General features: G+C 52.1%; 49 protein-coding genes and 2 pseudogenes (2 of these 51 cut by a window edge). 21 read left to right on the top strand and 30 right to left on the bottom strand.

Going from position 1 to position 57,671, the window contains the following annotated elements; all coding sequences use genetic code 11:
* The 3 genes from RUDLU_RS0124125 to RUDLU_RS0124115 all read right to left on the bottom strand — a co-directional run.
* Positions 1 to 16: the 5' end (the start) of a hypothetical protein gene (locus RUDLU_RS0124125; protein WP_245581715.1), read on the bottom strand. 512 nt of this gene lie to the left of the window's left edge; 16 of the gene's 528 nt are visible here — the first part of the coding sequence; it begins with the start codon at positions 14 to 16; the stop codon falls past the left edge of the window.
* Positions 17 to 297: 281 nt separating this feature from the next.
* Positions 298 to 741, bottom strand: coding sequence for a hypothetical protein (locus RUDLU_RS0124120; protein ID WP_027303347.1), 444 nt, complete (start codon positions 739 to 741; stop codon positions 298 to 300).
* A gap of 311 nt (positions 742 to 1,052) precedes the next feature.
* Complete coding sequence (locus RUDLU_RS0124115; RefSeq protein ID WP_019991017.1) at positions 1,053 to 1,988, bottom strand: ArdC family protein; 936 nt, start codon at positions 1,986 to 1,988, stop codon at positions 1,053 to 1,055.
* Between the two features lie 301 nt (positions 1,989 to 2,289).
* On the opposite strand from RUDLU_RS0124115, the gene RUDLU_RS0124110 reads away from it, so the two are divergent.
* Positions 2,290 to 5,211 carry an SNF2-related protein gene (locus RUDLU_RS0124110; protein WP_019991016.1) on the top strand — a complete coding sequence of 974 codons (2,922 nt, stop codon included), beginning with the start codon at positions 2,290 to 2,292 and terminating at the stop codon, positions 5,209 to 5,211.
* Between the two features lie 100 nt (positions 5,212 to 5,311).
* On the top strand, positions 5,312 to 7,048 hold the full coding sequence (locus tag RUDLU_RS28105; protein ID WP_019991015.1) for a DNA methyltransferase: 1,737 nt from the start codon (positions 5,312 to 5,314) through the stop codon (positions 7,046 to 7,048).
* 24 nt (positions 7,049 to 7,072) lie between these two features.
* Here the strand turns inward: RUDLU_RS28105 and RUDLU_RS30640 are convergent.
* Positions 7,073 to 8,306 (bottom strand): annotated as a pseudogene (locus RUDLU_RS30640) (IS256 family transposase).
* A gap of 81 nt (positions 8,307 to 8,387) precedes the next feature.
* Between RUDLU_RS30640 and RUDLU_RS28095 the strand changes: the two are divergent.
* A pseudogene (locus tag RUDLU_RS28095) lies at positions 8,388 to 10,676 on the top strand (Tn3 family transposase); the annotation flags it as partial.
* Here the strand turns inward: RUDLU_RS28095 and RUDLU_RS29405 are convergent.
* Positions 10,565 to 11,566 carry a deoxyribodipyrimidine photo-lyase gene (locus tag RUDLU_RS29405; RefSeq protein WP_245581714.1) on the bottom strand — a complete coding sequence of 334 codons (1,002 nt, stop codon included), beginning with the start codon at positions 11,564 to 11,566 and terminating at the stop codon, positions 10,565 to 10,567. The pseudogene RUDLU_RS28095 and the gene RUDLU_RS29405 sit on opposite strands and share 112 nt — an antisense overlap.
* Before the next feature lie 58 nt (positions 11,567 to 11,624).
* Positions 11,625 to 12,302, bottom strand: a complete 678-nt coding sequence (locus RUDLU_RS0124085; RefSeq protein ID WP_019991011.1) for an endonuclease III domain-containing protein — start codon at positions 12,300 to 12,302, stop codon at positions 11,625 to 11,627.
* A gap of 131 nt (positions 12,303 to 12,433) precedes the next feature.
* Here RUDLU_RS0124085 and RUDLU_RS28955 point away from each other — a divergent pair, with 131 nt between their 5' ends.
* Positions 12,434 to 13,033, top strand: a complete 600-nt coding sequence (locus RUDLU_RS28955; protein WP_019991010.1) for a TetR/AcrR family transcriptional regulator — start codon at positions 12,434 to 12,436, stop codon at positions 13,031 to 13,033.
* 50 nt (positions 13,034 to 13,083) lie between these two features.
* On the opposite strand, the gene RUDLU_RS0124075 is transcribed toward RUDLU_RS28955, so the two are convergent.
* A complete protein-coding gene (locus tag RUDLU_RS0124075) occupies positions 13,084 to 15,252 on the bottom strand; it encodes a YWFCY domain-containing protein (protein ID WP_245581713.1) in 2,169 nt (722 codons plus the stop codon).
* A 15-nt stretch (positions 15,253 to 15,267) separates the two neighbouring features.
* On the bottom strand, positions 15,268 to 15,906 hold the full coding sequence (locus RUDLU_RS28085; RefSeq protein WP_245581712.1) for a M23 family metallopeptidase: 639 nt from the start codon (positions 15,904 to 15,906) through the stop codon (positions 15,268 to 15,270).
* 139 nt (positions 15,907 to 16,045) lie between these two features.
* Between RUDLU_RS28085 and RUDLU_RS0124065 the strand changes: the two genes are divergently transcribed.
* From RUDLU_RS0124065 to RUDLU_RS30450, 9 genes are all read left to right on the top strand, one after another.
* Positions 16,046 to 16,384 (top strand): hypothetical protein, encoded by a 339-nt coding sequence (locus tag RUDLU_RS0124065; RefSeq protein ID WP_019991007.1) that lies wholly within the window; start codon positions 16,046 to 16,048, stop codon positions 16,382 to 16,384.
* 5 nt (positions 16,385 to 16,389) lie between these two features.
* Positions 16,390 to 16,674 carry a hypothetical protein gene (locus tag RUDLU_RS0124060; RefSeq protein ID WP_152126791.1) on the top strand — a complete coding sequence of 95 codons (285 nt, stop codon included), beginning with the start codon at positions 16,390 to 16,392 and terminating at the stop codon, positions 16,672 to 16,674.
* A 12-nt stretch (positions 16,675 to 16,686) separates the two neighbouring features.
* A complete protein-coding gene (locus RUDLU_RS0124055) occupies positions 16,687 to 19,443 on the top strand; it encodes a toprim domain-containing protein (protein ID WP_019991005.1) in 2,757 nt (918 codons plus the stop codon).
* A 59-nt stretch (positions 19,444 to 19,502) separates the two neighbouring features.
* The gene (locus RUDLU_RS0124050; protein ID WP_152126790.1) at positions 19,503 to 20,201 is read left to right on the top strand and encodes a hypothetical protein; all 699 of its coding nucleotides are present in this window, start codon (positions 19,503 to 19,505) and stop codon (positions 20,199 to 20,201) included.
* 245 nt (positions 20,202 to 20,446) lie between these two features.
* A complete protein-coding gene (locus RUDLU_RS0124045; RefSeq protein WP_019991003.1) occupies positions 20,447 to 21,106 on the top strand; it encodes a hypothetical protein in 660 nt (219 codons plus the stop codon).
* Positions 21,107 to 21,185: 79 nt separating this feature from the next.
* The gene (locus RUDLU_RS0124040; RefSeq protein ID WP_019991002.1) at positions 21,186 to 21,896 is read left to right on the top strand and encodes a PD-(D/E)XK nuclease-like domain-containing protein; all 711 of its coding nucleotides are present in this window, start codon (positions 21,186 to 21,188) and stop codon (positions 21,894 to 21,896) included.
* A gap of 65 nt (positions 21,897 to 21,961) precedes the next feature.
* On the top strand, positions 21,962 to 22,177 hold the full coding sequence (locus RUDLU_RS29400) for a hypothetical protein (protein WP_083940634.1): 216 nt from the start codon (positions 21,962 to 21,964) through the stop codon (positions 22,175 to 22,177).
* Positions 22,178 to 22,306: 129 nt separating this feature from the next.
* Entirely contained in the window at positions 22,307 to 27,520 is a 5,214-nt protein-coding gene (locus RUDLU_RS0124030) for an Eco57I restriction-modification methylase domain-containing protein (RefSeq protein WP_019991000.1), read from the top strand.
* A 37-nt stretch (positions 27,521 to 27,557) separates the two neighbouring features.
* Positions 27,558 to 27,692 (top strand): hypothetical protein, encoded by a 135-nt coding sequence (locus RUDLU_RS30450; protein ID WP_262884520.1) that lies wholly within the window; start codon positions 27,558 to 27,560, stop codon positions 27,690 to 27,692.
* Positions 27,693 to 27,945: 253 nt separating this feature from the next.
* Here the strand turns inward: RUDLU_RS30450 and RUDLU_RS0124025 are convergent, their stop codons facing one another.
* From RUDLU_RS0124025 to RUDLU_RS0124015, 3 genes are read right to left on the bottom strand one after another with little or no spacing between them, the layout of a single operon-like run.
* Complete coding sequence (locus RUDLU_RS0124025; protein WP_019990999.1) at positions 27,946 to 28,602, bottom strand: hypothetical protein; 657 nt, start codon at positions 28,600 to 28,602, stop codon at positions 27,946 to 27,948.
* A gap of 3 nt (positions 28,603 to 28,605) precedes the next feature.
* Positions 28,606 to 29,172, bottom strand: coding sequence for a hypothetical protein (locus RUDLU_RS0124020; protein ID WP_019990998.1), 567 nt, complete (start codon positions 29,170 to 29,172; stop codon positions 28,606 to 28,608).
* Positions 29,172 to 30,059, bottom strand: coding sequence for a ParA family protein (locus RUDLU_RS0124015; RefSeq protein ID WP_019990997.1), 888 nt, complete (start codon positions 30,057 to 30,059; stop codon positions 29,172 to 29,174). The genes RUDLU_RS0124020 and RUDLU_RS0124015 overlap by 1 nt, the downstream gene beginning before the upstream one ends.
* 263 nt (positions 30,060 to 30,322) lie before the next feature.
* Between RUDLU_RS0124015 and RUDLU_RS0124005 the strand changes: the two genes are divergently transcribed.
* The 5 genes from RUDLU_RS0124005 (at position 30,323) to RUDLU_RS0123985 (ending at position 37,450) form a co-directional block, all read left to right on the top strand.
* A complete protein-coding gene (locus RUDLU_RS0124005) occupies positions 30,323 to 30,826 on the top strand; it encodes a plasmid mobilization protein (RefSeq protein WP_019990995.1) in 504 nt (167 codons plus the stop codon).
* Entirely contained in the window at positions 30,823 to 31,482 is a 660-nt protein-coding gene (locus RUDLU_RS28080) for a relaxase/mobilization nuclease domain-containing protein (protein ID WP_019990994.1), read from the top strand. The genes RUDLU_RS0124005 and RUDLU_RS28080 overlap by 4 nt, the downstream gene beginning before the upstream one ends.
* Before the next feature lie 54 nt (positions 31,483 to 31,536).
* Positions 31,537 to 31,794, top strand: a complete 258-nt coding sequence (locus RUDLU_RS0123995; protein ID WP_019990993.1) for a hypothetical protein — start codon at positions 31,537 to 31,539, stop codon at positions 31,792 to 31,794.
* Positions 31,795 to 31,902: 108 nt separating this feature from the next.
* The gene (locus tag RUDLU_RS28075; protein ID WP_019990992.1) at positions 31,903 to 32,970 is read left to right on the top strand and encodes a DNA methyltransferase; all 1,068 of its coding nucleotides are present in this window, start codon (positions 31,903 to 31,905) and stop codon (positions 32,968 to 32,970) included.
* A gap of 7 nt (positions 32,971 to 32,977) precedes the next feature.
* Complete coding sequence (locus RUDLU_RS0123985) at positions 32,978 to 37,450, top strand: DEAD/DEAH box helicase (RefSeq protein ID WP_083940633.1); 4,473 nt, start codon at positions 32,978 to 32,980, stop codon at positions 37,448 to 37,450.
* 59 nt (positions 37,451 to 37,509) lie between these two features.
* On the opposite strand, the gene RUDLU_RS0123980 is transcribed toward RUDLU_RS0123985, so the two are convergent.
* Genes RUDLU_RS0123980 through RUDLU_RS29395 form a run of 13 tightly spaced genes read right to left on the bottom strand, consistent with a single transcriptional unit; the run spans position 37,510 to position 48,580 of the window.
* Positions 37,510 to 38,079, bottom strand: coding sequence for a conjugal transfer protein TraO (locus tag RUDLU_RS0123980; RefSeq protein ID WP_019990990.1), 570 nt, complete (start codon positions 38,077 to 38,079; stop codon positions 37,510 to 37,512).
* Between the two features lie 3 nt (positions 38,080 to 38,082).
* Complete coding sequence (gene traN, locus RUDLU_RS0123975) at positions 38,083 to 39,261, bottom strand: conjugative transposon protein TraN (protein WP_019990989.1); 1,179 nt, start codon at positions 39,259 to 39,261, stop codon at positions 38,083 to 38,085.
* 20 nt (positions 39,262 to 39,281) lie between these two features.
* Positions 39,282 to 40,808, bottom strand: a complete 1,527-nt coding sequence (gene traM / locus RUDLU_RS0123970) for a conjugative transposon protein TraM (RefSeq protein ID WP_019990988.1) — start codon at positions 40,806 to 40,808, stop codon at positions 39,282 to 39,284.
* Positions 40,805 to 41,044, bottom strand: a complete 240-nt coding sequence (locus RUDLU_RS0123965; RefSeq protein WP_019990987.1) for a hypothetical protein — start codon at positions 41,042 to 41,044, stop codon at positions 40,805 to 40,807. Before RUDLU_RS0123965 ends, traM begins: the two co-directional genes overlap by 4 nt.
* 1 nt (position 41,045) lies before the next feature.
* Positions 41,046 to 41,660 carry a conjugative transposon protein TraK gene (gene traK, locus RUDLU_RS0123960; RefSeq protein ID WP_019990986.1) on the bottom strand — a complete coding sequence of 205 codons (615 nt, stop codon included), beginning with the start codon at positions 41,658 to 41,660 and terminating at the stop codon, positions 41,046 to 41,048.
* Entirely contained in the window at positions 41,657 to 41,896 is a 240-nt protein-coding gene (locus tag RUDLU_RS0123955; protein WP_019990985.1) for a hypothetical protein, read from the bottom strand. The genes traK and RUDLU_RS0123955 overlap by 4 nt, the downstream gene beginning before the upstream one ends.
* 52 nt (positions 41,897 to 41,948) lie before the next feature.
* Positions 41,949 to 43,244, bottom strand: coding sequence for a TraJ family protein (locus tag RUDLU_RS0123950; protein ID WP_019990984.1), 1,296 nt, complete (start codon positions 43,242 to 43,244; stop codon positions 41,949 to 41,951).
* 45 nt (positions 43,245 to 43,289) lie between these two features.
* The gene (locus RUDLU_RS0123945) at positions 43,290 to 44,294 is read right to left on the bottom strand and encodes a hypothetical protein (protein WP_019990983.1); all 1,005 of its coding nucleotides are present in this window, start codon (positions 44,292 to 44,294) and stop codon (positions 43,290 to 43,292) included.
* Between the two features lie 40 nt (positions 44,295 to 44,334).
* Positions 44,335 to 46,923, bottom strand: coding sequence for a TraG family conjugative transposon ATPase (locus tag RUDLU_RS0123940; protein WP_019990982.1), 2,589 nt, complete (start codon positions 46,921 to 46,923; stop codon positions 44,335 to 44,337).
* The gene (locus RUDLU_RS0123935) at positions 46,920 to 47,258 is read right to left on the bottom strand and encodes a DUF4133 domain-containing protein (RefSeq protein ID WP_019990981.1); all 339 of its coding nucleotides are present in this window, start codon (positions 47,256 to 47,258) and stop codon (positions 46,920 to 46,922) included. Before RUDLU_RS0123935 ends, RUDLU_RS0123940 begins: the two co-directional genes overlap by 4 nt.
* Positions 47,255 to 47,707 carry a DUF4134 family protein gene (locus tag RUDLU_RS0123930; protein ID WP_019990980.1) on the bottom strand — a complete coding sequence of 151 codons (453 nt, stop codon included), beginning with the start codon at positions 47,705 to 47,707 and terminating at the stop codon, positions 47,255 to 47,257. Before RUDLU_RS0123930 ends, RUDLU_RS0123935 begins: the two co-directional genes overlap by 4 nt.
* Complete coding sequence (locus RUDLU_RS0123925) at positions 47,704 to 48,228, bottom strand: DUF4134 family protein (protein ID WP_019990979.1); 525 nt, start codon at positions 48,226 to 48,228, stop codon at positions 47,704 to 47,706. Before RUDLU_RS0123925 ends, RUDLU_RS0123930 begins: the two co-directional genes overlap by 4 nt.
* A gap of 13 nt (positions 48,229 to 48,241) precedes the next feature.
* Positions 48,242 to 48,580, bottom strand: a complete 339-nt coding sequence (locus RUDLU_RS29395) for a DUF4134 domain-containing protein (protein ID WP_019990978.1) — start codon at positions 48,578 to 48,580, stop codon at positions 48,242 to 48,244.
* A gap of 246 nt (positions 48,581 to 48,826) precedes the next feature.
* Between RUDLU_RS29395 and RUDLU_RS0123915 the strand changes: the two genes are divergently transcribed.
* From RUDLU_RS0123915 to RUDLU_RS0123905, 3 genes are all read left to right on the top strand, one after another.
* On the top strand, positions 48,827 to 49,423 hold the full coding sequence (locus tag RUDLU_RS0123915; protein ID WP_083940632.1) for a hypothetical protein: 597 nt from the start codon (positions 48,827 to 48,829) through the stop codon (positions 49,421 to 49,423).
* A 166-nt stretch (positions 49,424 to 49,589) separates the two neighbouring features.
* Positions 49,590 to 50,186 carry a ParA family protein gene (locus RUDLU_RS0123910; RefSeq protein WP_019990976.1) on the top strand — a complete coding sequence of 199 codons (597 nt, stop codon included), beginning with the start codon at positions 49,590 to 49,592 and terminating at the stop codon, positions 50,184 to 50,186.
* 12 nt (positions 50,187 to 50,198) lie between these two features.
* A complete protein-coding gene (locus RUDLU_RS0123905) occupies positions 50,199 to 50,477 on the top strand; it encodes a hypothetical protein (RefSeq protein ID WP_019990975.1) in 279 nt (92 codons plus the stop codon).
* Here the strand turns inward: RUDLU_RS0123905 and RUDLU_RS0123900 are convergent.
* The 6 genes from RUDLU_RS0123900 to RUDLU_RS29785 form a co-directional block, all read right to left on the bottom strand.
* Positions 50,474 to 51,517: a nucleotidyl transferase AbiEii/AbiGii toxin family protein gene (locus tag RUDLU_RS0123900; RefSeq protein WP_019990974.1), complete on the bottom strand. Its 1,044-nt coding sequence runs from the start codon at positions 51,515 to 51,517 to the stop codon at positions 50,474 to 50,476. The genes RUDLU_RS0123905 and RUDLU_RS0123900 overlap by 4 nt on opposite strands.
* Position 51,518: 1 nt before the next feature.
* Positions 51,519 to 52,298 (bottom strand): DUF6577 family protein, encoded by a 780-nt coding sequence (locus RUDLU_RS0123895; protein ID WP_019990973.1) that lies wholly within the window; start codon positions 52,296 to 52,298, stop codon positions 51,519 to 51,521.
* 158 nt (positions 52,299 to 52,456) lie between these two features.
* A complete protein-coding gene (locus tag RUDLU_RS0123890) occupies positions 52,457 to 54,409 on the bottom strand; it encodes an AAA family ATPase (protein ID WP_019990972.1) in 1,953 nt (650 codons plus the stop codon).
* Positions 54,406 to 54,963 carry a hypothetical protein gene (locus RUDLU_RS0123885; RefSeq protein ID WP_044130804.1) on the bottom strand — a complete coding sequence of 186 codons (558 nt, stop codon included), beginning with the start codon at positions 54,961 to 54,963 and terminating at the stop codon, positions 54,406 to 54,408. Before RUDLU_RS0123885 ends, RUDLU_RS0123890 begins: the two co-directional genes overlap by 4 nt.
* Before the next feature lie 5 nt (positions 54,964 to 54,968).
* Complete coding sequence (locus RUDLU_RS0123880) at positions 54,969 to 56,186, bottom strand: dsDNA nuclease domain-containing protein (RefSeq protein ID WP_019990970.1); 1,218 nt, start codon at positions 56,184 to 56,186, stop codon at positions 54,969 to 54,971.
* 91 nt (positions 56,187 to 56,277) lie between these two features.
* Positions 56,278 to 57,671 carry the 3' portion of a hypothetical protein gene (locus RUDLU_RS29785; RefSeq protein ID WP_157580381.1) on the bottom strand. The gene runs 229 nt beyond the window's last position, so only the last 1,394 of its 1,623 coding nucleotides appear in the window; its start codon lies beyond the right edge, outside the window; its stop codon occupies positions 56,278 to 56,280.

Here is a 57,671-nt window from a genome sequence, read left to right as displayed (position 1 = left end):
CCGCATCAATTTTCACTGTCTCACGCTCCATCTCAAAATCAAATACTTACACAATGAAGTGTACAGATTACAAATCAGAACGTCCTGATTTGCAACACATTGAAAATATGCTGTACACTTTCAAGTACATATTTACATCGCAATTATCTCTAATTCAGCGAGTTGTTATGTCCTATCTTGCTATCGACAAATCAGGGCACATTAAAACTTTTTCTACCGAATAAATAGACTAACAAAATTAAACTAAAAACGTAGATAGAAAAAGTGAGGAAACAGGATAGGTCTGATATGAGTCGGTCAGGGTATGCAGTAGGCTAACGACTCCATATAGAGTCCTACAGTTTCCAAATCTTCGACCTTCCATGAATCAGGATGGTCACGTCGGCGGGCCAATTCCCGATAATGTTGCAGCCCCAGAATACGCCGGTATTGGGCTAACGAAATAGGTGACTCGCGCAGACAGTTGAATATATTGTCCCGAACTTCAATAAATGTTTTATACTGAGCTATTTCTTCCGGGGTGCCATACCGCTCCAGTATCTTTTGCACATCGTTATAGGTAAATCGTAATTCACCCCGCCGTTTCGTATAATAGTTTGTCAGGCTGATTCCCAGAAAAGCGGCTACTTCCGGATGGTTCAAATCCTGCTGTAGGTACGTATCTACGCAGGTCAGCAAGTGTTTATACGAGTTGACAAAGTCGATCAATTTACGCTTGGCAGGTGGCGCATCCGTTGGCATTAGGGAGAAAGTAAAAGGTAACGGTGCTGCAAAGAAGAGCCAATATTGCGTAATAACCGTGTTAAACTTCGTTTATCAATAATTTTTAGAGATTAACGCTACATGATCTATTGTATAAGATGACATTTATAATTATAGTATATCAAAAGATTGATATTGTAATCTTGTAATATGCCATAATACTGGCCATTATCAACCTCTTAAATTATTCAAATCATTTAGGTTTGTGGAAAGGGGCGGCTATGCTCTGACATCCCAATAAGAGGATAACCCCTACTGCCCACCCAAAGGCAGGCAGTAGGGGAGAGGTACTAAGCGGGTTGGCTCTCCGCTTCGTAGGTTGGGGTTAGATTCTGAATGTAATTTGCTGCCTTTTGCGCCTTTTGAGCAGCCTCGAAGAAGAACCGTTTATCTCCACGTAGCTTATTCAGCCAACCGTTAATGTAGGCCGTACTATTATCAAGTGTTACGGAACTAATACCGGTTACACCGCATAAATAAGCGGCTCCTAATTCGGCGGTTAGTTCCTCCTTGCTGTACGTCTGCGAGCCAAAAGGAGCCATTTCGCGAAGTTCGGCACGGTTCAATCGGCTACTATGCCCGGTAGCATGTACGAGTTCATGAAACAGGACGCTGTAATAATCTTCGGCCTTCTTGAAGTTCTGAGCCGGTGCCATATTGACTACGTCCAATGCCGGCCTGTAGTAGCAACGTGAAGGGTCATTGTAAACAAGCCGGGGTCGGTTGGGCATCTGATCGACGATGCGCTGACATGCTTCAATAACGACCGGCTCCGGTTGGGTCTTCGGCTCTCTGATTTCGACCGGTAAGGTAGTGTCTTCGATATTGAACACCCGGTAATAGCGTAGCACTAATTTATCCTCCCGAACGTCTGAGCGGTCCTTACTCTTATCATTCTTCACCGACCGGCGGCCCGGCTTAATGGGCTTCCAAAATACGATAGGTAAACTGGCTGCTCCCTGCTTCACCATACCGCCCTTCTCCTTAACCTGATTGAATGTTAAAAACATAGGGGTTCTGTAAGGCGTAAGAGCGAGCAAAAAGGCGTTAACTCCTGTATAAGGCCGCTTGGTTGCATAGTTGTGGGGTACGCTGTATTCCATGCCTTCTACAATGGCTACTTTCCACGGCTTGCGCCAGGGCAAGACGCCCTTTTCGAGTTGTGTAATAATCTGCTCGTTGATAAACTCGTACACATCAAATTTAGCATCGGCTTTTGCACACATAGTATAGCTGTTTTTCAATTGAATACCCTACTAAATTAGTTAATATTTAGATATTTTACAATATCACAATACTGAAATTGCATTATAAGCTATCTTTTTCTTCCCTTCAATTCAATAAAAAACAAACTTCCGCGCGGGGCCTTTTCAGCCTGGCGCGACCGCTTTCTTGTCGCGGCCCCGAAGGGGTGGCGACCTAACCAGCAATAAAAAACCACTGCTGGAATAAGTAAGCGGTCGTGAATTCTGGCGTAGTTTTACCTTTAAAAAATAGTACATCTGTAGCCTTTGTCTGCACTCATCAATGTCCATTACACCACACTTAGCCCGTTATTTAGCGTTCGACCTTACCAAGCATAATTCATCTGATGAGATCGACAAACTGGCGGCAACCCTAGCCGATGCCCGGGTCGATCTGAATCCACATCAGGTTGAAGCCGCACTTTTTGCCTTTCGGTCCCCGCTGTCAAAAGGGGCGATTCTGGCCGACGAGGTAGGACTGGGTAAAACCATCGAAGCGGGTTTGGTGATTGCTCAGAAATGGGCCGAACGCAAACGCCGGGTCATCATTGTTGTGCCGGCGAATCTGCGTAAGCAATGGAGTCAGGAGCTGATGGACAAGTTTTACCTGCCTTCCATTATCCTGGAAACAAAGTCATTTAATGAAGCAGTCAAGGCCAGACGCTTTAACCCCTTCGATCAGGATACCATCGTTATTTGCTCTTACCAGTTTGCCCGTAGTAAGTCCGCTTATCTGGAAAGCATCCGGTGGGATTTGGCCGTCATCGATGAGGCCCACCGATTGCGGAATGTCTATAAGTCGGGAAACAAAATTGGCAAGGCAATAAAAGAAGCACTGAACGACGTTCCGAAGGTACTGCTCACGGCTACGCCACTGCAAAACTCGCTGATGGAATTGTTTGGGTTGGTGAGCATCATCGACGACTACACCTTCGGCGATGTGAAAAGTTTTCGGGAACAGTACGGAAAGGTTCGTGACGACACCGACCCGGCCGTGTTTGACGAACTGAAAGAACGACTGCAACCCATTTGCAAACGTACCCTGCGTCGGCAGGTGCTGGAATACATCAACTACACCGAGCGCCGGGCCTTAGTTGAAGAGTTTTACCCAACCGAGGCCGAACAAAAACTGTACGACGCCGTAACGGATTACCTGCAACGGCCAACGCTATACGCCCTGCCACCGAGTCAGCGGCAACTGATGACCTTGATCCTGCGCAAGCTGCTGGCGTCTTCGAGCTTTGCCATTTCGGGTACGCTCGGCGGCCTGGCCAATCGGCTGGAGCAGCGCCTGAAAGCCGATGCCGAACTGCCTGAATCGGCGGTGGCCGAAGACTATGAAGCCTACCACGAAACCAAAGATGAGTGGGACGACGAAGAACCAGACCCGCAGGAACCCCTGACGCCAGCGCAACGCGAAGAAGTACAGGCCGAACTGACCGCGCTACGAGCGTTTGAAACCTTGGCGAAGTCCATCGAAGCTAACTCGAAAGGGGAGAAGCTGATACTCGCGCTCGAAAAAGGGTTTGAGGAAGCCACCCGACGGGAGACCAACGGCATGACAGCACCGCGTAAAGCCATCATCTTCACCGAGAGCACCCGCACGCAGCTTTACCTGAAAACCCTGCTCGAAAGCCGGGGCTACGCCGGCACGCCCGACGCACCCGCCGTCATCCTGTTTAACGGCTCCAATGCCGATGCCCAGTCACAGCGGATTTACCGAAACTGGCTGAAGCGACACGAAGGAACGGACCGGTTTACTGGCTCAAAAACGGCCGACATGCGGGCCGCGCTCGTGGACTGCTTCAGAGAACAAGCTACAGTCATGATTGCGACCGAAGCCGCGGCCGAGGGCATTAACCTACAGTTCTGTTCATTAGTCGTCAATTACGATATGCCCTGGAACCCACAGCGTATTGAGCAACGAATTGGCCGCTGCCACCGCTACGGACAGAAGCATGATGTGGTCGTCGTTAACTTCCTTAACAAAGCCAACGCGGCCGACGTAAGGATCTACGAACTGCTGGATCAGAAGTTCAAGCTGTTCAATGGGGTGTTTGGCGCATCAGACGAGGTGCTGGGCAGTATTGAGAGCGGCATCGATTTTGAGAAACGGATTGCGCAGATCTACCAGGAGTGCCGAACGCCCGAACAGATTCAGACATCGTTCGATGCCCTTCAGCGGGAACTGGACGATCAGATCAGAACCGAACTGCAACAGACCAAACACAAACTGCTGGAAAACTTTGATCAGGAAGTGACCGAGAAGCTACGCATGAGCCTGCTCGACAGTAAAGCCCGGCTGAATCGCTACGAGAAGAACCTGTATGAGCTGACCCGTTACGTACTGCGCGATTATGCCGACTTTGACCCCGATACCTGTTCGTTTACCTTACGGCGTCGGCCTGTTGGCCATACCGACGAACGGCTGGGCGGCACCCCGTTGGGCGGCACCCCGCTGGGCCGCTACCAGCTTGGTAAAAACGTGACCGACGCGCACGTGTACCGAACAGGCCATCCGCTAACGCAATGGGTCTTGCAGCAGGGCCGACAAACCCATGCGCCTACGCAGCACCTGACCTTCAACTATTCGCAAACGTCTGTCAAGATTAGTGCGCTTGAACCGCTACTGGGACAATCGGGCTGGCTGGCGGCTACCGTGCTTACATTCGACTCGTTCGAGACGCAGGAAAACATCTTGCTGACGGCCTTTGCCGAAGAGGCTCAGGTGCTCGATGCCGACCTGTGCGCCCGGCTGCTGACCTTGCCAGCCACGGCCCTACCCACCGTGGTGCCCAACGAAGCGGCTGAAACACTGGCCGATCTGGAAACGAGCAGCCAACGGGAGTGGGTCGAGCGGTGCGAAGCCAAAAACGCGGGCTGGCTGCTACAGGAAACGCAGAAACTGAACAAATGGGCTGACGACCGCATCCGCTCCGCCGAGCAGGATATCCGCGACGTGAAAGCCCGGATTGGGGACCTGAACCGCCTGAGCCGCAAAACCACCAACCCAGCCGAGCAACTGGCCATCCAGAAAGAACTAAACCAACTGACAGGCACCCAGAAGAAATTGCGGCAGCAGATTTTTAGCGTTGAAGACGAGATTGAGCAGCAGCGCGACGCCCTGATTAGCCAGATCGAATACCGGATGAAAAATCAGCTTACCAGCACCCGACTCTTTACGGTCCGCTGGACGCTTTGTTAATCTTTTTTTAGCACTTTTGCCGATTTGTTACGCATCGCCGGCCCGGCGAAACGTCGGCCCGACGCTTCGGCAGTTGTGACTGTCAGCTATCATTTGAATAATGACGACCAATTACGATAAACTAATTACTGTTCTGAAGGAAGTATTCATGCTCGATAAGGCTGAACTCGACTTTGGCATCTATCGGATCATGAACCAGAAACGCGCCGATATTACGCAGTTTCTTCAACAGGACTTAGTACCCCAGGTAAAAACGATTCTGGCCCAAAACGGCTCCGGCGACCGCAAGGCCCTCGAAAAAGGGCTTGACGATGCCGTAAAGCAGGCTCAGGCCCTTGGCATAGAGCCGGACGCGGTGCCGAAAGTGAAGGAACTACGGGCGCAACTGGCCGATATTCCCGACCTGACGGCGCTGGAAAACGACGTGTTTTCGGGACTGGCCCAATTCTTCAAACGGTACTTCGACAACGGCGATTTCATTTCCATGCGCCGGTACAAGCGCGATGTGTACGCCATTCCCTACGAGGGCGAGGAAGTGAAGCTGCATTGGGCCAACGCCGATCAGTACTACATCAAAACCGCCGAGTACCTGAAACACTACCGGTTCCGGCTCGACGACACCCACCACGTATCGTTCGACCTGCTGGAGGCCAGTACCGAGCAGAACAACAACAAGGCTCAGGGCGACAAAGAACGCCGGTTTGCCCTCTGCCACGACCGGCCACTCGAAGTAATCGGCGATACGCTGCACATCTATTTTACCTACGAACCGACCGACAAGAAACGCAAACAGGACGAGCTGCTGACCGAAGCCACCGACCAACTGAAGCCCCTGATCCCGGCCGATTTTCTGGCCCTATTGGCCCTTAGCCCTACCGAAAAGAACAAGAACCGGACCCTGCTGGAAAAGCACCTGCGCGACTACACGGCCCGCAATACCTTCGACTACTTCATCCACAAAGACCTCGGCGGGTTTCTGCGCCGGGAACTGGACTTTTACATCAAAAACGAGGTGTTGTTTCTGGACGACCTCGACACCGTGGACGACCGGCAGGTGTTAGCGCAGTTAGCCAAGGTGCGGGCCTTGCGGCAGATTGGCGAGAAGGTAATTCAGTTTCTGGCCCAGTTAGAAGACTTTCAGAAGCGGCTGTGGCTGAAAAAGAAGCTGGTAGTAGACAGTCAATACTGCATCACGCTCGACCGAGTACCTGAATCGTTCTATGACGAAATAGCGCAGAACGAAGCGCAGGCCGACGAGTGGGTACGTTTGTTTGCCATTGATGAACTACCTCCAGATGTTGTGGTTGGTGTGGGTTACAGTCGTCCTCTAACTATAGACTTTCTAAAACAGCATCAATACCTTGTACTTGATACGGGCTTCTTTACGGAGGAGTTCAAGTCAAAACTCATTGTAGAAATAACCGATTTTGAAAAACATATAGATGGGTTGATTATAAATTCTGAAAACTTTCAAGCATTACGTTTCCTACAGGAGCGCTATTACGAACAGATAAGATGCGTATATGTTGACCCACCATATAATGCTGCAGCGAGCGAAATAATGTACAAAAACGAGTTTAAACATTCGTCGTGGTTGTCAATGATTGTCGACAGAGTGGAACAGTCTAAGCACTTGATGAGTGAGCAAGCAATTTTTTGTATAACAATTGATGATTACGAGTATCATCGGCTTCAGTACATGTTGGGAGAAGTGTTTGGGGAAGAAAATTACTTGGCAACTGCTCTCATTAGAAATAATCCTTCGGGGCGCTCCACTGTAAAGGGGTTTGCTGTGAATCATGAGTATGCAGCTTTTTTCGCAAAATCAGGGGAGTGATTTTTAAACTGTGTCAGGCGGGCTTTAGTCGAAGCGATGCGGTTTGATGCGTTCTTCAAAGATACTTGTCAGGTCGTTGATGACCTCCTTCCAGTTGTAGGTTTTTGTTTCCCACTTTGTTTCCAGATTCTGAATCACCAGATACACCAGCTTTTGCAAAGCTACGTCAGAAGCAAAAGCTCCCTTCGTCTTGGTCACCTTGCGGAGCTGGCGATGGTAAGCTTCCACCGTGTTGGTGGTATAGACCACCTTGCGAAGGCTGGCGGGGTAATCGTAAAACGAGGATAGCAACGACCAGTTGCTCACCCAGCCTGCCAGTGCTTGCGGGTACCTACTGCCCCACTGCTCTTGCATCCATTGTAGATTCTCCCAGCCCTGCTCGGCAGTAGGAGCCTGATAAACGGTTTTGATGGCCTTGACAAACTCTTTCAGATGCTTATCAGGAATAAAGCGGAACGAATTACGTAACTGATGCACAATGCATAACTGGACCGTTGTGCGGGGGAAAACCGTGTTGATAGCCGTATCAAAGCCTTTGAGCCCATCCACACAACTAATCAGAATGTCTTCTACCCCTCGTTGTTTTAAGTCCGTCAGCACTGTTAGCCAGAAGCGGGCCGATTCGCTCTCGGCTGTATAAATGCCCAGTACCTGTTTACGACCTGATAGCGTCAGCCCGATCACGCTGTACAACACACGCGTGACCACTTTACCCTCCTGACGAACCTTGTAATAGATGCCATCCATCGGACCGCCGAAGCGGCCACATCAATACATACAAACTCGCCAGGGGCCGGTTTTGCCAGTCCCGCATGGCGGGCAAAACCTTATCGGTAATGCTGGTTAGCTCACTATCAGAGAGTGAGTAACCATACATCTCCTGGAGATGCTGACTGATGTCGGCGTAGCTACAGCCGCGCCCATAGAGCGAAAGAATTTTAGCTTCCAACTGATCAGTGAGTACCACTTGGCGCTTGGGGACGAGTTGCGGTTGATAGCTGCCCGCTCGATCACGGGGCGTGGTCAGCTCCAGTAGCCCTGCGCTACTCTTAACTGTCTTGGTGGTTTTGCCGTTGCGTCGGTTGGCTTGGGGGCGTGACTCGGCTAAGTGGTTCTCCATTTCCCCGTCCAAAGCTGATTCTAAAAAGTGCTTGAGTAAGGGAGCGAACAGGCCGTCCTGGCCGGTAAGGGGCTTGCCATCATAAAGGCCCTTGATGGCCGCTTTTTTGAAGGCTTCGTAGTCGAAGGAGTCAGTCATGAGTAGGAAATTAGGAAATTGTTTTCTTCCCTTCTATTCAAACCCAATCTTGACACAGTTTAAAAAGCAGTCTCCATCACTTTGCACCGTTGGCTTTGCCAAGTCCCCACCAGCAATACGCCCAGGGCTATTAACCAGACGTTGGAAAAGATCAATTTTTTAAAATCATTAAACGTCCATGAATGGGACTTATCGGTAATAAGCCTAAACCGCAGAAAAAGGCTGGCCCAAATAGCCAGGAATGTTTCTAACAAGTATCTACAGCGGATGAACGCTACAAGGCGGTACCCGATTTTAATTTGCTTCCTGTATGAGAGCCTGATAGATACCAATGACAAGGTGTTGGAAATGTTTGATGATTATTGGGAGCACATTGTCAACGGATCAAAAAAGCAACTCGACACATATCAGCAGACCTTGTTCAAATCACAGAACGAGGCGATGAAAACCCTGTCCCAGACTGTTAGTATTATCATCAATGACACCATTACAGACGATCAGCTCCGTACCTGTATTTTTGAAATATATCCAAAGGAAATGCTCAGGGAGGCATTACTGGTAACCGGGGCTGCTCTTCGCCCAGCCAGGCAAACTTACTTATACTATCTGAACAACTACTATACAACCTTAAAACAATTCACCCCTAACCTTCTTAAAACCATTGACTTTCAAATTGCCCATTCCAAAGATGGCTTTCTGGGTGTGCTTGATATTTTGACCGGGTTGCAAACGGGCAAAAGAAGAAAACTGCCTGATGACGCGCCGATTGATTTTATAACGCCTTCCTGGAACAAACTGATTTTTGAAAACGATCAGCAACAGCCGGAAGCCCTTCCACAACGCCAACCTTACGAATTATGTGCCCTGGCCAACTTGCGGGACCGGCTCCGTGCGGGCGATGTATTTATCAATATCTCCCGAAAATATGCCGACTTTAACTCGTTGCTTCTTTCAAATGTGCAGTGGGAACTGCTACGACAGGATTTTTGCAATCAAATGTCAATGCCAACTCTTCCCACCGAGCGTATCGACCAGCGCTTGCAAGAGCTGGAATCACTGTTGAAACCGCTGGATGAGCTCTTGAATGCGGGTGGAGAGATCCGGCTTGAAGAAGGCATCCTGGTAGTGCCTGCATTGCCGGCAGAAGATGTACCCTTTTCAGCAAAAGCACTCCGGGAACAAATCAATCAACGGCTCCCGAAAGTCAACATCACAGATATAATTAAAGAAGTGGATGCATGGATAAATTTTTCCGAACATCTTCATGGATTGGAAAATGAACCGCGTAACCAGGAACACCAGTCTATTTTATATGCGGCTGTTTTTGCATCCGGATGTAATATTCCTCTGTCGGATTTGGCTAGGTCTTGTGAGATTGATTATCAAACGCTTTGGTGGACAAGCAATAACTATCTCTCAGAAGAGAATCTTAAAAAAGCCAACGATGCACTTGTTAACTTTCATTATCAACAATGGTTGAGCGGCTATTGGGGCGGGGGCACACTTTCATCCTCGGACGGGCAGCGGTTCCCGACCAGCGGGAAAATCCGGAATGCGAAGGCGCTCCCCAATTATTTTGGTTACGGTAAGGGAATTACCTTTTATACACATACCTCGGATCAATATAGCCAGTATGGCAGCCGGAGCATTTCGTCCACCGAAAGGGACGCCACTTACGTACTTGATGAAATTATAGGCAATGAAACCGATTTGACAATACTCGAACATACAACCGATACGTCAGGATATTCGGACCTAATCTTTGCGCTGTTTGATCTGCTGGGTATGGATTTTTGTCCAAGGATCCGGGACATAAAAGATCAGCGGCTGTGTAAAATCAAGGATCGGGAATGGGAATACCCTGCTTTGAAATTCACCGGTCGTGTTAATCCTGATTATCTCAAACAACATTTTGACGAACTTCTCAAAGTCGCAGCTTCCATTAAATCAGGGCGTGTAACCGCTTCATTGCTAATCTCTAAGCTTCAATCGTACCCGCGCCAAAATAACCTGATGTATGTTTTGCAGGCTTATGGCCAGCTGGTAAAAACCATTTTTATCCTTAAATACCTGCTTAGCATGCCTTTACGTAGAAAGATCAACACACAGCTGATCAAAGGAGAGCAGCTGCACAACCTAAGACTTTATCTTTGGTTTGGCGGCGATGGGATTGTACGCAGAAAACAAGAAGAACAACAGCAAAAAGTGGTCAGGAGCTTGAACCTGATCACCAATATTGTCCTGGTATGGAACACGGTTTATATACAAGAAATTATCAAAGAATTACACCAGGAAGGATATCCGATAGATGAAAATGACTTTGAATTTATCTCTCCTGCTCCATTTGCCCATATCAACCGGTTGGGAAAATACTCCTTCAACACAAACCCGGATCTTGGAGTCAATGGCTTACGGCCTTTGAGAAAGCCAAAACTAAATACATAGTTTACTAACGCCGTTTTCCGGCTATTTGTAAGAAGAACCTCATATACCTGTCTTGCGCTTAGACAGCCCCAGGCCAGATAAGGCGACAGGCGGCTCCCACCCCGCCGACTCTCCAGCGGTTTGGAAATGGAGTTTTCGTACTGAGCAATCCGTTGGGCAAAGAAACTGGTCATATAACGGTGGGCGTTACGTTCTCCGCCAGGCTGAAACTGGGGGTCGGTCTGCTGCCAGTCATCAGGCAGGGCAGGCCCCCGCTCGACTTCGTACCAATTGGCGAGTAGCCGAACCGGTTGCCAGCGAGTAAGGTCAGGCTGTTGCTGGCACTGCTGCATGGTTCGGTCCCAATTTGCCTGAACGCCTACACCGGTTTTTAGCCCCCGCCGGACCGCATTGCTCTCATACTCCCGCCAGTCTAACCTATGCTGCTGGCAGAAACGAGCTACTATCTTATCGCGGTCATAGGTGATCCGCAGGCCGGTTTCCTGGTGAGAATACAGGGTATGAATGGTAAACTGACGATGTAAGGCGGTCAGCACGTCGATCACCTCTCGCTGAAACAGATAAACGGGAGCAGTATAGGTTATGGGCAGGTCCATCAATTGCCCGTTTAGATCTGTCAGCGATTCATAGACAAACCGCCAGTGCCGCATGGCGTAATTTGGGTCTGCCATGACCGACGGCTCGAAACAGTATAACAGCAATAGCGGTCGGCCCGATTGCTGACCGGCTTCGATGGCAGCTTTCAGCGGCTCGTGGTCACGTAAACGTAGGTCACGCTTGAACCAGAGGACATTGATACCGGAGGGCTTATTCATGACTGATACGGGCTGCTGAGAACAGAAAGCAGGTTGAGCGGAAGAACGGCAATGCACCTCAGGCCGCCTGTGTCAGTCCTTTCAAAACATGTTCTTGGTAGTATTCGCACAGATGGGTTAGTGGGCATTCCTCGCAGTGGGGCTTGCGGGCTACGCATACTTTCATGCCGTGTTGAATCAGCCATTCGTGGGCGTGGCGTTTGAACTCAGCGGGCGTAATCTGGTTGAGTTGATCGGCTGTGGCGTTGGCAGTGGTGGCCTTTACCATGCCCAGCCGATTGACAACCCGAAATACGTGCGTATCGACGGCGATGGCTGGCTGCTCAAACACAAAATTCAGCATGATGTCAGCGCACTTACGACCAATGCCGCTCAAGGTCAGCAACTCCTCCTTCGTTTGAGGAATCTGTCCGTGGTACTGGTCGATGATTTGAGCAGCCATCGTTTTCAGATTTTTCGCTTTCCGGTTGTAGTGAGCCACCGACTGGATGCGGTGAACCAGTTCCTGCTCATCCATATCGCGTAGCTGCTCGAACGTATGTACCGTCTCATAAAGTGCTAAAGCCGCTTTAATAGTCCGTTTCGAGGTCGTCATAGTCGATAATGCCACCGATACTAAACTCCGGAAAGGTGTGTCTGAGAGTCCATTAGTCATCCACTCATCGTCGGTTTGATCGAAGGTTGTGTAAGTATGGCTCAGAATTTGGTAAGCTTCTGTAAGTTGATCGGATTTCATATAACTATTGATTTTTATCTAAATATATAACACACTGACACTTTTATTTGTTTTGTCAGTGTGTTATATATTTTGTTTTGTCTATCATGAACCGTCGAACCGGCAGTATCTTCGACTAATCATTGCATATAATGGCTAAACCTGATGTGAAAGAACCCAACCTGCGCACGGTCATTTTGGAGCAGGCGACCAAACTGTTCAAGCTGTTTGGATATAACAAACTGGTGATGGACGATATCGCCCGGGCGGTGGGCAAGAGTCGCAGCACACTATACTTGTATTTCAAGGACAAAGAGGAAATCTTTTCCACCATCGCCGAGGGAGAAATCAAGCTATACCTGCACGAACTGATCAGCGATTTGCCCAATCACCCGACAGCCGCCGACCAGCTACGGGCATATTTTCGTATAAAGTTTGATTTCCGTCACGCTAAGGCTACCGAATTTTTGACCATGACGCGGGAGGGCTATCCTGAACTGCTGGCCAAGATGCGCCTGCACACTGACCCACCAGAAATTGCCCACTTAACTGGCATTATCCGCTTCGGCGTAGCCAACGGCGAATTCGAGCCTTTGACTGATATGCAGATTGAGCTGATGGCCAATATGATGGTCAGTGCGCTGCATGGAATTGCAAACGACCTAACAGCACAGCCCGAAACCTCCGATGTAGTTTCAGTGCATTCGTTACTACAACTACTATTTGTCAGCGGTCTGGAAAAAAGGACTTAGCGTAACTACATTCAACATTAAATTATCGATCAACAATTGATTGTAACCTCCTATCCTTTTCGCTCTTTGAAGACAATCCCGAACTCTGCTACCTCGCAATCGACCAATAGCTGAATGTCTTCTTTCACCCGGCGGTAGTTGTCCTGAAGCAACTGGGTCTTGAACACCTGACGCATGGCCGGCGTCGTGTCGGCTGGTTCAACGCCGTACACGTCCCGTATGATGCTGTCAAGGTCCAGCATGGGCGGTAGCTGATGAGCTTTTTTCATTTGCTGCTCTTCCACACCTATGAATGCTTTAAACGTTTTCAGGTCGAACTCTTCGCCGAAGTTGTCGACGAACTGCCCCACAAACTCGCCCTGCTTTAGGCGCGAAATCTTGGCCGCCGGGATCATCTCTGTGAGTTGCTGCGATACGTTGATGGTCGTATCGTTTTTCGAGTACGTAATCGACTCTTTGGTTTGATTGGTTTTGCCAAACCGGCGCGAAAGTTTCTCGGCCGTTTCGTACACGACCGTACCAGCAAACACATTTGCCCCCAGGTTCATGATGACTTTGGCTTCTTTCTCTCCATAATCGCGGGTCAACTGCTCAAAATCCTGGATGCCCAGCCAGGTGGCCACCTTGTTGGAGCGGGCCGTGGCGATGAGCAAGTCCAACCCTTTCAGAAACATCGTGGGTAGTTCGTCCCAAAACAGGGCCGATTTCAGTCGCCCTTTCCGGTTGACCAGCTTCATGAGCCGGGCGGTGTAAAGCGAAAACGCTGTGCCGTATATGGCAGTACGTTCGGGGTTATTGCCCGTACACAAAATCTTGGGGTCGTTGGGGTTGTTAATGTCGAGCGTGAAGTCGGAGCCGGTCATTACCCAATACAGCGTCGGCGATGAAAGGCGGGCCATCGGAATCCGCACTGACGAAATCTGTCCTTCCAACTGCTCCATCGCGCCCCCGTCGCGGGCATCGATGAACGGTCTGACGTAAATCTCGACTTCGGGGTAACGCTCCATGAGCGCGAACGTCTCGTCGTACCGCCGGTTAATGAACTCCAGCGTGTGGGGGAAGGTGCAGCATTTAGATAGCCGGGCGTAGGTGGCCAGCCTTTGCGGGTTTTGCTGGTTGGCGGGTTTGGCTTCCTCCACGGCACAAAGACCCCGATACTTCAGGCTGACAGTCCGCAGATACCAGAGCACCGACGTCAGGAAGTTGATGGCCGATTCTGGGAAAAATTCACCCTGCTTCTGCGCCCACGTCCGGTTCAGGTTGAGCATGACCGTCTGAGCCGCTTCGTAGGCATCCATCACGTCGGTCATGCCGTCGGCGTCGATGGGGTTACAGCGGTGCGAATACTCGATGTCATCGAAGTTCAGTACGTAGAACTTTGGAATGAGCGGATCGTTCCGGTGTTTGCGGTCAGCTAATTGGTCGGCAGGTGTCCAGGCGTAGGTGTTTTCAGCAATAGTCTTGCGGTAGGCGTTGTAAGCTTCCAGCGTCAGGTCTGGAAACTTGAAGTCATACACGTAGGTCACGTACCCCTTGTACATACTCTGCCAAAGTGCCTGAATCAAGATTGCAAATGTCTTCCCCGACCCCTGAAGGCCCAGCACAATCACCGAGCGGAACGGATTGACGATGTTGACCAATCCCCGTCGCCATGCTCCTTTGTAGGCATATAGGGTCTGGAAGTGAATGGAAAATTCATTCTGCACCAGCGTTTCATTCTGCGGAAACTCCTCGTTGGTGTCGTTGAAGATGTCGTTCGGACTGCGGGTAAACAGAATCCGCGAGAGATACTGCCCGCCTTTTATCAACTGCATGGTGCCGGCCAGCGTCAGGCCGATGTACAGCACGTCCACAGCCAGTGGAGCGACAAGGGCTTTGGCGTAAAGCAACGGCACAGAACCCAGGAACAGCAACAACCCGACCGAAGCATAGCGCAATACCTGGTGCCGACCAATCGAGGGGTCGATTTTCCCTTTCGAGCCGATGGCGTACAGAAACAGTAGTAGCAGCACCAGTGCTTTAGTAATCAGCGGATTTTTGAACAATTCCAACCGTTCGTTTAATATAGATAGACCGCTATAAAAATATTCCTGTAGCCAGCTATTTGAATAGACAACTTCATAGCAATACCATAAGCAGTGCAAAATCAGTAGTCCGATAGCTGCAATGATGAAGAGTTCGACGGTTTGGGTGTGTCCCTCCCGTTCCTTGTTGGTCATTTCGGGCATGATAAATTAGCGTGTTTGGGTACGTTGTTGCTGTTGGTAATGGGCCACAAAGCGGATGGCCAGCGTGAGGTAATCGGCAGGATTTACCGCCCGATGATGCTTCAGGACGCAGTAATGAAGATGCACCCCGGTGGCCCGGCCCGTACTACCCGTTATGCCGAGCGTTTCGCCGATCACTACCCACTGACCAGCCCGCACCGAGGTCAAAGCCAGGTGACCATACACGGTTTGGTAGGAGTTGCCGTGGTCAATTTTTACGTAACGCCCCAGCGTGCTACTATAGCCGACCGTAGCCACCAAGCCCGAAGCCGCCGAGCGAACGTATTGATGTGGCCCGGCAATGTCGATACCATCGTGGTGGCGCAGGGTATGCAGAGTAGGATGCTCCCGTAGCCCAAAACCCGACGAAACCCGATTGCCCGACCAATCACCCAGTGGAGGCAGGCATGGAATCCGCTGCGCTCTTTCCGGTGAAGCAAAGAACAGTTTAGAAAAGGCAGTCACCACCTGCTCCGACGTGGCCTCCCCCACCCACTGATCCAGCCAATGCGGGTGAGTCGATTCCGATATTGTATGGGCCGCAAACAGGTCTATTTCTCTACTCTGATTTATTGCCGTTGGGTAATTCGACCCACTCAGCGTCAAGCTAATAACAGCCCCAATTAGGCCGTTTCTATGCAGTCCATAACGTATTCTTCTCTTTGCCATCGGGCAAAATTAAACCGCAAAACGCCAAAATATTTAATTAATTAAAGTAAATTCGATAAAAAATTAAACTAAAGCAATGAAAAAAAGTAATGAAGCTGTTTGCCCGCTATCACACGAGCAGGCCAGTCGGCTGGTTCAGCTTTTCGCCCCGTCGTTCGATGCCTGCTTAGCCCAGGCAGCAGACAAGGCGGGAAGACCGGTGGTATGGCAACCGGTGCTGACGGACATCCACGAACAGGTTGTCCACGCGCTTAGTCCGGTACTAATCGAGAATCGGCAACAGCCCGGTGAGGTCTCCCCTACCCTATCGTTGACGCTGCTCCCCCCACCCACCAGAGATACCCGGTTGCAGCCGGTGCCGGGACAACCCCTTGCCCCCGACTCGCTCACGCCCACCGTTAAAACCAGCCTTTGATGCCCATGCAGTATCTGGAACAACTGGAAGTACGATGGGGGCGCGAGCGCATTCATCAGGCGATTCAACCGCTGTTTATCGGTGATGGCGAAGAGCCGGGCGACCTGCCAATCACCGTTCTGAATGCGTCGGTCAACGACCCGGAGCTTTGGCAGCATCTCACCGACGAGGAGCGCGAACGGCTGTATCTGGCCTTTATGGAGCTTCAATATGACCTCTCCGAACTGGCTACCGATCTGCACCGGGCCAACGAACCTGACCTGGGTGGTTTTGAACTGACAACCCCGTAACCCCTTTCCGTTATGAAGCAAAAAGCACAGAACCGTGCCACCCGCGAGCAGTTGGCTATTCTACGCCAGTTAAATAAAGCCGGGGTACGTTACGTAGCATTTGGCGATTACGCCATGAACGCCATCGACCCGGCCCGTGCCATTGGCAACGTGCAGCTCTGGGTCGAGCCGACAAAAGCCAACTTCGAGCGACTCGACAAAGCCATTCAGGAGGTCTATGGTCCGCGCGTACTTACCCGTACCAAGCCCGAGTTGACAGAAAACCCTCAACCGCGAAAGATGCTCACGCTCGGCGACGGTCCGCAGAAGGTAGGGCTTTACCCTGCCATCAACGGCTTTACGCCGGATCAGTTTGGCGAACTGTTTTCGCGGGCGCAGACGAACCGGGCCGCGCTGATCACCAACCGGGGCAAGCTGGACGGTTCGGTGGCGTATCGCCAATTGGCCGTCCCCGACCTATACCAGAACGTGCGCGAATCCACGGCCTACCACAAAGCGTGGAACATTCAGACGCTGGAGAAGTATGCCGACGATTACCGTATCGACCTGACCCCGGTCCGGCCCTCGTCGGCGACACAAACGGCCCAGGAATCGGCCAAAGCTTCCCCCACGAATCGGGAAGCGACGATTACGCCAGCCCAAAATGCCCAGAAGGAGCCGCAGCCGACACCAAAGCCCCGTGGTGAAAAGTTGGTGCGGGATTTCGATGCCATCAAGCGCGAGCTGGATCTGGAAGTGGTGCTGCAAGATTACGGCTTCGTGCTCGATGCCAAGAAGTCGAAACCGAGCGACGAGTGGCTCATTTATGAGCGGGGCGAGAAAGGGTCGAAGGAACGGCTGGCCGTTTATACCGGCGACAAGTACGGGCAAAAGATGTTTGTCGACATGAACGATCAGCGGGGCTGGCGGGGCGACGTGATCAAGTTTCTGGAACGAGTCGAAAACGGCATTTACCGGAACGTTTTTAAGGCTGTCGACCGTATCATGTCCTCCGCCGACTACGTACTCGAAAAGAGCGTTACGTCTCCCCTGAAGCAGGTAAAGGAAAGCCTGATCGACACGAAGCTTCGGGAAAAAGACCTGCACAATCGGTACGCCATCGCGCCCCTGACCGACACCCGCTATCTGGAAGGACGCTCGCTTCATAAAGACGTACTCTTTTCGCCGGAGTTCAACGGCCGCATTCACAACATTGCTTACACGACGGAGAAGGGCACCACGCATCGTAATACCTCCTTCCCGATGTACGCCCAGGATGGTCACCTGGTGTCGATGGACATTCGTAACGAACGCTTCAAGTCGTTCCCTTCCGGGGAGCGCGGGGAAGCCATGTGGCACTCTAACCGGTTCTACGAATTGAAAGCCCCATTGGCCATGCATGATAAACCTGACCTTCCTGCCGGTACTGTCGGTACGGTCGTTCGGCTCAGCCCCGAAACGGTTTCGTTCAATTTTGTGCAGGAGGGAAAGCCGCAGCAGGTGCAGTTACCGCTCGAAACCGCCCGCCCGGCCTTCAAGGAGGTGCCCGCCCAGCGCATCCTTGTCGCTGAGTCTGCCATTGATGCGATGTCGTTCAAGCAACTCAACCCTGAAGCCGAGGGCGAACGTCGGTTCTACATGGCGACGGGCGGGCAACCTGGTAGCCGACAGATGGGCTTTATCCAGAAAGTGCTCGACCGCAACCCGCAGGCGCAGTTTGTGATCGCGCAGGATGGCGACAACGCCGGTCTTCGGTTCGCCATCAACTACCTCGCTCTGCAACACCCCGCTGCCGACCCGGCCCTGCGCGTCAAACCGGACATTGCCTATTCGGGGCCGAACCTCCCTCCTAACCCACTGGCTAACGTGCTCGGGCCAAAGTTTGCCTTCGACCCTGAGATAAAAACATTCAGCGACGTGCTGAAGCGGTTCGACGTACCCGACGGCAACCTGTCAGAAGGGCATAAACTGGCCATCAACCACCAGGCCCGCTTTAAAGAGATCATGCCTGACGACTACGTCAAGGTTTCGGTCGAGATGGTGCAGTCGGTAATTCCGGCGTTCACGTATGCCAGGGCTTACGGCATTCCGATGCCGGAAGAGGCCGGAAAACTGGCTCAGTCGGAATATATGCAGATGAAGGTGGGTAACGAGTTTCGGGTGGCGCGGGAACGAGCCATGATTTCGCCCGACGAAATGGAGCAGCGCATTCAACACCATAAGGATGCCAAGTTGGAAAAGGATTTGTATTCGGGCGTGAACAAGTTGGAACTGGAGCTACGGCAACCCCTGTCGCCCGGTGGGGCTGGTGCCGACATCGCGGGCGGCAGAAACGAAGCGTTCCTCCATCGTTTCATGGACGAGATGAATCGCTTTACCAAGCAGTTCAACTACAACAATGACCCGAACGACAAGGAAAAGCGAGTGCAGGAGTTTCAGCGCGAAACCTTGGTCGATCCTGATCAGGGTCAGGCTGTAACCCGCACCCGGATTCACTTCCCCAACGACGGTCGACTGCTGGTGAAGGCACTCACGCTGCTTACCGACGAAATCAACAACCGACAGGGGCAGTCGCTCTATCACGTTGTGCGACCCACCCGGCAGCAGAAAGACTTCAACGACATCCTGCAAAACCGCCAGGGCGAGGCTCTGCCCGATTCGAGTCCGCTGAAGATGGGAGCTCCGCCCCTCATCAAACCTCACACGGAGATAAAGGCGGAACAGACCGCTCAACGCGAAACGGTTCAATCTGCTTCGGAATCAGCCCGCACGTACAAAGCAAAACTGTGATAATGTCTCCGATTTGGGCAAGGCCGCTCCGGTCTTGCCCGAACCAAATTCTTTAACCGATGACCTCCTCCCCTACTCACCCTGATATGGATACACTTTGCCCCGACCGGCCCAGGGCTGCTCCGACCAATAAGTTTTATTCATCGAATCCGTATTGGAGTCGTGGCCCCAAGCCATCCGCCGAGACAGAACAGGCCAAACCCTCGAAGGAAGTACCCTCACTCCCGGTTTCGCAAACCGATGACCTGCCTCCCCACTTGATTGCCGGTCTGCTGGAAGCTATTGAAAAAATGGGTCAGACGCAGCAGGAGCAATTGACACGCCACCTTACTGAGTGGCTACCCCAGGTTCCGGCAACCCTTACCCCTGCCCTTGAGCAGCATCTCGATAAGTTGGTCCCGAAGGTGGTCAGGGTAGAGCAGCCGGGGTCGGCGTTGCTTAAACTGGTGCGTTACCTAACGGGGGGGATAGCTGTCGCTGGTCTGCTGGTTGGTGGATTGGTCTTTGTCTCGCTGCAAACCCGTCAGCAGCGTGACACGTATGCCGCTGGCTACTGGCAGCACCGGTACGTGTCGGCTCAAACTGCCGTAGCCCGAACCGCTCCGTTGCAACGACTGCTGTCAGATGCCGATTCGCTTTACCAGTCTCCTTCCTTCAACGCTGAGTTGCAGCGGCTGGAAAGCATCCTCGATACGCGCAAGCAGCAGTACCAATTGTACTTACGCGAACAGGAGCTTACCCACTCAGGCCGACCATAAGGTTTACCTTAATTAAGCCATTAGCTGAATAGCCGACTACTTTTATAGTCGGCTATTTGAATAATCAAGGGGTTCTGAAACAGTTCAGGCAGAAAGCAGCCGAATCAAACGGGTTCACAAAGTGCTGTGTATCAGTAGTTAAGTAGTTGACTATTCAGATAGTTGGCTATCTTTGTAATGTTGAAACCGCGAACGCTTGGCCGGTGTAAGCCCAGGCACCAACCCCTTTTTTACGCTATACAGGTATGAAATCCTATCAGCAAGAGACCGTCAACAAACATGGTGAAACTGTAATCTCGGACATCTTCCGCTACATCGAGGGTGAGCCGAAGCAGTACCGCTACAACTCACAAACCGGACAGTTCAACATCGACGGGGACACCCCCGTTTTGGACAAATCGGGTAAGCCCATCAAGGAGTTTACGTTTCAGCCGTTTGTGTTCCGCATTTTCGAGGACGGGCTGTTTAACCGGAACCGCGAAGCGTGGGCCGAACTGTTCTTTATCGACGCGCTGAATTGCGTATCGAGCATCATGTTCAACGGCACTACGCTTACCGAGTTGCGGGGCGTGATGAAAAAGCTCATCTACGAAGGGAACGAACCGCTGAACCTTTGCGACGTGGTGCTGACCATCCGCCCGGAGAAACTAACCAGCAAAAACGACCCTACAAAGTCGTGGTTCATTGGCCGGTTCAGCTACCAGCTTGCCGACCCCGAAAGTGTGCAGCAACTTGCGGAGTACGCGGCAGACTGCCCCATCTACCGGCGCGATACGCTGAAACACACGGCGAACTACTTCAGTTTTTCGGAGACGTTCGCTTTACCCTCAACAGACGTAGTACCCGTTACGTTAAACGCAGGAGAACTGCCCCAAGCAGAGGTTGAAGCCGTGGAAGTCGTCTAAATTTATTTAGGTAGTCAGCTATTTAGATAACTGACTACCTATTTATTCAACTAATAATTCGCTATTTCTGCCTGATTCTATGCAAGTGCTTACACCAGACAATTACCGTCAGTTTCCCGCTTTTTCCAATTCCGACCTGACCGAGTACGAGCGGTTTCTGTTGGGCGAACCCAACCGAAAACCCGTTAAGGCGTTTGCCGAAGGGTCAGCTTTTCACCAGTTGTTATTGGAGCCGCGCAGTACCCGACCGTTCGAGGGAGCCATCGACCGGGAGCGATTGGGCAAAATGGCAAAGGCAATTCGCGATACCCGGTTTGGTCGATGGGCGTTACAATGGGGACAGAAAGAACAGCCCCACTTGTTTCGCGATAAGGTCACGGGCTTACTCTGTAAATGCCAGACGGATATTCGATTGCGGCACGGGTTGATCGTCGACGTGAAGACTACCCGCGCCCGGACGTATCGCCAATTCATCGAGTGCTGTGAGCAGTACCAATACGACCGTCAAGCGGCCTTTTATTTAGATGGTTTGAAGGCTCGGCGGTTTGTCTTTCTGGGCGTTCAGAAAGCGGAGCCTTTCCAGGTCTTCTATTTCGAGCCGACCGCCGATGCTATTGGCCGGGCTTTCATTCAGGAGGGCCGGGAACGCTACCAACGTTTACTGTCATTACTGGCTCGGTCTGAGTTCCGCCCCTCCGCCTGGACACCGCAGGATAAACCGGGCATCTCGATACCGGTAGGCCACCGGATAACGCAGAACAGCTACCCGCCTATTTATCAATTTCGCTAATTAACTTGACAGATAGATGAGTACTCATCTACTCAACTATCTGGCAAGTTCTCATTAATGCCGTGATGAATCGGAACGAACCTAAACCACCTGAAGGTAATTACCGCCGGGCAAAACTGACGGTGTCGTTGGGGCCGCTAATGCCAGCCGGTAGGGTAGGGTGGCTGTCTGATGAAGTCGAAACTCTCGATGCTGATGGCAGGCCCATGTTTCGATTTATCTCGGCCACAAACCACGACCTCGTTTTCAAAGTGTACGCTGAGGAGGTAGTCATCGAGTAAATAATCAAGGGGTAGGGGCTAAGCACTGTTCAAATCAAGCGGGTTGTAAAAGGCTGACAGATAGAAAGTTAGATAGATAAATAGCTGAATAGTTGGCTATCTTTATAGTGTAGAACTATTCAGCTATTTATGACGCGCTATACAACCGGTAGGCCGGAGCGGCCCCGCACTCGTCCGGCTCAGGCCCGGCCCGTGGTCATCGTTGCCAATCAATATACCCTGTTCGGACACCCCGGTCTTATACCTCCGACGCGGGGAGAACGCAAACCCGGTGAGACCACCGAACGCCGGAGCAGCGCAAGCCCGGCAACACTGTTGATCCTCGATGAACAGATTGAGCTACGGCCTATAGCGGAGCCATCCGTATTTAGCCTTTGCGCGGAAACGTTCACCCTACCCACTGGCAACGCGGCCAAACTACGGGCCAATGTTGCCGCCATCGAAACCCTAAAACGAATAAGCGGTGAGTCAGCGCAAGGAAGCACCAGACAAGCCACGCCCGACGAACAGCGGTTACTATCGCTTTATACGGGTTGGGGTGGTTTATCGCAGGTCTGGAAAAACGACGTTTACGAGCAGTGGCAACACGCGCAGACCGACCCCGCCCAAGCCCTTGACGAATCGGTAAACCGGTGGGGCGGTCAGTACGGACGTACCCGCCAGCGGTTGGCCGAGTTGTTAACCCCCGCCGAACAGCGAGCCGCCGAAGCATCGACGCTCAATGCTTTCTACACGGCCCCGCACGTCGTAGCGGCCATGTGGCAGGCTATCGAAGGGTTTGGCTTTACAGGCGGTCGCATTCTGGAACCAGCCGCAGGTATCGGGTATTTTATCGGTCTAATGCCCCCGGCACTACGGGAGCGGTCGGTATGGGTAGCGGTCGAGAAAGACCGGCTATCGGGGCAAATCTTGCAGCAGCTTTACCCGGAGGTCGAAACCCACGTTTGCGGTCTGGAAGAAACCAAATTGCAGGCGGGTAGCTTTGATTTGGTCATTGGCAACGTACCGTTTGGATCGTACACGGTGTACGACCGCCACCACGCCGAACTAAAGGGTTTTCCCATTCATAACTATTTCATTGGCCGGGCCGCGCAGTTGGTGAAGCCGGGCGGTATTGTCGCGCTCATTACCTCAATGGGTACGCTCGATGCAGCAAGCCCGGAGTTCCGCCAGTTCCTGACGGTCGAAGCCAACGCCGAACTGTTGGGAGCCATCCGCTTACCGTCGAATGCGTTTGAAGCCAACGCCGGAACGCAGGTAACGACCGACGTTTTGTTTTTGCGGAATCGTACCCCCGTTGCCGCAGTGCCGGACAACCGACCGTTTGCGGCTTATCCGTTTGAACGTACCGTTACGCTCAGAGCCGATGCAACCGACCAAGATACGGTCAGGACGTTGGCGGTAAATGAGTATTACCACGCCTACCCCGCTATGCTATTGGGCGAAATGCGCTTTGCCGACGAGGTGAATAAGGGTGGACTGTACCGGGCCGACCAGCCCACGCTACACCTCGCAGACCCCGCCACGTTGCCGCAACGCTTGGCCGAAGCCCTTAACCAATTGCCAAAAGGTATTTTGGACAACCAACCCGCAGCGCAGGCCCATAAGACAGCCGAAACCAAACAGACTACCGATCAACGGTTTACCGAATCGGTAACGGTTCGGGGCAAGCGATACAGCCAAACGCTCGTCATTGCTCAATACGAGCGGGTGAAGCGGGCATTTAACCAGCTTCGGAAGGCGGAGCAAGAGGGTAGGGGAGAGGTGGAGACCGACGCCCTACGGGTGGAGTTGAACCAGTCTTACGCCTTATTTACACGCTATTTCGGTACGCTCAACCGAAACCGGGCTTTGTCGTTTCTGGAAGATTACGACCCGCAGTTTGCCAGTGTTCAGGCGTTAGAAGTGGTGAGCCGCACCGCACCAGACCGGAACACCGGAACACAGTCCAACCCGAAAACAGCCACCTCGTACACCATCGACAAAGCCGATATTTTTCGGCAACGGGTGTACCCGGCAGCGCACACCCCGGAGCGGGTAGAATCGTTGGCCGACGCGCTACGGTTGTCTATTGGCTTGTACGGTTGTGTGAATGCCGAGCAGATAGGCGCATGGATGAGCCAACCCGCCCCGGAGGTAAAACAGACGTTGTTGGCCGCTGAATTGGCCTATCAAAACCCAACGTCGGGCCGGTTAGAGGACAGGGATACGTACCTATCGGGCAACGTTAGAAAGAAATTGGCCGCAGCAGCCGAGGCCGTTAAAGCAGATGCACAGTACGCGGTGAATGAACGGGCGTTAGCGGCTGTTGTTCCGGCCACCATTCCCGCCCCGCTTATCTCGTTCCGGTTGGGTTCGGTCTGGATTCCTACCAACATCATCGAGCAGTTTATCAGTCAGACTCTGCAAACCAATTGCGTAACGGTACGCTATAACCACCGGGTAGGCCAGTACGAAATTGACGGGATGGGTAACGTTTCATCGGTTCAAAATCGCTCCTTGGGTACGTCGCGCCGAACGGCTATCCAACTCATCGAAGCCGCTTTGCAACAGCGCACGGTGGTAGTGACCAAAACCATTATCGACGCGGAGGGTAAAGAGAAATCCGTAAAAGACGTAGAAGCCACCAGCCAGGCGGTACAGGCGCAGGAAGCCTTAAACGACCTGTTCATTGACTTTGTGCGCGACCACCACAGCGCAGCCATCGAGCCGGTTTACAATGAATTGTACAACAGCTACGTACACAAAACCTACCGGGAACCAGCCCTACGGCAATACCCCGGCGCATCGCCTGACGTTCAATTACGCTTACACCAGTTCCGGGGCGTGGAGCGCATCAAAGAGCAGGACACTTTGTTAGCCCACGCCGTGGGCAGTGGTAAAACCTTTACCATGATAACGGCGGCAATGGAGTTGAAGCGGTTAGGATTGGCCCACAAACCGATGATTGTAGTACAAAACTCGACACTCAACGACTTTGCCAGCGCATGGCGCAGGTTGTACCCCGCAGCCCTGATTTACGTACCGCAGCCCGCCGACCTTGAAGCCAGCAACCGCAAACGGTTTTTGCAACGTATCGCGACCAACAACTTTGACGGGGTGCTGATACCGCAGAGTTTCCTAAAACTTATTCCCGACGACCCCGCCAGCGAGGAAGAATTTATTCAGGAAGAAATAGAGCGCATAGCCTACACCCTTGCCGTAGCCGAGCGGCAGGGCCGCCAGAAACCCATGTCGGTAAAGCGGCTGAACGAATTAAAGTTACGATTGGTAAACCGGCGAATCCGGCAGGCCGGCCGCAAAAAAGACGAAATGCTGACGTTTGACCAGTTGGGTATTGATGCTCTGTTTTTGGACGAGGCCCACCGCTACAAACGGTTAGGCTTTTTCACCGCCCGGCAGAATGTTAAAGGCATTGATTCGGCGGGTAGTGAGGACGCGCTAAGTGCGTTGTTCAAGTGCCGCACGGTGCAGGCACGGCGGGGCCGGGTAGTCCTGGCAACCGGTACGCCCATCAGTAACACAATGGCCGAAGCATGGACGACTTTACGCTTTATTGCCCCCGACCGGCTAAACCGCGCTATGCTGTCCACGTTTGACCAGTTCGCCGGAGCGTTCGGCAGCGTAATTCAGTCGTTTGAACTGACCGCAACGGGCAACTTTAAAGCGGTGGAGCGGTTCGCCAAGTTCGTAAACGTGCAGCAGCTTTCGGAACTCTACCGCGCTCATGTTGACGTGGTGCTGAATGAAGACGTTATCGAGTTTCAACGGGATGCTACGTTGCCGACGCTTAAAAACGGGCAACACACGCGGATTATCTTACCGCAGACCCAGGGCGTAACCGACGAACTGAACAGCATTAAAGCAACCCTGCGCTGGTTTGAAAACCTGACCGGAGCCGAAAAGCGCGACAACTCGCACGTACCCTTAGTCTGCTTTGGGCAGGCCCGCAAAGCTACCATTGATTTACGACTACTCGACGCGGCTAACCCGGACGAGGACGGGTCTAAGTGTAACCGGGTGGTAACAGAAATCTTGCGTCTTTACTACCAGTCGGCCACGTATCGCGGTACGCAATTGGTCTTTGCCGATACTTACCAAAGTCCCTCCCTACGCGGTTGGTTAGACGAGGAGGGAACAGAGCGTAAAGGCCCGCGTTTCAACCTGTTTGAGGACATACGGGCCAAACTCATCACGGAAGGCGTACCGGCTGATGAAATCGCCATCGTACCCGCCGAAGCTGATAAGCGCGAACCCCTGTTTGCCAAAGTCAGAACGGGAGAGGTTCGGGTATTGCTCGGCACGTCGGAGCGGGCGGGCGTGGGTGTAAACGTACAGGAACGCTTAGTAGCGGTTCACCACATGGACGCCCCCAACCGACCAACAGATTTTGAGCAGCGTAATGGGCGGCTTATCCGGCAGGGCAACTTACACGCAGTTTGGGGCATCCCGGTTGAAGTGCTGACCTACGGCGTAGAAAAAACACTCGACGCGACCGCCTACGGACGGTTGGCGATTAAGCAAAAGTTTATCAATCAGGTTTTAAAGGGCCACATTGCCGACGACCAAATGGCCGACATCAGCGCAGACGATGATTTTGCCGCCATGTCGTTCGACCAGATGATGGCTACGTTATCCGGCTCCCAATACGCTCTATTGTACACGACCCGCCAGCTTGAATTATCGCGAGTGCAGCAAGCCCGTAAAAACTGGCAGCGCGGGTTAATGGATGCCCAATGGCAGGTAGAAAACGCCCAACGGTTCATCCAGAAACACCGCCCAATGTTGGCCGGATTGGAAGAGGAAGCCGCCCACTTACAGCAGCACTTTAACACACCATACGCCGTGATGAGCGTAACCGTGAACGGCACGACCTACGGCGAAAAGTGGGGCGAAGCCGTACAGCACCTGATAGAGCAGGTTAAAGGACTGGCAAAACGCCGGGTTAATGAACCCAGAACATTAATCGTTAACGGGCTTGCATTAACCCTGACCGGGGAGCGGTCGCAGGAACTAATAGGCGGAATGCCGCCCAGCGAGTTTTTACCCGGTCAGGCCGTTGTACGGTACGAGTGGGGGCAAAGCCTTTCGGGTGTAGTCGGTTCATCGAACGGGCTGTTTTCCTCGCTGAAAGCCGCCGTAGCCCGTGCCTACGAAGCCCCTGCCCAACTTTTGCGCGAACTGGAACGCGCCCGGCTCATCGAGCAGGAGTTTAGCCGTAAACTATCGCAACCCTTCCGACAGGAAGCCGACCTACACCGCTTAGAAACGGAGGTCGCCGACCTCAAACGCCGGATGGAAATCGAAGGCGAACCAGAGCCAGCCGCCGAGGTTGCTGTTTAGTTCACTCACCGCGCCGATTTCTCCGGGAGTCGGCGCGGTGAGAAAGAAATCAAAGGGGTACGTCGGGAGAACGCCCTGCGGGCCACCTCCCGACGAACGCGCCGGGCAGCATCTTCCGGTGCGCGCCCTCACCGCTTCGCGGTCGGTTGCTCCCCGCAAGACCCTGCCCTGATGGCGCGATAATCAAAGGGGTAGGAGTAAGTAGTTGACTATTCAGATAACTGAATAGTCAACTATTAAATCAAGGGGTAGGGTTGGAAACGCCCTTCGGGCCATTCCAACCCTGGCGCGTCGGTCAGCACCTTTGGGGTACTCCCTCACCACTCCGTGGCCGGTCGCACCCCAAAGGCCCTGCCCTCCTGCCGCGCGAATCAAAGGGGAAATGGAAAGGCAATAAAAAAATCATACGGGCATTAAAAGCCCCCTCATCCGTAGGTGGGTAGGCTGCGGTCAAAATCGTCGACTTCTTCTTCCGTTAGCAGATTGAGCAGCACGGCCTGCACGTCGGCGGGTTTTTCGGCGATGGCTTCCCGGAACAAGCTGGCATAGGAACGGCCGGTTTCGCGCTGTAGCTCCAGCGTCGTGGCCCGCGCTTGCTCGAATTCCTCGCAAAGTGAATCATCGCTGAGTAGGCGATTCAAAAGCTGCCGGTCAAGGGAAAGTCGAAAGCCAGTGGAAGGGCTACCTTCTTGCGCATCGGTGGCGGGTGCCTGTTCTGATTGATCATCAGGTTGAGATGGGGGAGGGGCCGGGGCAAAGGTGGGGTCGTCTAATTCCGGCTCCTGATCGGTTGGGGTTTCGGGCACTGCCGTGGGTGGTTGCTCAATAGGTACGTTGGGTGTTGGTTTACCACCCCGATTAAACACAATCAGCTCGCTACGGTGGTATGAAGCCATCGGCACAGCCACATCGACGGGAGTCTTACCGGCTGTAGCCTGAAAGAAGGACATAAGGGTGGGCGTTGGGCGGGTTGCTTTTTTGGTCTTACCCCGACCCGTGAACCAAAGAACCAACCCCGCCCAGATGAGTAGAGCTACTGTCGCCAACACGATGAAGGTGCTGGTAGAGATAACGAGGAACATAAATTATGGGTTTGTCGCCCCTCCGTCTCTCTTGACGAATTGGGCAAGGGTGTTGAGAAAAGTTTCGTCTGATTGTTGCGCCACCGCCTGATCGTGCAGGAAGCAGAAGTAGGCGGTCATAGTTAGTTTGACCCGGTGCTTCAACATGAGATAGCCAGCTATCTGAATATATTCCTCGCGCATGGCATCATCCAGATAGACAATCTTGACTCCGGTTTGGGGAGACGGCTCCCGTTTCTTCGGCGAAGTCGGTGGCCGGACGGTTTGCTTACGCGGGGTTGAATCCGACTTAAATTTATTGCCTTTCGATACTTCTGTAGTTGGCTGGTCAGGCGAAGGAGTGACCTCGGCCAGGGTAGGGGAGGACGTTGGTGAAGAAGTATCTGGTTCAGCAGGCTTTGCGGGCTCTGCTTCCTGATGCACGAAATCCCGGTAGCGGTTTGCTTTCTGCCGTAGGCTATCGACTGCACCACCCAGAGCCGGGGCTTGCGGGTGGTGGCGGCCTAATGGCGTTGCAGAGTCTTCTTCGCTTTTGGCCGGAGTAGGCCGACGGTATTTGTCGAGATCCATTAGCGATTAGCGATTGCTGAAACAGGCAGTAGCGAATTGATTTCCTGAATGAGGCCAACGATGTCCTGTAAGTACTGAGCCTCCCGCCATTCGGCTGGTTTTGTATCTTCCTTTCGCCGGACATACCGCCCTGCCGGCATGAGCACGGGCGACGCTATGGTCGTCAGCATCTTTGCTCTGTCGAAGCCGGCATCGGCATCGTTAAGCCGCGTTCGGAGGAAAGAAACCGGCATCACCTCGTTTCGGAACACCCCGGACAGATAGGCTTCCAATGCATCGGCCCGTCGATTGAAAGTGAACTTGTACTTGTTCCAAAAACACCGGATAGTTAGGTAGTCAGGTAGCTGCCTATTCATTACATAATCCAGAATAGCCCCGACGTACTGAATGGAAGCCGTTACGTCAACCTGCTGCGTCGTGAACGGCACCAATAGTATATCGGTCTCGGCAAGGGCGCGAAGAATCCCGGCGTTGAACTGCCCGCCCATATCCAGGAAGATGTAGTCGAAGTCTGCACGTACCCGGTTCATATCCAATTCCTGGAGTGCCGAGAAGGGTAGGGCATGAATGGCATAGTGCTCCGCTACCCCGTGCTGTCGGTTGTTGCGGTACCGTTCAAAAGCCGCCTGATCATTGGCACTGGAGTAAGGTTGCGCCATCTGCATTAGCTCGGTTGTAGAAAGAGCATGATAGGTTTGGGCCAATGTAGATTGGGTGGCCAACTCTTCCTCCCGCAAATCAGAGATGGAGTGCTGGGGTGGGTCGCAGTCGAACACGATGATACGCTGCTTGTCGACATACGCTAAATACGAAGCTATGATGGCCGTGAGCGTGGACTTGCCCATGCCTCCTTTGGACGTGTGAATGGCTATAATCTTCCCGGTCATTCTATTTAAATTGTGTAAAAAATTACACAAAATAAAATAATAAATTACATATTTGCAACTCATACAACTGAAACAACTTGGTTGGTTTGAATGGGTAAGTTGCAAGGGGTGTACAAGACAACCTGGTTGGTAAAAGCAACGCCTGCACCCAAGCCAGCCGAATTGCAAGCGTTGCAAAAGATGTACGGGGCAACCGAGTTGACCGATGCAACCAAACTTGAGGTGTGTAGCAAGCTATGTTTTTGTATATACAGGAGTCTTGAATGGCAGGCAAGCAGAAGGAAGGCGGGGTAGGGGTCAGGCCGGAGAAATCATCCGAGACGAAATCAACGGGCGTATTCGTGCGGCTCTCACCGCAGGAGCGAAAAGCCCTTAAAACGCTCAGTCAGCAATCGGGTATCAGTGTGTCGCAGCTATTGCGAACAGGAGCATTGGGGCAGTTAGATCAACTGCCCCGGCTTCGCCAACTGCCGCCCGAAGTCACGGCTCAATTGGGAAAACTGGACAGGCTCACAACGGCACTTTGGTATATCAGTCAGCGAGCCGCAGAAGATTCGGTCTATGCTCAGGACATCCGGGCTGTCGTGTACGAAGTGGGCGAGATTGCGGGGCAGGTGAGGCAGTACTGCCAGTCGAACATGGCCCGGTACACCACCGTTGCCCAACTTGATAAGCTCATAGCAGAAGGGCAGCAGCTAACCCTGTCCGAAGTGCTTGAGCAGTTGCAAAAAATCAGCGATAGCTTTAACCCGCATCCCAAAAAATGATAGGGAAAGTAGCCCGGTTTGGCTCCAGCTTTTTGGGCGCCATGCAGTACTGTTATTACGAAACCCGCGCCAATCACAGCCTCGACCGTACCCGAATCCGGGGTGAGTTGCTCTTTGTGCAACACGTCGGCGTAACTATTGTCAGCGACGAGAAGTTACGAACCGAGAACAAGCAGCGGCTGAACCTGGAACAAATGGCTACGGCCATGCAGTCGGTGGCCAGCCTGAACGACCGGGTACGTAAACCGGTATGGCACCAAAGTTTTTCGTTTCCGCCCGGTGAGTACCCCTCAGCCGACATCATGGTGAAAATCTGCGAGTCGTTCGCCCGCACATTTGGGATGGAGAATAACCCAATGGTAGCCTTCCGGCATCGGGATCGGGAACACGAACACTTTCATATCATCGCCAGCCGGGTAGACGGAACCGGTAGGAACACCGCCCAAACCAGCTTTAACTTTCGGGAGGTCGGGCGGTTCTGCCGGGCGATAGAGGAGCGGCACGGCCTAACGCCCGGCGCACCAATGGCGATAGAAGGCCATAAAGCACAAACGCTCAAAACACCAATTGGGCAGGTGCAGCCTGGAGTAGCTAAACCAGCGCAGTCCGACGAACCCGTGCAGGCTTCAAGAAGCTATAAACGTCAGGGTCTATGAATGCATTTTTAAGCAATAGTTGTATATTTGACTATTCAACTATTTAGGTAGCTTATGGGAGCCGAACACAAACAATCAGGTAGCAAAATTCTCGATGGACGAGGAAACGACGATGTTCAATTCGTCTTTGTGCAGCAGGAGTCGGTATCGGTGTATGAGGTCAAGGACAGTATGGGCGAAGTCGTCAGCATCGTCATTGCTGAGGGCATCGATAACCCGGAGCGGTTCCAGGCCCGGCCTGTGGCTGAGCAGGACGCGATGAAGATGCTGGCTCTGGATGAATATTATGGTGGTGCAGATTGGGAGGGGTGAATGATAGTTGACAGATCTGAAAGAAGAAGTCACCATCTGCATCTCAACACGGGATTGTATGTACCAAGCCTATTTTATACTTTCGACAATTAACTATAGATTTAAGGTATGGTTGTAGAGCCACCTGTTGTTGAGATTCATTTACCTGATCATCAAATTTTACAGGGAAATGCAAAGAATTTAGATGTTTTGTCTTTGCAATTTCCTGTTCAGGGTTTTGATGTAATTCTAACGTCCCCGCCGTACTGGAAACGTCGAGATTACGAACACGATGAACAACTCGGTCAGGAAGATACACCTGATGAGTATATAGAGGTGTTATCTGATACAGTAGCACTCTGGGCACGCTGGTTGGCTCCTCATGCTTCAGTATTTATTAACTTGGCGGATACGCATCATAACGGGTTTCTGGTCGGTACTCCGATTCTTTTCGAGTTGGCGATGAGGGAGAAGGGGTGGAGGGTTGCCCATCGGATAATTTGGAGTAAACCTAGCAGTGTGCCGACAGCCTCACCGCGCCGACTAGCCAGTCGTCACGAAACTGTTCTTCAACTGGTTCCACCCAGAAAGAAGGCAACAGAGACGTATTACTTTGACCGGTTTGCTCTAAACGACCGTATACCGGAGGCCGAAATTGGCGATGTCTGGCACGTAGCACCGAGCCGGGGTCAAAGTGGACACGTAGCTCCTTTTCCTAAAGAATTAGCCCGGCGAATTCTGTTATTGGCTTGTCCTGAGCGGGTCTGTGAACAGTGTGGCAAACCTCATCAGCGGCAAGTGGAACCGTCGCCAGCTCTTAACCCGAACCGCAAACAAGCCCGGCGAGCCATCGAACTTTTTCAAGAACATAACTTAACCGAAGACCACTTAGCTGCTATTCGTGCCGTTGGTATTTCCGATGTCGGAATGGGTAAAAAACTGCAAAATGGATCAGGCAAAAATTCGCCCCGAGTCCAGCAATTGGCCGACGAAGCCAAGCAGGCTTTAGGTGGGTACTTCCGTGAATTTACGTTCGCACTGAAGCAGCACGTTGGTTGGGAAAGCTGTGGTTGTAGCGAAACCACACGACCCGGATGGCTGCTAGACCCCTTCGCCGGTTCCAATACGTCGTTGCTGGCAGCAAGAGAGTTAGGCTTCAGAGCCGTTGGTGTCGATTTAACCCCTCATCCACTTTAATACGTCCATGCCTGTTTTTCAGAAGAAGGTTCTTTCGGCATTTATCCGAAATGGCTGTAAACGACGGCTTCGTCTCAGCATGTACCCAACCGACGATGCACGTAAAGAGAATGGAATGCCCGAAACGCAGAAAGCGCGTGCAGGAGTTGGAATAGCCGGTCAGTTGGGCTACAATTGGCAAGAGGAAAAAGTCGATGAATTAGTCGATGTGTTTGGAGCCGACAGTGTTATACAAGTAAAAGGTGGCCCGAAGAATCGGGCGCAACCTCAGGATTTGAGACCAATTATAGACGCTGGTTTAAGGCCGCACCAATTCATCGTTGAAGCGAAATACACCGCAGACACAGTCGCGTTCCGGCAAGGTATGGGGGTGGTGGCGTTGGTCGATGAACGAGGCAATCCACTAGATTTCAGCTTCAACCATGCTGATCTAATACAGGTCTTGCCTCCTCGTTCAGAGGCTGACCTTGATGAGAAAGCAGTATATGGGTGGGCCCTAGCTCCAGACGGCTCGCTTACTCAATTAGCAGATACTGACAATCGCTTACGACTCCGGGTTATCGACATTAAACTGGCTTCGGAACCCGGCGCACATTACTTCGCCGAAGTGGTTTACTATGCCCTGACGTTAGCGGGATGGTTACAGGAGCAGAACCTGACAGACCGGCTTGTTGTGGTAGCTGCTTCTGCCGTTTGGCCAGGTAGCTACGACGCTTCGGCGGTCATGCAGGCCCGGTATAAACTGACACAGCAAGGCATCCCAGTTTCATTGGCAAATCTGGCCAAGGCCGTGGAAGACGACATTGAGTTGGCCCCGTTCGATACGTTCGTGGCCCGTTTACGACGTTTTTTTACCGACGTACTTCCTGAAGTATTAGCTACGCCCTGGCAGCAACTGCCTTGGCACGTTGATTATGGATGTAGCGGCTGCGAATTTATGGGATACCCCTGGCCGTTGGAAGATGGGAGTATCAGCTATAATTATCTATGGTGCTGGCCTGAAGCGCGTCGTACCGGTCATACATCACAGGTTATCAACTTGACGCAGGGAAACAGAAAACAGTTAGGTACCCCTACTGTAGTTGAGTTGGCGCAGTTTCAACCCGACCACGAGTTTTTTCGGCGGACACCCTCCTTACGGGCTCAGCGGGAACGCTTTCCCGGACGAGCAGCGGCTTTGCTGCACGACACGGTTTCAGTATTGCCCAACTCTGGCTCTGATGCGCTCATGCCGAGATGGCCCGACTTGCACGTCTATGTATTTCTCGATTATGACTTAGCCAGTGCTATAACTGTTACGTTTGGTTTGCGTGCTTTCTGGCTCGAACCCTATAGCGTTTTAAACGCGGACGATAGACACAAAATACGTTGGAACGAGCGGGAGAAAGACGGATATACAGAGGTTTTCGTTGTCGATACGCGCGATTTGAACCGTGAACGCACCGAGTTTCTAAATTTTCTACGAGCCTTACGAGGTATACTTGAGGAAGTCCGCCGTTCCGATACGGATGACATCGCAGCAGGTCGCCGGAATGACCCCACCGATCCTGACCGCATACCGAAGCGTTCAACATATCAGATTTTTCTATGGGACGACGCACAACGTCGGCAATTACAACGAGTTGCCGGGCGGCACTTGGCCGCTATTTTGGCCGACCAAACTATTCGTGAATTAGCTTGGCTATTTCCTCCTCCTGAACTGTTAGTTAACCACGACGAAGCATCCGTGCGAAGTCCATTTACGCTTGTTGGACAGGTTGTACACAATACTATCGCTGTTAATTTGCCGCATCACTACACCTTAGCCGGGGTAGCTCAACAGTATCATACGCCAGAATTTACTCCGCCCGAAATCTTTACACTCTATCAAGACCCATTGAGCGATTTAATTCCGGCTGAGCGAATTCATGAATTGTGGACTCGCCGGGGACAGTGGAAACGAGTGATGGCGAATATTGAACAGGCGACCAAGAACAAACTCCTTGCGCTGGGCGTAGTTGTCACGCGGTTAGAACGAGACCTGAGAGATGACTTGCTGCCTGCTCGTTTGGCTGCTCCTGAGCTGACCAATCGGGCACCTCGCGGTTTAACAAATCTGCCCCCATTCAGCACGTTGCTTTATGAGTTTACGCGGCTAAACGCGGCCTTGCAGGATTTGGAATCTTACGCCATACGCGCCATGCCTGCTCATGAGCGGGAAGCTAAGTTTAAATCGGCGTACCTGCCCGTTCGGTTAGAAGGTAAAGAACGTACCGATGCGTTGAGCCAACTAAGCGAAACGGCTGGTAAGAATTTGCAGACGAGTACGGGGCTTTGGGTGTACCGACTGGGCGATGACTCACGAGATATTAACGTTCGTCCGGGCGATATTGGCTTTGCATTATCTCCGCGTAGCCGTCCTGATTTTCTGGTTCAGTTTCCAAAGCGTTTGTGCGAACCCGATTATAAAGTTGAAGGAACAGGAGAACTTAACACTATTGCAGATGCAGGCTTAACAAGTGTAACAGTTGAAGCAATTGATCGACAACACAAGCTAATTGCCTTAAGATTAGATGGCCATGCATACTTAACTCGCGTTGATGACCCCGCGCGAGGTAATCAGCGTGTCAGATACACTATAGAAGAGGCTGGTTTGATTGATCTCTCTTCAGATGTGATGCTAGATCCGGTCGAGAAAGATCATTTAACTAAAAAAGTTAAGTTTACACTTACCGGCATAGGCTACCCGAAATTAGCGGAGGCACAGGACAATGCTACAATTCGTGTCGCTTTGGGATTGCCCCCCGTCGCCCCAAAGGCTACTAACGATTATGATCCGCTTACGCCCGCAGCCCGCTTTCTATGGGATGGGTCATCTTTAGCTTCTACTGCTATTGTCCGTGATGTTGCCGCCGTGAGGCCAGCCGTGGAACGTGTGCTTGAGACAAAAGGTCGAAATTTAAATGATTGGCAGTGGACCGCCTGGCGGACCTCACTCACGACGCAGTTAAGTTTAATTTGGGGTCCTCCTGGCACGGGTAAAAGTCAGACATTACGCGCCATCATTGTTGCAGCCTTACTCGATGCTCATTCGCGAAATATCCCTTTGAGGATTCTGATCTCGGCGAATGGCTACTCAGCCATTGACAACGTGTTGCTTGACTTGCCGGATTTGCTAAACGCGGTACTGCCCAACGTACCTGTGCATATGGTCCGACTGCAGGGTGGCACTAAGGAAACGCCCGCAAATCTACCTGCTGAAATACAGCCATTGGTTCCGTTGCAATTACAAGCCCCGCCAGAAGTACAGCAACTTCAGGACGAATTGACTACACCGACAGGACTAACTGTCGTCGCCGGAATCCCACACCAAATTCATAATCTGGGAGTGAGCACAAAGTACAAATCGGCTCCCACCCGAAACAAACAGGATGCTCGTCCAATGATGACGCAACGGCAGTGGTTTGACTTGGTCATCATTGACGAAGCTTCGCAGATGGATGTGGCATCAGCGACGTTGGTTCTGTCGAAGGCAACGGACGAGGGAGCCTACATTTTAGCAGGGGATGATTTACAACTGCCTCCCATCCACCAGGCTGAAGCCCCGACGCACCTGGAGCGCTACGTCGGTTCTATTTTTGAATACACACGGCATGTACAGGGAGTAGAACCATTGCCGCTGAACTGGAACTACCGCTCAAACGCTACGCTTGTTGAGTTCATCCGCACGGCAGGGTACGATTCTCGCCTACGCGCATTCAGCCCCGATCTGCGTCTTAACTTACCTGCCCTACCTGATATTCAGCCTGTAAATTGGCCCGGTGAGTTGGTGTGGACATCCGGTTGGGGGCAACTGCTCGACCCAGCTTACCCCACGACAGCTTTTGTGTACGACGATGATGCTTCGGGACAGGTAAACGACTTTGAAGCCGATACAATTGCGGCTATGGTATTTTTACTGCGGGGACGTTTAAGAAGTCAACTTCTCCACGAGCTTCTTCCTGATAACAGCGAGAAACCTGTTACAGATGAAGTGTACGAATCTGGCACCGAATTTTGGGATAAAGCAATTGGCATCGTAACACCTCACCGGGCACAAATGAGCCGAATTGTTACTCGTTTGCAAGAGCTTTTCCCCAATGATAAGCCGGAGAAAATCCGGGGAGCCGTCGATACTGTAGAGAGGTTTCAAGGCCAACAGCGCGACGTAATTTTTGCTTCATTTGGGATTGGTGACCCTGATTTAATTCGCTCAGAAGACGAGTTTCTGTACAATCTCCGACGCTTTAATGTGTTGGCTTCGCGAGCGAGAGCCAAGCTAATTTTGCTGGCTACTCAACCTTTAATTGACCATTTATCGGACGATGCTAAGGTACTTGAGGAATCCAGGCTACTCAAACGGTTTGTCGAGTCGTTCTGCGCTCCATTCGGCCAATTTGAGCTTCCGTATGGGATACAAAACACTGATGAGAGAAAGACAGGATACCTGTATCGCAGATAAACCATGAAGCCTCGCGGTTGACTACCCGCGAGGCTTACACTACAAGTGTAGTAAAGTATTCACCGCCCATGCAACCGCCAGCCCACGCTAACCAACGTGTAGAACGACTGCATACCTGATTTGGGTAACCACCGTTGGCGGATGCTCAGAATCACCGGGGCAAACTCCGTTTCGACACCTGCTTCGGCCCCCACTATAAACCTGCCGCCCGATGGCATCGTCGCGCAAATCGAATCGGACATCATTGGGCTTGATGAAGCAGGTACTGTTTCATAGGTAGCGATTGGCTGAAAAGAGCCGCGCACGAATCGGGTACGGTAGGCATTACGCCATAGGTTAAATTCGTATCCCCAGCCAATGCTGACTTGCCGAAGCTGACCCGCCGAGGTCATGTCTGTTCCAATGATTGGCTTCTGCATATAGCTGGCTGTCGCCTTCCAGGCGTTGTACTGCCGGTTGTAGCAGCCCGTCGAGATAAGGCCCTGTATGCCCAATTGATGATGGGCCGAGAACCCATCAACCACGCCCCCCTGTATCTCCACAAAACGTTGCCCTTTGAGGTGCGTCTGGGCGTGAGTTTCAGCCGAGAGCACGCAGGTGAACAGCAGTAAAAAAATAGGTTTGGTCATGGCTTAGAAAGGTTTGGCTAAGAGGAGTACGTCGGCTTCGACCTGAAAGCGGAGGTGGCGACCACCCTGCTTTTCATACAGTTCAACCTCCATCACTTTGTCTTCGGTGAGCGTCGTCATGGGCAGGGCGTACACCACTTGCTGCTCCGTTTTGGCCCGGAGTAGTTTCGGTTCCACCGGGTAGCGGCCGTAGGGCTTTAGCTCGACTTCCTGAGCCGCCATGCGCTTGAGCTTCTCTTTGTCGCGGACGTAGAACTTCACAAAATCAACTTCATAATCAAGCTGACTGTCGTTGCGGAGGTTGAATTGCAGATACATCACTTTGTCGGCAACGTAGATGCCCGTCAGCAGGTTGGTAAGCCGCATCGACGAGGCCCCGATGTTACGCATGAACGGCTTGCGCTCCAGCACCCGCTCACAATAGTTCTGTAAGTCAGCTTCCGCCACCGGCACCCCATCCGTTGCTGATACGGACTGTACGAACGTAATGGCCGCAGCTCGGTTGATGCCCAGCGACCGGCTGGTGTAATCGTCGGCCATGACGTTGTTGGCCATGTTAATATTCAAAATCTCCGGTTCTTCCTGGTAGCGGATCAGAAAGGAGAAAAATCCACCGTCTTCGGTAATCACAGTCATGTTGGTTTCCTTGCCTGAATCGGCCTGACAAAACACCGTCGCTTTCGGGTTGGCCTTCACGCGCAGGACATTCGTGACGGTCTCAGGAATTTGCGCCAGGACGTAGTCGGTGCCGGCGTCGAACTCTTTAATCTTCGCTGGAAAGATGATGTGCGTCGTCTTCCGGTCGGAAATACCCAGCGGGTACGACCCTTTTACAGCCGCCCGGTCGATGGGTAACAGATACGGTTTTTCCCGAACGCGCTCGACCAACTCGGGATTGGCCACCCGAACCGGGGTAGCAGCTTTGGGTGCTGGGGTGGTGGGCGATTGCTCAACCATAGCACCCTCAGTGCGCGTTGGCCGAACGGCCTTTGTCCCCGTGGGGGCAAGCAGGGCCAGCGTACCCGGAGCTTTCGGCGTAATTCCCAATAGCGGAAGGGTTTTGCCCGCAATCGGTTTGACCGATGCCTGAAAGCGAGTACCCCGCCCGGCTTGCTTAGTGGTTTGGCTTAGGGCCAGAAGGGGCGTAAAGGCAATAAAAAAGAGTAAGAAAGGACGTTTCATGAATAGGTTGTCTTGAATCGTTAGTTGGAATAACCGGCAGCGGCTTGCTCGGCGCGGAGGAAAATGCGGTAATTGGGTTTGACCGTTACCTTAACGGCCGTCAGTTTGGACTGCACCAGGGAGCGGATGCCCTGAAACGCGGTGTTGGTCACCTGCATGGCTAACTGGCTACCCACCTGCTGCCCGAATGAGCCTTGCGGTACGAAGTAGTAGGGCGACGAGACAGCCTGACCCGCCGAGGTTCCCAGACCCTGCGCCACCCGGTTTTTATCGGCCAGCTTGGGTACAGAAAGGCCCGCACGGCCATCTAAGTCGTAGGCTGTCAGCCGAATGGGGTAGATGTCATTGCCCAGTCGTACACTCGTTACAGCGATGTTGACGCGGTCGGCACTGATGCTGCACGTACCTGCCAACAGCGTGTGCGCCGGAAGTTTGACCCACGAGCCGTTCAAGCGAAGGCTGGTTTCTTCCGTCAGGCGAAGGTTCAACGTACTGCCGTTCTGCACCGTCACAGCGTCGCCATCGCCGTGTACAACGGCGGGAATGGACGTACCCGTTGCCGAAGGGTTCGCTACTGGCTTAGCTGCCGATGTCGATAGTCCATAAAAGCCTGTGTTACTTAAATCTATTGCCTTTCGATCTGGTGAGCCGTTTGGTCGGGCCGACATGACAGATTCCGTGGGTACGTCTTCCATACCAGCCGTGCCTTCCTCAGCTGCGATTTCTCGCTTGAACAAGGTACGGTAGGAGGGAGGCAACTCGCCCCCGTATTTCGCTTTCAATTCCCGGTACTCGGTCATATGCAGTGGCTCGGTTGTGGCGGGTAAGCCATTACCAGTAGCCCCGGTATTCATTCGCCCATTGGCCCGGTCAATCTGCCGTAGTAGCACATCGGCGGTTTGTTGGTCGAGGTCGCGCTGTCGTTTGGCAATACGCTCTTCGGCCAGTTGTTCACGACCTTTCGCCGAACGGTGCATGGTCCGGTAAATGGCATCCCGCTCGGCTTGCTGATGGTCGAATTGGCGTTTCAACTGGTGTTGTTTGGCCGATTTACGCTCCGTAGCCGTCAGGTACGGCTCCGTGGTCTGACCGGCCTGTTTACGAATAGCGTTCAGATCGGTGTCGGTCAGCGTCTCATTGGTGGCCCGTGCCATCGACGGGTCTTTGCCCGTTAGCAGTTGGGTACCCGAAGCGGCCTGCCGGTCAATGGCCGATGATTGGGTCGGATTGAGCGTACCCGCGTCGAAGCCGTACTTATCGTACTTCTCTTTGGCATCGAGGTTGTGAGGCCGGGCTTCAGGAGGAGCTAACGCCGAGGCTCCGCCATCAGGCGTTTGGGCGTTTGGGTTGGCTGTGTCGGAGGAGATAAACCCGCCCAGAAAACCAAAAATAGCTACGCCGAGCAGGAAGGCAAACCCGCCGAAAAGCAGCAGAATCTGCTTACGGCCCACCTTGCCTTTCTGAACCGTCTCGCTTCCGGGAGCGGGGGTTTCCTCAATCGGTGTATCAAAAAAAGGGTTGTTTTGCGGTTGTTCAGTTGAATTCATCGCGTCAGTAAGGCAATAAAATAGAGTAGAAAAAAGGTGCCCAGAATCACGAGCAGGGTATTTCTGGCCCCAAACCCGATGCGGTGCTGTCCCTGATTCAGCGTATTGGCGAAACGATGCTCCAGCCGGGTCATATAACCCGCTACCAGCTTACCGAACCGGAAGGCGGGATGATCCTGGGTACGTTCGCCCGGCTCCGGCTGGGGAGGGCGATTTATAAATCCAAACAGGCCCATCTTATTTGCTGTATTCCTGCGTGACGCGCGACGACAGAATGTGAAAGTCGCGCATGAGCAGCCCGTTGGGTGAGTTGTCGCTCCGGTTCACGTCAACCAGGTTAGTTTGCGTAACTAAGCTCCGATGCACAATTGCCGTAGCCCGTTCCTGCACCAGCCGGGCGTAGGTGATGGCCCGGTAGGGGTAATGGCGCAGGTCGGCCACCACCGAGTCGATTTGCACCCGCTGCGTTACGTTACCCTGCACCATATCGCGGTAGAAATTCTGCTCGGCGAGGTTGTTATACAGTCGCTTGGCCGATTCGTCGCACAGAAACATGGCCCGACGGATGTTGTCATCAATGGATTTCGGGTCCGGTGAAACGGTGAAGAACAGTTCGTGGAAACGCCCGACGTGATGCCGCAGCTCTGCCGGGCGGTTGTCGGTCACGCTGCCACACGTCACCTGAATGGCTTCGCCCCGGTTGACGAGGTAAATCCGTTTGCTGAACTCGTTGCTGTATTTAAACGCCAGACCCACGGCGGTGAGGGCCACAACCAGGCTAAACCCGAAAGCCGCGATCAGCAGCCAACGCCCCCGCTGAAAATCCTTTTCCAATTGCAGTAGCTCTTTCATCGGTAAGGTTGATAAGGTTTTAATTTGGTGATGAGGGGGATACTACGTTCGTCGTAGATGGAAACAGCGGCCCCTTTGTGGTGGAATACATAGGTGTACTGCGTCGCCTGCCGGTAGCGGCCAAAGCTCCAGACGATGCTCCAGGTAACGACAACGGCCAGCGTGAGCAGACTGCCCACACAAAGCCACATGGTGTGTTTGTGCTTGACTAACAGGTTGTTTTGATGGTAATTCATTGGGTTTCGTTTTCCTAAAAGCAAGAAATCAGAGTAGCTGCAAGGCAATGAATCAAAGTTGATTTTTCTTGGTCGGGTACGTCTTGCGGTAGGCTCCAACGGTGGCCCCGTGAGCAGCCGCGACAGCCCCGGCCCCCGTCCCGATGACGGCCCCGGCCACGCCCCCCGCGAACCCTTTAACTCCCCGGCCAACAGCACTCCCGCCCGACGATGCTCCTGCCCGTGCGCCACGGGCCACCCCCCCGGCCACGTGCGCGGCCATCGTAAACGGAGAGCGGGCCACGCCAGCCGCCATATTGCCACCGAGCCGCGCAACGTTGGTGACACTGTTGCCGATGCTATGACCAACGCGGGTTGCAACCGAGTGGCCAGCCGCTTTGAGGGGCTTAGTTACCGGGGAGGCCACCGTACCCGCGCCTGACTTAGCCAGGCTCGTAGCACCTTGCACCATCGCGCCGACTCCGCCCACTGTCACCAGCATATTCGTCATGGACGGCACCTGACAGTAACCAATCAAGCACATCACCAGAATACCGATGAACGCCAGGCCCATGTACTCCGGCGTGTGTGCTTCGGCACCGCCCGCGTTGCCCAGCACGATGGTTTTAGGGTCGTAGTAGCTCAAGTATTTGAGCGTAACCTTGAAGGCGATGGAGGAGTAAATGGCCGCCACAGTAGGGAGTAGCGTGTAGTTGATGTACTTGCCGAACCACTCCGCAATGTTGTTGCTCATGCCGGGAAATACGGCCAGCGCGATGGCAATCGGCGCACCCATCCGTAACACCAGTCGGTAGGTGAACGAGATGAGGAACAGAATGCACTCGGCCAGTTGCATCAGGGCCAGCAGGATGTCCTGTGTGTAGGAGAGCAGCTCGTATTTAAACTTCTCGGAGTATTCCGCAAAGCTCAGTTTCAGACTCGACCCGAACGCGTCGGGATCGAACGAAGGGTCAACCTGCCGGAACAGTTCGGGATGTTCGCCGATCTCCTGCCACTTGGCATCCACGGTCTGTTGGAGGAGTTTGGTTTGCTCGGCAATCTTCTCGTAGAGGGTGCCGTTTTGCCGCTCCACGGCGGAGCGGATGCTTTCTCCCAATTTGTCGATGCCGTTGCAGATACGGGGTGAAAGGCCAATAAGCACCATCAGCATAAACGGGCGCAGGTACGGAAAGAAGTCAATCGGTTCCGACCGCATCACCTGCGGAACAAGTCGTGAGAAGATATAGACCAGTGCGCCAATGCCCGCTACTGCCCGAATCTTGGCTTCGATGAGGGCTGTGATGTCCATCGTCGAAGCCGTCATGTCGGCGTAAAGGCCCAGCAATGTTTTGTACGCGTCGAATAGCATAAGATGTAAGTGATTTGGTACGTGCGTAGCTTCTAAGTCAGTCGCTTATCCTCCGCTGCTGTTCATCTTTTCCTGGCACTCGCGCTGAATGGCGGCCCGTTTGTCGGCGGCTATCTGTCGGCCGCGAATGCGTACCAGAATCCCGAACTCCTCATCGGAGATGATATGCCCGTCGTGGGGGTCAACGTATCCGTTTGGTTTGCCTTTCTTTTCGGGATCGAAATAGGGCGGGTACAGAAACTTCATCTCGGCGAATGCCTGCTGTTCTCCCTGCAAGTCAGCAATCTGAAGCCGGTCCTGGCACTCCTGCATCAGGGCTGTTTTCCGGTCGATCTCGGCCTGCTTCTGCCGTTGCTGCTGCGCGATGGTTTCTTCGTCAAGAGCCGATTTGCTGCGGTCGGTGTAATCGTCGTCATACCCTTTCTCGCCCAGCATGAACTGCACCTCCTGGTAGCTGCCCTGTTTGTTCAGGGTTGGCTCGGCCATCGCGTACAGACGGCTGGTCATCTGCCAGTCTTTTTGTGAACGTACCCGGCGCAGCGATAGCCCCCGCACCTTGTAATAGTAGTTGTTCACCAATCCCTGAAACTTCTTGGCACTCTCGTAGGCCCGGAAAATCCACTCAATCCGGCCCTGATCGTTCATCTCGAAGAGGTTCTGCGATGACCCCTGCCGCATATCTTTCAGAATATCATTGGCGTGGGTACCCATCGAACTCAGGTCGTCGGCAATTAGCGCGTACTCCGCCGGGTAAATATGCCCGTCTTTGCTGATGACGGTCGACATACTTTGCAGCGTCCGGGTGGTCTGCTGCACGGTCTGAATCAGTTGCTGACCCCGATGGTAGCTCTGCACGGCCCCTTTCACCTTCTTCAGCTTCTCGATAGCATCCACCATCGTTTTAAAAGACGGTTTCTGAATCAGCGACATCAGGTTCGATACCGCCGTATGGATGGGGTCGCTCACCACAAACTGAGCCTGAAGGGCGGGAGGGACCAGGCACAGGCAAAGCAGTAGCCCGGCCACCCGCATAAGTCGGTTGGTTTGCATCGGTTGGTTTGTTGTAAAAAATGTGTTGGTCTGTTCGGGGCTACGGCTTTGAGTAATGCGTGGCCCCGTTCACCGGCTTGGGTGCCCGTCCGTTGGGATGGAGCATCGGTACGCCCTGCGCATTGACGGGCAGGTAGCCCCCGGCCCGTTCGCCCCGCGCCCAGCCCTTTACAGCCGACTCTAAATCATTGCCGTAAGCCACTTTCGCCAGTTCGTTTATCTGTTCTACCTCCGACCGCTCGGTGGTGAACGTACCGTAGGCGGTGCGGCTGACTTCCAGCCCGTACACCTTACAATAGTCACCCAGCAGCAAGGCCAGATCGTTGTAGGGCGGGCGGTTCGGGTCTTTGCCTTTGTTGATGCTCAGAATGATATCCGCCTGTTTTTCCGACAACGACAACGTCTGCATGATTTCGGGAAACCGCTTTTCGTAGTTCTGGTGGTCCAGCAGAAACTTGATGGGCGAATTGTTGATAATGGCATCCTTGACAATCGGATTACCAACAAGATCATCCACCTCCTGCGTTACCACACCCAGCGACCCCAAATGCTTCCGTACCGTTTTCGAGCACCAGCGGAGGAAGTGCGCGAAGTTTTCCTTCGCCAACGCTTTCCACGCTTCTTCGATGATCAGCATCTTCAACACACCCTTGACACTGAATAGCTTACGCACGTAGGTGTTCATAATCATGATGGTGGTGATGGGAAACAAGACGGGGTGGTCTTTGATGTTATCCAACTCATATACCACAAAGGGCAGTTCCATCAGGTCGATGTTCCGACGTGAGTTGAGCAGGTAACCATACTGGTTGTCGGCGTGAAACGGGCGAAGCACGTACAGAAAATTGTTCAGATTGAACTCCCGCTCCGACCCCATGTTCCGGGCGAAAATGGCCGGGTACGTATCCCGCGTAAACTCATAGAAACTATCGAAGCAGGTGAACGGCTCGTCACCCGCTTCCCGCGCCCGGCGCATGGCTCCGTAATACTCGTGCACGATGTTAGCGATGGTCACTTCCTCGGCTTTTGTAGCGGGTTCACCGTCTTTCTTCCAGAGGGCCATCAACAGGTTAGCCAGCGCGTCCTTCGTCTCCTCGTCGGGGTCCAAATCCCGGCTGTAGAAGGGGTTGAACTCAATCGGATTGTCGGGTTCGTAGGTGACGTACCGGCCCCCCATGAGCGCACAGAGCCGTTTATAGGAGCCGCCTACATCGACTAAGCTGATGTGCATCCCGTGGCTGAGGAGGTAGAACACCATGTTGTTCATGGTAAACGACTTACCCGACCCCGACGGTCCGACGACCATGAAGTTGCGGTTGGCGATGATGCCCCGCTCCATCGGCCCAAAGAACGGGTCCACCATGCACGGGCGACCAAAGCGGTCGGTGAGCAGTAGCCCGTTCTTGCAAAAGAAATCATCCCGATAGTTGGTCTCCGTGTTCCAAAGCGCGGTGGCTTCTTCCAGAAAACAGGTCGCTAAGTTATCCGCCCCAATCTCGGCGATGTTGCCGGGGATACACGACCAGAACAGCGTCTCCGCATCGTGGCTGGCCAGTTTCGGCTTGAAACCCAGTTTCGAGATAGCCGCAGCCGTTTGTGAACGGTAGGTATCGGCCACATCGGGGTCGCGGTGAAACACCAGCACGTTGTAATGCGCCCGCACCACCCGCCGGTTCCGGTCTTTAACCTCATCCATAAACGCATCCTTCGAGCGAATACTCACCTCGTTTTCCTTCGACCAGGCCGCAAACGACGTATGCCGCTTTACTTCTTTCACCAATTGATTCGTCAGCGCGTGGCCGTCCTCAATCAGTAGTACCTGGTTGTAGATGTGATTGAAAGGCAGCAGCATCCCCAGTGCCGAACCGGTCGAAATGGGGAAGTGGCTGCTATCGGTCGAAAACTGCTCCAGCCGGGCGGAGTTGTACACCTCATTAGGGAAGTCGTCCAACTCCGACAGCGTGTAGGTGTAGGTACGTTGCCCGGCTACCGTCAGCCCGTCCGTCAGGTCGATGTCGTGCAGCGTCGGGTCGTCTAATGACAGCGAAAAGTAGCGTTGAAACAGCCCCGTTTGTTCACCATTGTCGAGGAGTTCGTTAGGCGTTAGCCGATGCAGTTTCATCTTGCCCGAATCCTGAACGATGGCCGCAAACTGATTCACTACGTCGCCAAATTCCGCCCACGTGCGGCTTTCCTGCATTTCCTTTGGCACCAGGTGTCGCTTGAGTAGCGACGACTGCCCGCTCGTGCGCTTTAGGGGAGGGGTCGCCGGGCGCGTCACGTATAGATAACAACGGTGGCGCAGGTACGGCCGGTCGCTGAAATGCCGCTCGTTTTCCCACACCATGTAGTTAGACGAGCGCAAAAACTCGCTCTCGAACGCAGGTGTATATACGTCTTCGATGAACAGGTCTTGTTTATGCACCATATAGCCCACAGGCAGCACCTTAGCCGCGCGAACAAGTACATCGTGCAACGCGTCGTATTCGGTATCGGATACCGCGAAGATTTCTGGTGCCTGCAACTCGAACGCCATCGTGATGTCGGCGTTTTTGGATACGATAAACCCCGTCGGCCCGTCGATGCAGAGAATCGGGAAGAGGTCAGTAAGTGCCTTCTTTTTCTTCATCGTGCTTTACGGGTCGTGTGCTGGCGCACGGGCACCAGCCGGTTGAATGATTGGTATTGGCACACAAACGAGGGCTTGAGCCGCTGCACCTTTTGCTTCATGGCTCCCCACCGACCGTAACGGCCTTGTTGGGTAAAGCACCAGGTCAACGTACCCCCCGCCCCCAGAGCCAGCAGCAGAATAGCCAATAAAATGGGTAGGCCCACGATGTAGCTGAACAGCGTCACGAAGACGGAGGCAATCAGCCCGGCGGCTGCGTAGTAAAAGTGTTGCCCGCGCAGGCCCCGAAACTCAATTTCGTTATCGACTCCACGGTAAATAGAATAAGACTTCATAGCATGGCTGAGATAATGGAACTCATCAGGAACAGGAAAGCCAATGAGCCAAACCACTTGAACATGAATTCGTAGAGGTCGTCGTCGCCCCGCCGAAACTTCTGGAACACCCGAATCAGGCCGATGATCGCCACCACAATGCCCAGTAGCAGAGCCGCCCGGTTGCCCTCAATGGCCATCGACTGCGTGTATTGCTGGGCGAGGTAATCGCTTCCCCCGAACGAAGACGAGAACGCACCGCTCAGAATGAAGCGATCTACCCCATAGACCGCACCGCCACAGAAGGCGATACTGGTCAGCCACAGTACCAACGGCCCTTCGACATCTTCGCCCCGGTTCCAGGTCTGGTAAATGCGGAACCCCGCTATCACGGCGGCCAACGCGCAGAGCCATAAACCAATGGATTTGATCTGACCGTAGGCCTGAAATTCGTCGTATAGCAGAATCATCGAGTGTGCTCGCGCAGTGAGTCAGACGCTGTGCGGTAATAGTTGCGAATCGAGTCCAGGCGCGCATCCTGACCGGGCAGGTACGGAGTAGCCGCTACGTTACCCGGTGCCGTATCGGTCACCTCGGAGTTGTCTTCACCGCCCCGAAACAGCACTTTGTCGATACCGAAGCGAGCCGCCGTAACGCCAGGCATCCGGTAGCTCACCCATCCTTGCAGAAACAGAGCAACAACCCCTATACCAATCACGGCTGACGCTAACCGCCAGGTTTCTAAAGCAAAATCGCCCGTACCGGCCTGCACCCGCGCATAGATACGCAATCCTCCAATTAGGGCCATCAGGCCGCACACCGCCCAAACGAATTTGAGAAACGTAGGCATCCGGCTTAGGATTGGATTGGTAAACTGCGAGTCAATACCTACGTGCGTGGCCACACTGCCATTTAGGTTTACGTCCTGCGCCATGCCCGCGTAAGCCATCAGGCAGCAGCCCAGCAAAAGGCCTGTTTTAAGTTGATTCATGCTTGGCGCACGTTTATACGTTCTGGAAGAACACGGCTTGCAGAATGGCAGCAAAGGCCAGCAGGAACAGTACCGAGCCGCCCCAGTTGACGGCTGACTTTTGTACGTCTTGGTCCCCCGCCTGCATTTTGGAGTAAATGCGAAAGGCCCCAAAAATCCCGACGATGGCCGCGATCACGTACATGACGGTGGTCATTGGCCGGAAGTATTCTTGTAGGTCTCTGGTCGTCTGCGTGAGCACCTGAACGCCGGCTCCAATCCCTTTGGTTTGGTCTACGGTCTGGGCAAACGTTGTGGTTGTCGTTAAGGCAGCGAGGAGTACTACGCGCCCTACGGCGTTGATTCGTTTCATATAACGTATGTTTTGAAAGGTTCTGTCTCCGGCCAGATGACCCTGCAAAGATTATATAAATGTTTAATTAATTAAATAAAAATAAACAAAATTTTATTTATAAAATTTTGTTTACCCTTATATTCAGTATGTTATTCTTTGTCAATTGAACAAGGGTACTGCTTTAAAATTTACGTCACAGTGGTCATTTCATATAATTTGGAAACAGTCGTACCTTTACATACAGCTTTATCCTGTTTATCCAATATGCTTACTTTACTAAATCGCTTTTCAGCCTTACTTGCTCTCGTTGTCCTCTTTAGTTTCCTACTGAGTTGCTCACCTTCCCACACCGACGCTCCATCAACTGCCGATGTTCAAAATGAGCAGTCTGCTACTCCCGCCGTTCGGCTCAGTGGCAGCTATACCTGTGTCCGGCTTCAGTTGGATAATGGCTACACCGAAAGCCGGGGACAGATCAAAGGCAGTGGCTATATGGTGGAGGTGCAGGCTAAAGGTGATTCAGTACAGTTTTCACTGACAGGCGACGGTACCGCCGGGCGGTACGATCAGCTCGACCTGGGTACATATGCCGTAGATGCGAAATCAGGTGGAGGCACGTACTTTACCATCAAGAAAGACATTCTCACCGACTACAACGCCATGACGTTGATTGATCGCAACGTTGGCGGGGCGGGTGGTAAGCAGATTACCTATTCGTTTCCGATTACGCTTTATCAATTTGTGATTGGTACGCCCAAGGCTGGACAGTACACTCCGGTGAAAGCGTCTGATATTTTCTCAACAACCCAGCGCGTCGTGGGTATTTTCACTGTTGAACGGGTTCTATCTCTGGTTAATTAGGTAGCTTCTGGCTGTCGCTAAACATTACAAGCGGCATAAAAACTCGTTGATTATAAGCTGAGTAGTCAAATAGTTAACTACTTTTCTATTTTTAGGCTATCTGGATAGCTGACTATTTCACTTTTTTTTCCATTTTTGCTGCTACAACTGACCCGGTGACTTTATCATGAAAATCATCACTGTAGCGCATCAGAAAGGCGGAGTGGGTAAGACCACATTGGCTCTGAATCTGGCCTTTTACCTGAAAGATATCAAGCGGGTGGGTATCGTTGATACCGACTTGCAAGGCAGCGTACAGGGGTTGGATACGCTTCTCGATGGTATCACCCTCATCAGTTACGAGGCTCTTCAGGAAGGCAACTATCCTGAGTTAGACGTGCTGCTGATCGACACGCCCCCGTATCTGACCAGCAAGCTCTCCGAACTGTTCTCCGTTTCTGATTTTGTCCTGGTGCCAACGAAGGTCAGCTACCTTGATGCGATGGCACTGAAAGCAACGATGGCACTGCTCCAGGAGACGCAGCAGGCTTACCCCAACCTACGCGCCGGCATCGTGCTGAACATGGTGAAGCCCCGCACGTCGATGAACCGGGAGATCAAGGACATTTTGGATGCCTACCCGATTCCGACATTGAAAACCCGTATTCATGAACGGGTCAGCTACATTCGGTCGGTCATTGCCGGGGGGATTGTGCAGTTGGAAGACAGCAAAGCCCACGAGGAAATGGCCGACCTGGCCGATGAAATCATTGAACAACTCTAACCACGCGACATCATGGCAGAGACCCTTAAAGAACGGCAGGCCCGCCTGGCTGATAAGCTGAAAAACGAACCGCCCAAAGCTCCTATTCAGGAAGTAAACCCCGTTACGACATCTGAACCGAGAGCAACGGCTAAGCCAAGCGCGGCACCCGTCGATGATCTGGTTCAGCTTAATACGAAAGTCCCCAAAGCCCTACACAAAGCCATTCGCCGGATTTCGGTCGAAGAAGACATTGAGATACGCGACATCGTGCGCGAGGCTTTGGAAACGTATGTGAAAGGGCGGGCTTAGGCAAGAGCCAGATACCAGTAATAAAACGCTTCCGGTTGCGACTTTTTTAACTTGTTGAGTCGATTCACTGTAGGGTCGGAAAGCTGCCAGTCGGTAATGTCGCCTGGTTGTTTATAGCGACGTAACGCTGTAGCTCCTTCAGACAGTAGTCTGCTAATATAGGCCGCTTTCGCCCCAGCCAGAATAGCCCCTTCGATAGTAAACGTTCCAATGGCAAAACTGGCCAGCCGCCGAATCCCTTCTTGCAATTGGATAAAGCGGTAGTCTTTGTCATCCCGTCTTGTAATCAACATGGCCGTGTCTGCTACATCGGTCAGCACATCGGTCGGGGTGATGTTTAGCCGACGGTAAGCAATCTCTTCCTGAGCCGTATGATTGAAAGACTGCTCAACTATCCGCAGATCGGTGACCACGTCAAATAACAACCCTACATCGAAAAGCTGTTTGATGATTTCGGCAGGACGCTGTTTGGTGTAGAGTATGCCCGTTGTATTCGGAGCAAAAGCCGTTAATTTATCACCCAACAAACTATCGGTGTCAGGGAGTCGCACAACTGTGAGCGGTTCACCTGTACGTATCCAGGGATGCTGTATGGCCTTCTGAACGATGTGAGGGTAGTTGGCTTCTGCGAAAAGAATATCCAGCAGAATGGGTTCGAGGGTGTGTTGCGGATCGACCGCACTCGTATAATAAAATTTGAAGTGCCCCACCGGCACCCCTGCATGGGAAGCTCGTAGCGAATCATCTTCCCATTTCAAAAAAGCACCGTTACCCACAATCGCGTCAAAATAGTCGGTGAGATTCGCCGGTGGATCAGGCATGATGATGTCCACGTCAATGGAAAACCGACGTGGCTGCTCAAAGTGAAGCACGAGCGACGTACCTCCCTTAAAAACAAACGATAAACCTTGTAGCTGAAGTTGTTCCAGCAACTTCAACGCCCAAACCACTTTCTCCAACAGTTTCAGATCGACGTTTTTCGGGAAACGTTTGGCAACGGCGACCAGCCAGTCGCGGGTAAAGGTTTCTTCAAGAATCATGTTAGTGTCTGGTAGGTAGTACTTGGCGCAACAGTTGCTCCAACATGTCCACCCGGTTGCGTCGCCGGGCGTAGCGCCGAAGCTTGTCGCGGTTAATGATGAATTTGGCAAAAGCTGTTTGAAAGATATAGGGTAGCTCCTCCTGATAAGCAAAAAACAACTCACTATCAGCTATCAAGTCGACAAGAACCTTCTCTAAGGGTGCTGTTGTGTACTTGTTCTGTTGCTGTACAGGGGCCTCGGTGATCAGCGGTTTGACAATGATCGGGTTCGGCGACGGTAGCCCGCGTTGACTGAGCAGTAGCCAATCGTCATAGCGGTACACTGCCGGATTTTTTCGGTCAATCCGCACGGGCTGTTCCTGCAGAAGTTGATAGACCGACGAAACGGCTTCCTTGTTCACTTCAATGAGTTGTAGAAAGCTCATCGGTTGCTGAATCATGAAATCGGCCAGTATCCGAGTATCCCAAACGCAGCAAGTCGTAAAAGGTAATTCCGCTTTAACGCGGTCGCCTATTTTGCGAAGGGTAGGCGATAGGTCAGGCCCATAGATCGGGCGATCATTCAGTTGATACTGACCGTATCCGATTCGAGTCAGAATTCCTGCCTGCGTCAACTCGTGTAGCCGCCAGGCGAGCGTTGAGGGCTTGGCATTGCCGGAGTGTTCCCTGAGAAAGTCAATCAAGGCGACTTTGGGAATGGCTTCTTGCTTGCCAAACTGCTTACGTAGGGCCGTATGGATAAGTTCGTGCGACAACAGCTTTGTTCCAAATTCTGGCAAATATATGGGGATTTTGCCAGAATTTGGGAAAGAAATTCAGTAATTCTGGTGTCAGAACCTCGCTTTAGCGAATTGTGTAAATAAAGAGGACTACCGATGCTTCAGCTTCTACTTAAACTACGTTTCGGTATGGTCAAAGCCCTACGCATCACACCGTACTAATGCCCTCTGTAATACTTGATCAGTGGAGGGTAGTCATCATTATCGGGGGTCATATGCCGCTGTGAGACAGATAGCTGAAGGGTTTCATCAGGTTCACAATACTCTTTATCAATCAAAATAAATTGCGTTTGAATTAGGTCCGTTGCGGCCAGGTCATACACCAGATCATGAAACTGACGAAATACCTCTGCGTTCTCGCGTTCACTAATGTTTTTCATAGGCGAGTCAATAATGAGAAAAGTAGGAAGTGAGGCATTCGTTTCAATCGCTAACCGATGTATTGCCAGAGCATAGCAACATTTAAAAAGTACTTTTTTGCCCCCGCTGCTTAAGTTGCTGAAAGACGTGACCGCAACATCGTCACCGCCCTCAGGAGCTACCAAAGGTAGAAAGGTTGATGTTGAGATTTGGACTTTGTCCTCGATCCGAATTCCTGGAACGCCCGCTTTGATAAGATACTCCAGAAAGTATCGCTCCAACTTGCGAATGTTTTGTATATCCTTTTCGGCTGCAATGCGCGCTTCCTTTAGCTGTTCACGAATGTTCTTCTCTCTAACCTCCAATTGGTTCGCACGGGCCTGCTGTTCATCCACCCTCTTGAAAAGTTGAAGCGTTCGGGTAAATTCCTTGATACTCTGTTCTATTTCAATACTACGACGTTCATACTCTAAGACAGAGGCCAGATAGGCAGAATCGTACCGGTTCATCTCATCAATAATCTTTCTGTCAATGAGCCGTTTAGCGGTTATTTGTTCATCTTGATACGTGTATAGCCGACGTACTTGGAGTTCATAATTTTCGATAATCTCGGACAGTTCACTAATTCTTGAATCTGCGTCCTTCTGGATCAGCGATGCATCCGTTTTACTGGTTTCTACTGAAGGCTCCTCCTGATTGCATACAGGGCAGATGTTCACTGGTCGCGCCGGGAGGGTTTGGGTGCATCGAGGGCAAGACTCGAACTGTACGTTACTTAATACGTAACGGGCTGACACTCCCCGCAGAAACTTAATTTTCAGTGATTTAATCTCATTCAGATGGGCCGTGTTGTCATCAATAAGTTTGTTGACGGCTTGGATTGCGTCCTTTGTTTTTTCCAGCTCTAATGACAATCGTCTGCCATCTTCTTTTAAGCTGTCAACGATGTGTGGTACGTTTTGCCGTTGAATGTCAGCCCGTAGCATATTAATGTGCTTTTTTACATCGCTTAAGTTTTTGGTTAACGCAGCTACTTTTTCCTTTATTTCTTCCTGGGACGTAACGTCGTTGTCAGTCAATGTCTCTTTTAGAAGTTTGGCAGCCGAACGAAAGGTGTTCTTTGATTCACGTACCCGAAGTAGTTCAGCTTCCAACTGGGCAACGGTCTCTTGGTGGTAGCCAAGAATTGACCGCATCACATCCCTGCTTTTTAGCCGTTTCTGGGTGTGCGCTTCGGCTTCTAAGTGGAAGAAGGCACTGTCGATGGTATCCTGGTCAAGGTAACAATACCATAGATAATCCCTTAAACTGAGCCGTATTAGCTCACTGTCTTCAGATAATTTACTTTTTCGGACACGTGGCGGGACAACACCAGCAATGTGGAAAATCAGGTCAGAGAGATTTTCTACGCCCGTTTCTGCCAATACTTCGCCATTCGCAGCACGAGTCGGTAAGAAGAGGGTGCTTTCGCTTCCTGGCTCGCCCCACGAAACCTCTACTTGATCGGAGCCACGCTGACGATAGATGAATACAGGTTTATTATTAATATGTAGTGTTAAGCCAGCACTCACAAATTCCTGCTGAAAGGCTGGTGTGAGATCTAATCTTCCTCCTAAGCAATAGTCGACCAAGCGGGCAATACTGGATTTGCCAGCCCCCATTTGGCCGTAGAAGTAAGATAACCGGCTAAACTCGATAACCTCAGTTGAGAGTTTGAAACGTAGGGTTAGTGCGTCTAAGAAAAACTTCATAGCTGTATTTCATCGCCCCATTTAATCGTCTTTATCTCTGGGAAAACCGAGTAGATAAAATCTTTAATACCGGTAGCGGATAATTTATTGAAATGCTTGTAGATCAGTTGGCTGCGCTGTGCAATCAGTTGAAATTCTTCCTCCTGACTAAAAAGGTCGGCAACAGCCTTGCCTTTGTCAGTAATCGTGACATAGATGGTATTTTTCTCGAGGTAAGTTTCGACTAATCCTCTCGCAGCCAAAAGACCAATCCAACGTCGGTACCGTCCATCCCACGGGCCATATCGAAACCGAATCATTTTTGCTTCTACACTAAGCGTTTCAAAATCCCCTAACTGGGCTAATTCTTCGCTTTTTTCAACGAACTCCAATGCTCGTTTCAGGCAGGTAGGATAACGCAACAGAAAATCGAACTTAGCCAGCTTCATAATGCCCTGGATACTGTGCCGTTTTCTGGGTGTATCGAACGCTCTGAGCAGGAGCAGAAGCCGACTTAGGTGAAAATCGTCCATGTTTTCAGTGGTGGCCGCTGCTTTTAGTAAACGTAGACTCATAGCCATCACAGATTGATATCAAACTTCTCACTCCACCACACTTTACAATCGCTGGTTAATAAGCCAGCAAAGCCGACCAATGTATCATAAGGTTCCCCGAACACATCGGCAGGCCGCTGCTCGGCTATTGTCCGAAGACGTTTATGAACAGTCCTCAGCATTATCTCACCGGTTGGTCTATCGTCATACTTAGCTTCCAAATGAGCTTCGTCACACTCGCCTTGGACTACGCTTTCTAATTGGTCAATAAGGTCGGAAAGCTTTTCTGGAGGGGCTTCGAGTAAGCGTTTTTCGGTGGCCAGTGCTTTGCGCTGCATCGTAGCGATGTAGTCATCAAGACCACCCTTAGAAAGCTTTTTAGCCAATTTTGTAAGGTCGCGATTGCCATCGGCGACGACCAGCGACCCAGACCCCTGCACGTACCTAAAGTGGCTGGCGGTGTGTTTTTTAATGATTGAGTCGGCCTCCTCGATGAAGATACGCTTCCCCAACAGGCGGGGGTCGATCTCGGTGCGACTGAAATAGGTGTGCAGGTGCACGTCGGGATCGCCAATTTTTAACGAAGAAGCTCGGAATACTTTGCCGACCAGATCATCTACAATTGCGGACAGCGTATTGGGGGTACAATTCTCACATCCTTTCACCCTGGGTACGTGGGTGTGGGCGATGTCTGTCTCGAAACTTTGGCGGCTGGGGCCAACGCACAGATCCACTTTTTTAAGCGTGGTAAACAAACTATCGGCATCGCATTCACAATAATTCTTCAGGGCATTAAACGCCTGCATGAACACGGTATCTATGCCATCAACTTTGGCCGCAGCACGTATCGCTCCCAGCAGACGACCCGGACAAGCGGTAATTTTATCTGCCTGCTCAGTATCCAAAAACTCCGTGTTGGAGACGATAAACATCGTCGCTATGTCGTCTCCGAATCGACTTTGCAAAGCAACGAATCGCTTAATTGACTTTCTAACCGAATCGGTAGTTAATCGCAAATGGCCGTTTTCGGGTGTACTGGTTTTGATTTGATAACAGTCGAATAGGCCATCGACCCGTTCGCAGACCATGTCTTCAAAATGCTCACACCACATCGAAACGTAGTCTTTTTCGCTTCGGAGGGCAGCTAGCAACAAAATGGCACCATACCCGAACTGATAACGGAAGTTTCGGAGGGTCTCGTCACCAGGATCGGAGTGGTCGAACTGTCGTATAAGTCCGCTCATCAAAAAGGTTAGATTTCAAGTGATAGGATAGCTGCTTACAGGTTACGAGCCTGCAACGTGCTCTTGCGCATCTGACATTGCTAAAAAGCTATCAAGGCTGATGCCAACTCTTATAAGTCCCTGATTTAAGAGCCTCGTAAGCTGTTCGGATTCTTTGGAAAGTAGCGTACTTCGGCGATGTATCGACGATAAGTCCCCTTGCCTTAACCAGTTCAATAATTCGAGGTGACAGTCGCTCAGTTCGTTCGCCATCTGCTCGCGTAACTGCTTTAGCCACTGCTCTTCGGTAGCCTTCGTGTCGTTCTCTAAGCTCCGCTCGTACTCGTCCGTCAGCTTCTTCATCTGCCTGCGCTTGTCGTCTAAAATCTGTTCCGACAGCCTTTTTTTGCTGGCGATACGTTTGGACCATGCTAACCTCAGCTTGTCGGAATTCATCTGGCAACGCTTCTGTTCGTCGTAGAACTTCTGCTGTTGCTCGTTTTGCTTCTCCAATTCGTTCGTCAGTTCTTGCTGTTTCTGCTGCAAGTTGTTCTTGGCGTTCTGGTATCGAGCCGTCTCCTGCTCCAAGTTCGACGAGATTCTTTGCAATTCGCTCAAGTTCGTCCTGGCAGTCCGGTCGATATTCCGCTTCTGCGCGGACCAGTTCATATCTTTTTTTATGATATCGGCTTTCCAGGTTCTTACGTCTTGCTTTAACTGCTCGCTCCGCCGACGACACTCTTCTTGCCGCTTTTGCAAGTGGGAGTAAGCGGCCACGAACCGTTTTTTCAAGTCGTTTCTGGTGCGATGCCTGAAGGCTGAGCAGTTGTTGCTCAGCTCGTGCTGCGATGTCCGTAACGCGTGATATTTCCGCGTTAAGGTGCTGCTCAACTGCTCGGTATTGTTCACTTTCCAGGCAGCGTTCAATTGCGCGTATAAGGTTTCCAATCTCCGTCGCTCGGCAGTTGACAGACTCCTCAAGAAGTCGTCTTTGGAGTTGATCAATCGGTGGTACCTCTTTTGTATTTCTACCGGAAACTGATACGTATCGAGCGGTTCGTTCTTCATGATTGTAAAGCCATTTGGTCCGGTCGGTATGGTAAAAAATCTGTTCAATGGCCGTGGCCGACTCCTTGGGTATAGTGACAGATACAGTGTCGATGCACAGCCGCTCTAACTTCAGTAGCTTTTCTTCATCGGGTTTGTGTGTGGCGACTATTTCGACGAACAGAATTGGCTTTCCATGATGGTCGAAGAAGGTTACGTCGGGCTGGATGATGTGCCGCTTCTTCTTGGATGGCTCGGTTCTTTCCCAATCTGGTTTGCTCATCCACCGAATTTGGCCGGCTTCATCTTCATAAAATTGGTATTCGATGCCGACTGTATGGCCATGAATTACTTGGGCTTCTTTCAGCCGCATCATACCGTCTGTGCCTTTGGGCGCGTATTTGTCAATGGCCGGCACCTTGATTTGCTTGATGCGCTGTAGGATATCTTTAGCGATTC

Origin of the sequence: Rudanella lutea DSM 19387 (assembly GCF_000383955.1) — a bacterium.
Taxonomy (GTDB): Bacteria; Bacteroidota; Bacteroidia; order Cytophagales; family Spirosomataceae; genus Rudanella; species Rudanella lutea.
This window is presented reverse-complemented; position numbering and strand designations above follow the sequence as displayed.

Coding starts and splice junctions, on each gene's coding strand:
- RUDLU_RS0124120 (WP_027303347.1), bottom strand. CDS start 741: ATGCCAACGGATGCGCCACCTGCCAAGCGTAAATTGATCGACTTTGTC.
- RUDLU_RS0124115 (WP_019991017.1), bottom strand. CDS start 1,988: ATGTGTGCAAAAGCCGATGCTAAATTTGATGTGTACGAGTTTATCAAC.
- RUDLU_RS0124110 (WP_019991016.1), top strand. CDS start 2,290: ATGTCCATTACACCACACTTAGCCCGTTATTTAGCGTTCGACCTTACC.
- RUDLU_RS28105 (WP_019991015.1), top strand. CDS start 5,312: ATGACGACCAATTACGATAAACTAATTACTGTTCTGAAGGAAGTATTC.
- RUDLU_RS29405 (WP_245581714.1), bottom strand. CDS start 11,566: ATGAATAAGCCCTCCGGTATCAATGTCCTCTGGTTCAAGCGTGACCTA.
- RUDLU_RS0124085 (WP_019991011.1), bottom strand. CDS start 12,302: ATGAAATCCGATCAACTTACAGAAGCTTACCAAATTCTGAGCCATACT.
- RUDLU_RS28955 (WP_019991010.1), top strand. CDS start 12,434: ATGGCTAAACCTGATGTGAAAGAACCCAACCTGCGCACGGTCATTTTG.
- RUDLU_RS0124075 (WP_245581713.1), bottom strand. CDS start 15,252: ATGACCAACAAGGAACGGGAGGGACACACCCAAACCGTCGAACTCTTC.
- RUDLU_RS0124065 (WP_019991007.1), top strand. CDS start 16,046: ATGAAAAAAAGTAATGAAGCTGTTTGCCCGCTATCACACGAGCAGGCC.
- RUDLU_RS0124060 (WP_152126791.1), top strand. CDS start 16,390: ATGCAGTATCTGGAACAACTGGAAGTACGATGGGGGCGCGAGCGCATT.
- RUDLU_RS0124055 (WP_019991005.1), top strand. CDS start 16,687: ATGAAGCAAAAAGCACAGAACCGTGCCACCCGCGAGCAGTTGGCTATT.
- RUDLU_RS0124050 (WP_152126790.1), top strand. CDS start 19,503: ATGACCTCCTCCCCTACTCACCCTGATATGGATACACTTTGCCCCGAC.
- RUDLU_RS0124045 (WP_019991003.1), top strand. CDS start 20,447: ATGAAATCCTATCAGCAAGAGACCGTCAACAAACATGGTGAAACTGTA.
- RUDLU_RS0124040 (WP_019991002.1), top strand. CDS start 21,186: ATGCAAGTGCTTACACCAGACAATTACCGTCAGTTTCCCGCTTTTTCC.
- RUDLU_RS29400 (WP_083940634.1), top strand. CDS start 21,962: ATGAATCGGAACGAACCTAAACCACCTGAAGGTAATTACCGCCGGGCA.
- RUDLU_RS0124030 (WP_019991000.1), top strand. CDS start 22,307: ATGACGCGCTATACAACCGGTAGGCCGGAGCGGCCCCGCACTCGTCCG.
- RUDLU_RS0124025 (WP_019990999.1), bottom strand. CDS start 28,602: ATGTTCCTCGTTATCTCTACCAGCACCTTCATCGTGTTGGCGACAGTA.
- RUDLU_RS0124020 (WP_019990998.1), bottom strand. CDS start 29,172: ATGGATCTCGACAAATACCGTCGGCCTACTCCGGCCAAAAGCGAAGAA.
- RUDLU_RS0124015 (WP_019990997.1), bottom strand. CDS start 30,059: ATGACCGGGAAGATTATAGCCATTCACACGTCCAAAGGAGGCATGGGC.
- RUDLU_RS0124005 (WP_019990995.1), top strand. CDS start 30,323: ATGGCAGGCAAGCAGAAGGAAGGCGGGGTAGGGGTCAGGCCGGAGAAA.
- RUDLU_RS28080 (WP_019990994.1), top strand. CDS start 30,823: ATGATAGGGAAAGTAGCCCGGTTTGGCTCCAGCTTTTTGGGCGCCATG.
- RUDLU_RS0123995 (WP_019990993.1), top strand. CDS start 31,537: ATGGGAGCCGAACACAAACAATCAGGTAGCAAAATTCTCGATGGACGA.
- RUDLU_RS28075 (WP_019990992.1), top strand. CDS start 31,903: ATGGTTGTAGAGCCACCTGTTGTTGAGATTCATTTACCTGATCATCAA.
- RUDLU_RS0123985 (WP_083940633.1), top strand. CDS start 32,978: ATGCCTGTTTTTCAGAAGAAGGTTCTTTCGGCATTTATCCGAAATGGC.
- RUDLU_RS0123980 (WP_019990990.1), bottom strand. CDS start 38,079: ATGACCAAACCTATTTTTTTACTGCTGTTCACCTGCGTGCTCTCGGCT.
- traN (WP_019990989.1), bottom strand. CDS start 39,261: ATGAAACGTCCTTTCTTACTCTTTTTTATTGCCTTTACGCCCCTTCTG.
- traM (WP_019990988.1), bottom strand. CDS start 40,808: ATGAATTCAACTGAACAACCGCAAAACAACCCTTTTTTTGATACACCG.
- RUDLU_RS0123965 (WP_019990987.1), bottom strand. CDS start 41,044: ATGGGCCTGTTTGGATTTATAAATCGCCCTCCCCAGCCGGAGCCGGGC.
- traK (WP_019990986.1), bottom strand. CDS start 41,660: ATGAAAGAGCTACTGCAATTGGAAAAGGATTTTCAGCGGGGGCGTTGG.
- RUDLU_RS0123955 (WP_019990985.1), bottom strand. CDS start 41,896: ATGAATTACCATCAAAACAACCTGTTAGTCAAGCACAAACACACCATG.
- RUDLU_RS0123950 (WP_019990984.1), bottom strand. CDS start 43,244: ATGCTATTCGACGCGTACAAAACATTGCTGGGCCTTTACGCCGACATG.
- RUDLU_RS0123945 (WP_019990983.1), bottom strand. CDS start 44,294: ATGCAAACCAACCGACTTATGCGGGTGGCCGGGCTACTGCTTTGCCTG.
- RUDLU_RS0123940 (WP_019990982.1), bottom strand. CDS start 46,923: ATGAAGAAAAAGAAGGCACTTACTGACCTCTTCCCGATTCTCTGCATC.
- RUDLU_RS0123935 (WP_019990981.1), bottom strand. CDS start 47,258: ATGAAGTCTTATTCTATTTACCGTGGAGTCGATAACGAAATTGAGTTT.
- RUDLU_RS0123930 (WP_019990980.1), bottom strand. CDS start 47,707: ATGATTCTGCTATACGACGAATTTCAGGCCTACGGTCAGATCAAATCC.
- RUDLU_RS0123925 (WP_019990979.1), bottom strand. CDS start 48,228: ATGAATCAACTTAAAACAGGCCTTTTGCTGGGCTGCTGCCTGATGGCT.
- RUDLU_RS29395 (WP_019990978.1), bottom strand. CDS start 48,580: ATGAAACGAATCAACGCCGTAGGGCGCGTAGTACTCCTCGCTGCCTTA.
- RUDLU_RS0123915 (WP_083940632.1), top strand. CDS start 48,827: ATGCTTACTTTACTAAATCGCTTTTCAGCCTTACTTGCTCTCGTTGTC.
- RUDLU_RS0123910 (WP_019990976.1), top strand. CDS start 49,590: ATGAAAATCATCACTGTAGCGCATCAGAAAGGCGGAGTGGGTAAGACC.
- RUDLU_RS0123905 (WP_019990975.1), top strand. CDS start 50,199: ATGGCAGAGACCCTTAAAGAACGGCAGGCCCGCCTGGCTGATAAGCTG.
- RUDLU_RS0123900 (WP_019990974.1), bottom strand. CDS start 51,517: ATGATTCTTGAAGAAACCTTTACCCGCGACTGGCTGGTCGCCGTTGCC.
- RUDLU_RS0123890 (WP_019990972.1), bottom strand. CDS start 54,409: ATGAAGTTTTTCTTAGACGCACTAACCCTACGTTTCAAACTCTCAACT.
- RUDLU_RS0123885 (WP_044130804.1), bottom strand. CDS start 54,963: ATGAGTCTACGTTTACTAAAAGCAGCGGCCACCACTGAAAACATGGAC.
- RUDLU_RS0123880 (WP_019990970.1), bottom strand. CDS start 56,186: ATGAGCGGACTTATACGACAGTTCGACCACTCCGATCCTGGTGACGAG.